The organism is Micromonospora sp. DT53 (assembly GCF_049841535.1).
Classification (GTDB): Bacteria; Actinomycetota; Actinomycetes; order Mycobacteriales; family Micromonosporaceae; genus Micromonospora.
In genome coordinates, this window is the sequence record NZ_JBNCKM010000009.1 from 56,361 (window position 1) to 113,456 (window position 57,096).

The window sequence follows — 57,096 nt, forward strand, 5'->3', positions numbered from 1 at the left end:
ATGCCCAGGCCCTGCCGCAGCAGTTCGTCGCGTTCCCACGAGCGCAGCTGGCGGTCGGTGAATCCGGCCCCGTGCAGGGCGGGCCAGAACCGACTGCCCCGGCGGGCGAACGGCTCCCCCACGGCGGCCGAGTAGAGGCCCGGGTTGTAGCCGCAGAACAACACGCGCAGCCCGGGACCGATGATGTCCGGCAGACCCCGGCCGGCCGCCGCCGCCACCTCCTGCGGGGTCGGCCGCCGCGCCGGCCCCGCACGCTCCGCGTCCACAGCACCGATCCTGCCGTACGCCCCGGTGCCGGCACCGGCGCACGCCTGACACCATCAACGGATGCAGTCAACCGACCACCTCGCCTCGAGCCGGTACGCGCGGATGCGCTGGAACACCCCGCTCTCGCCGGAGCACGCCGCGTTGCTGCTGCAACGGCTCGACGTCCGCCCCGGCACGCGCGTGCTCGACCTCGGCTGCGGCTGGGGTGAGCTGCTGCTGCGGGCGGTCGCCGCCGGCGGTGTGTCCGGCCCGGTCGCCACCCGGGGCGTCGGCGTCGACACCGACGACGCCGCGCTCGCCCGAGGGCGGCAGCTGGCCGCGGGTCGGTCGCTGAACCGGCACGTCGCCTTCGTGATGGGGGAAGCGGCGGCGTGGCAGGAGCCCGCCGACCGGGTCCTCTGCATCGGCTCGGCGCACGCCTTCGGCGGCACCGAGGCTGCCCTGGACGCCCTCGCCGCAGTGGTCCGGCCCGGTGGGCGGCTGCTGTTCGGCGACGCGTACTGGGAACGGTCCCCCACGGCGGAGATCGCCGAGGTCTTCGGCCCGGAGGTCCCGACCCTCCCCGGGCTGATCGAGGCCGCCCGTGAGCGCGGCTGGCGGCTGCTGCACCTGAGCACCGCCGACCAGCGGGAATGGGACGACTTCGAGTCCACCTGGCTCGCCGGCCGGCAGGAGTGGCTGCTGGCGTACCCGGAGGACCCCCGTGCGGCCGACGTCCGCACGGAACTCGACGACCGGTTGCGCCAGTACGTCGGCGGTTACCGAGGCGTCCTCGGCCTCGCCTACCTCGTCCTCGGCCGCTGACGGTCCGCCCTTGACTCCGCTGGCTACGCTGCGCGTGGTGAGCGCCGGACCTCGTCTCGCCCTGCCCTGGCGGGTCCTCGTCGTGGTCGCCGGCGCCGTGCTGGTGTGGCTGTTCCTGGGCGCCCTGCTCGACCGGGACTACGACCGGCCCACCCATGCCGTCGGGGCGGTTCTCACCTCGGCTGTCGTCGTACCCCTGGTGGTTGTCGCCCGTCGCGTCCTGGACCGACGCCGGTGGGCCGGCCTCGGGCTGCCGTCGCTGCGCGCCGGCTGGCGGCGTCTGCTGTTCGGCATGGCCTGCTGGCTCGTGCCCGCCGCGGCGGGGTTCGCGCTCTGCCTCGGCCTCGGCTGGGTCGAGATCAGCGTCCGGACGTCCGTCGGGGACGCGCTGCGCGTGACGGCACTGCTTGTCGTGCTCGTCTTCCTGAAGGAGGCGCTGCCGGAGGAGCTGATCTTCCGGGGGTACCTGCACCACAACCTCGCCACCCGGCTGCCGGCCTGGCAGGCGGCTGTCGGACAGGCCGTGCTGTTCACAGTGTTCGGCTTCCTCGTCGGGGCGGCCCGATCCGTCGATCGGCTGGCGCTCTTCTTCGTCTTCGCGCTGCTGCTGGGCGCCTTCCGCGCCGCCACCGGCGACATCTGGGCCGGCATCGGCCTGCACGTCGCCTTCCAGACGGTCGCCCAGCTGTTCGGCGACGTCGGGGCGGTCTTCGACGTGGTCGGTGCGAACGTCCTGGCAGTGGTGGCCATGGGGGCCATCCCGTTCACGGTCAGCTGGATCGTCCTGCGACACCACTACCGGGACCACCTGCACTGGCGGGACCTCGCGCCGGACCCGGTGCGCTGAGAGGCTGAAGCCGTGATCGAGGTCGAATCATCACATCTTGCCTTGGTCACCCGTCGGAAGGCGACCGCCGACCTCTTTCTCCTGGCCACCAGGGGCACCCGCAGGCCCACTGAGGGGCTACCGGGGCCGACCGCGCGACTCCCACCGACGTGACGGTGGGCTTGACGGGGCGTAGACATCGGAGGTTTACTGCGTCAACGATGCCAGTCGATGAGTCCTGACCATCCATAGTGGTTGGTCCGAATCGTCGGCTGGTCTCACCGCCCCATCCCCCACCACCCCGCACCACCTCAGCCGAGCATCGGCGGCCCGGCTTCCGCACCACCGCCACTGTGGCCTCCGGCCTGCCCGCGTGCACAGCCTGAGGTCGACGCTCAGCAGAGGAGCAAGACCATGCGTTCCCGTCCCCGCCTGTTGGCACTCGTCACCGGCCTGGCCGTGTTGATGGCCGGCCTGATAGCCCTTCCCACGCAGGCCTCGGCAGCACCGCTGACCAAGGTCCTGGTGTTCAGCAAGACCGCCGGCTTCCGCCACTCGGCCATCCCCAACGGCATCGCCGCGATCCAGCAGCTCGGCTCCGCCAACGGCTTCAGCGTGACCGCGACCGAGGACGCCGGTCAGTTCACCACCTCCAACCTGGCCCAATACCAGGCGGTGGTCTTCATGTCGACGACCGGTGACGTCCTCAACGACAGCCAGCAGTCGGCCTTCGAGTCGTACATCGCCGCCGGCGGCGGGTACGTCGGCGTGCACGCCGCCGCCGACACCGAGTACAGCTGGCCGTGGTACGGCGCGCTGGTCGGGGCGTACTTCGACTCGCACCCGGCGATCCAGACGGCGACCGTGAAGATCGAGGACCAGTCCAACCCGTCGACCGCGCACCTGCCCAGCACCTGGGTCCGCTCCGACGAGTGGTACAACTACCGCACCAACCCCCGGTCCACCGCACGGGTCCTGGCCAGCCTCGACGAGTCGTCCTACAGCGGCGGCAACATGAGCGGCGACCACCCGATCACCTGGTGCAAGGCGGTCGGCAGCGGCCGGGCCTGGTACACGGGCCTCGGGCACACCGAGGCGTCGTACACCGACTCGAACTTCACCAAGATGCTGCTCGGCGGTCTCCAGGTCGCCGCGGGTGCCGTGAGCGCCGACTGCTCGCCGCGCACGACGACTCCGCCGACGACCCCGCCGCCCACCGCCGCCGGCTCCACCCTGAAGGCCCGCGCCAACAGCAAGTTCGTGAGCGCGCCGAACGCCAGCACCGCGTTGATCGCCAACAAGACCTCCGTCGGGACCACCGAGCGGTTCGACCTGGTCAGCCTTGCCAACGGCAACGTGGGCCTGCGCAGCAAGGGCAACGGGCAGTTCGTCGCCGCGGAAAACTCGGGGAACTCCCCGCTGATCGCCAACCGGGCCAGCGCCGGTTCCTGGGAGACCTTCCAGCTCGTGCGCAACTCCGACGGCACGGTGAGCCTGCGGGCCACGGTGAACAACCGTTACGTCGCCGCTGACAACGGGGGCGCCTCCCCGCTGATCGCCAACCGGACCTCCATCGGTCAGTGGGAGAAGTTCGACCTCGTCACCACCAACTGACCTGGTCCCCCGCTAGTTCTCCACCACCCCCACCTGGTCGTGGTGCGCCCCCGCGCGCCCGTCCCCCGGTCGTCGAGAAAGGACGATCATGCTCTCGTACCCCCGGCGCTGGCCCCGGGTCCTCGTCGCTGCGGTCACCACCGTCGCGAGCGTGGCCCTGGCCGTGGCCGCACCGTCCACCGCCCAGGCGGCGGTCATCCCCGCCTCCGACTACCAGCAGGTCAAGCTCGCCAACGGCTCGGCCGAGCTGGGTGAGGCGATGTCCCTCGCCGTCCTGCCCAACCGCTCGGTGCTGCACACCGCCCGCAACGGCGTGCTGCGGGTGACCGACGTGGCCGGCAACACCAAGACCTCTGGCACCCTGTCGGTCTACACCCACGACGAGGAGGGGTTGCAGGGCGTCGCCGTCGACCCCAACTTCGCCAGCAACCGGTGGATCTACCTGTACTACTCGCCCACGCTGAGCACCCCGTCCGGCGACGCGCCGACCACCGGCTCGCAGTCCGACTGGGACCGGTGGAAGGGGCACCTGCGGCTGTCCCGGTTCACCCTCAACAGTGACGACACGCTCAACCTGAGCAGCGAGAAGATCGTGCTCCAGGTCGCCAACGACCGTGGGCAGTGCTGCCACGTCGGCGGTGACCTGGACTTCGACGGCGCCGGCAACCTGTACCTGACCACCGGTGACGACACCAACCCGTTCGAGTCGTCCGGCTACGCGCCGCTCGACGAGCGGACCAACCGCAACCCGCAGTTCGACGCCCAGCGCTCGGCGGGCAACACCAACGACCTGCGGGGCAAGGTGCTGCGGATCAAGCCGCAGGCGGACGGCACGTACACCATCCCGTCGGGCAACCTGTTCGCCCCCGGCACGGCCAACACCCGGCCGGAGATCTACGCGATGGGTCTGCGCAACCCGTTCCGGATGAGCGTCGACAAGGCGACCGGCGTCGTCTACCTCGGCGACTACGGCCCCGACGCCGGGTCCACGAACTCCAGCCGTGGCCCCCAGGGTCAGGTCGAGTTCAACCGCATCGCGGCACCGGGCAACTACGGCTGGCCGTACTGCACCGGCGCCAACACCAGCGCCGAAACGTACAACGAATACACCTTCCCGTCCGGGCCGTCGCAGTCCAAGTACAACTGCACGGGCGGGCCGACCAACAACTCGTTCCGCAACACCGGCCTCGGCACGCTGCCCGCGGCGAAGCCGGCGTGGATCAAGTACGCCGGCGACTCCGGCTCTCCGTCGGAGTTCGGCAGCGGCTCCGAGTCGCCGATGGGCGGGCCGGTCTACCGGTACAACGCCTCGCTCAACTCCAGCATCAAGTTCCCGCAGTCGTTGGACGGCCAGTTCTTCGCCGGCGAGTACGGCCGCCGTTGGATCAAGGCCATCAAGGTCAACTCCGACGGCAGCCGCGGGGAGATCTCCAACTTCCCGTGGAGCGGCACCCAGGTCATGGACATGGCCTTCGGCCCGGACGGCGCGCTCTACGTGCTGGACTACGGCACCGGATCGAACAACCAGGCGCTCTTCCGGATCGAGTACATCGGTGGTGGCAACCGCAGCCCGATCGCGGTCGCCTCGGCGAACCCCACGTCGGGGGCCAACCCGTTGACTGTCAACTTCTCGTCGGCCGGCAGCTCCGACCCGGAGGGTGGGGCGCTCAGCTACCTGTGGACGTTCGGCGACGGCACCACGTCGACGGCGGCCAACCCGACGAAGACGTACACCACGAACGGCACCTTCTCCCCCACCCTGAAGGTCACCGACCCGACCGGCCTGTCCGGCACGGCGAGCCTGGTCGTCACCGTGGGGAACACCGCGCCGACGGTGACGCTTACCTCGCCCACCGACGGGCAGCTGTTCACCTTCGGTGACACGGTGCCGTACCAGATCAGCGTGAGCGACCCGCAGGACGGCACGATCGACTGCTCCAAGGTGAGCCTGACCTACGCGCTGGGCCACGACAGCCACGCCCACCAGATCACCTCGAAGACCGGTTGCAGCGGCTCCATCACCGTCCCGACGGACGGGGAGCACGACTCCGCGGCCAACATCTACGGAGTCTTCGACGCCGCCTACACCGACAACGGTGGGCTCACCACGCACAGCATCAAGACGCTCCAGCCGAAGCACCGCCAGGGTGAGCACTTCAGCGCCCAGTCCGGCGTGCAGGCCACCGACCACACCAACGCCGAGGGTGGTCGCACGGCCGGGTTCATCGAGAACAACGACTGGATCTCGTACCAGCCGTACAACCTGTCCAACGCCAACCGCATCACCGTGCGGGCGTCGTCGGCCGGCGCGGGCGGCACCATCGAGGTCCGGGCCGGGTCGGCCACCGGCTCCCTACTGGGTACCGTCACGGTGCCGGTGACCGGCAACTGGGAGACGTTCGTCGATGCGTCCGCCACGATCAGTAACCCGCCCACCGCGTCGACGACGCTGTACCTGGTGTTCAAGGGCGGGTCCGGCTACCTGTTCGACGTCGACGCGTTCACCTTCGCGACCGGCACCGGTAGCACCACGCCGATGAGCACGCTGCGGGCGCAGGTCAACAACCAGTACGTGTCGGCGGTTGGCACCACCGCGTTGATCGCCAACAAGGCCAGTGTCGGTGGCACGACCGAGCAGTTCGACCGGGTGGACGCCGGCAACGGCAACATCGCCCTGCGGTCGCGCGCCAACGGGCTCTACGTCTCGGCCACGAACGCGGGCGCCGCAGCGTTGGTCGCCAACGCCACGTCCATCGGATCGTGGGAGACGTTCCAGCTCATCACCAACTCGGATGGGACGGTGAGCCTGCGCGCCACGGTCAACAACCAGATCGTGTGCGCCGAGAACGCCGGGGCCGGATCCCTGATCGCCAACCGCACGTCGGTCGGGGCCTGGGAGAGGTTCATCCTGACCACCAGCTGACCGGGAATGTGCACGGGGCCCGGCCTGGTAACCGACCAGGCCGGGCCCTACCGTGTGAAGTAGGCGGCGCTCTCCGGGTCCGCCGGGTAGTAGGACTCCACCGCGATCTCCTCGATCGTGACGTCCATCGGGGTGCCGAACGTGGTGATGGTCGAGAACAGCCGCAGCTCGCGTCCACCGATTCGCAGGATCATCGGGATCACCACATCGGCGTCGACCCGTTGGCCCAACGGCTCCTCGGGCAGCGGGTTCAGCAGCTCTTCGTAGAGCGCCGCGAGCTCCGCGTCGGGAGCCGCGGCGAGCTGGCGCGAGATCCGACTACGGAACACCGCCCGCACGTCCGCCAGGTTGACGACCAGGGGGGCGAGCCCGCGCGGGTCCAGGCCCAGCCGGACCAGGTTCACCGGCGGCCGCAACAGGTCGGGCGCGACGTGCGCAAAGAACGGGTCGACCGCGCGGTTGGTCAGCACGATGTTCCACCGGCGGTCGAAGACCAGCGCCGGGTACGGCTCGTGCGCCCGGAGCACCCTGCGGACCGCGTCGAGGGCGCCCGACAGGGCTGTGTCGTCGAGCGGACGCCGCGCGTACCGGGGTGCGAAGCCCGCGGCGAGCAACAGCTGGTTGCGATCACGCAGCGGCACGTGGAGCTGGTCGGCGAGCCGCAGGATCATGTCCGCGCTCGGCGTGGACTTTCCGGTCTCGACCAGGCTGACGTGCCGAGCCGAGACGTCCGCGGCGATCGCCAGGTCGAGTTGGCTGAGCCCTCGGCGCTTGCGCCACTGCCGTAGGAGCTCCCCGACCGCATGCACGATCAAGAGCGTACTCATCGTCGCTCGGGACGCCATGAAGTGCGATGTCATCGACAACCACCTGGGCCGGGGAAACACTTGCGGGCATGACCACCGAGAACAAGAGCATCGTCGGACGCGCGTTGGCGGAGCTTATCGATACGGGCGACGTCGACACGCTCGCCTCGTTCCTGAGCGAGGACTTCACCCATCACCGGTCGGATTCGACGACCTCGACCAAGGCGCAGTGGCTCGCCGCGGTCCGCGCCGCGCTGGGCCCGACCGCCGGCATGCGGGTCGACGTCCTGCACCTACTGGCCGACGGTGACCACGTCGTGGTGCACTCGCGACGCCGGCTACCCGATGCGGGACCGGAGATCGTGGTGGTCGACGTCCTGCGGATCGCCGACGGATCCATCGCGGAGGTGTGGGAAGTCATCGAGCCGGCCCGCCACGCATCCGCCAACGGCGCGTGGTGGGACGCGGCGGCCTAGATCGGGAAGCGGCCGTGGCGCGAGTGCCCGCCGGTCCGCAGGTGGCCGATGCCTTCATATTTGGGCTCATCGATGTTAGCGTTAACCTGAGTTCGTCGTCTGGCCGGTCGGCATGATCTTCGACGGGGGCCAGGTGGGATGGATCGGAGAACGCTTGTGACCACATCCGGCAGGATTCTTGGTGTGCGCCCGGTGGCGGCGGTGACGGTGTGCGCTCTCGCCGCCGCAGTCTCGATCGCTTCCGCCGCGTCCGCGTCCGCGACAATCACCGTGGCTGCCGATGGCAGCGGCAACTACACGACCGTGCAGGCGGCGATCGACAGCATCGCGGCGAACAACGGCGTTCCGGTCACCATCACCATCAAACCCGGCACCTACCGGGGCGTGGTCACCATCCCCGCCAACAAGCCCTACCTCACATTGGCCGGCGCCGGTGGCTCGGCCGCCCAGGTGGTGATCGTCGAGGGGCACGCGGCCGGCCATGCCAAGCCTGGCGGCGGCACGTACGGCACGTCCGGCAGCGCCTCGGTCTTCGTCAACGCGAACGACACCACGATCAAGAATCTGACCATGTCGAACGACTTCAACGAGGCTGCCAGCACCCTCGACGCCGAGCAGGCCGTCGCTGTCAACACCTCCGGCGACCGGGTGCAGTTCGACAACGTCCGCATTCTCGGCAACCAGGACACCCTGCTGGTCAACGCACCCAGCGTCAGCTCGGTCCGGCGTCTCTACGTCCGTAACTCCTACGTCGAGGGTGACGTCGACTTCGTCTTCGGGCGGGGCACCATGGTCTTCCAGAACGGCACCGTGCACTCGCTCACCCGGGGCTCGTCGTCGAACAACGGCTACATCACCGCTGCGGCCACCGACATCAACAACAAGTTCGGCTTCCTGTTCTGGGGCACCACACTGACCAGCAACGCCCCCGCCAGGACCGTCTATCTGGGCCGGCCCTGGCATCCCAGCGGTGACGTCAACGCCCGCGGTCAGGTCCTCTACCGCGGCGTCGCGATGGGCGCGCACATCCGCACCGACCCCTGGACCGACATGTCCGGCTTCTCGTGGAGGACCGCCCGGTTCGCGGAGTACAGCAGCACCGGGGCCGGTGCGGCCATCAACGCCAACCGGCCGCAGATGAGCGCCTCCACCGCCACCCAGTTCACCCCCACCGCCTACCTGGCGGGTAACGACGGCTGGAACCCCATCCGATGACGCGGACTCGCTCCCTCGAAACCGGTCACCGTCTCATGCGCCCGCGCACCCGACCCGGGACACTCAGGAACGCTGTGGCGCGCACGCGTACCGTGGCGCTCATCGCCGTCGCCGCCGGGGTCCTCGCCGCGGGTCTGCCGGCCTTCAGCGCCGAGGCCGCGGTCGGTGACGGCACCCCGGCCGACTCGAACATCAGCTTCGTCGGCCGGTGGAACAAGACGAACGCCTCGGCCTACGTGCCCTACTGGGCCGGCGCGTACCTGCGGGTCGGGTTCACCGGCAGGACGGTGAAGCTCCGGCAGCGCAACACGATCCAACTGTGGGCCAGCATCGACGGTAGGGCGTTCACGTCCTTCACCGGCTCCGGCACGATCAACCTGACGCCGACCGCGCTGGCGGCCGGTAACCACACGTTGATCGTCAGTTACCGGCAGGTGGCCGGCTCCTACACCGGTGACGCGGTCTTCCAGGGGCTGATCCTGGAGTCGGGCGCGGGCACGTACACGCCGCCGCCCCGCCCCAAGCTTGTCGAGTTCGTCGGTGACTCGATCACCGCGGGCGCCACGAGCAGTCAGCTTGCCGTGACGGACTACGGCTTCAAGGTCGGCGAGAGGCTCGGCTACGACCACACCCAGATCGCGATCGGTGGCATGTGTCTGGCCGAGACGGCCGATGGATGCTGGGCGCAGGCGACCCGCTACTGGATGTCGTCCGGTGGCCAGGCCGGCACCGACCAGTGGGACTTCTCCCGCTACACGGCCGACGGCGTGGTGATCAACCTGGGGACCAACGACAGGAGCCACGGCGTGAGCGCGGCGGCCTTCCAGGCGGCGTACATGACCTTCCTCACGAGGATCCGGGCCAGGTTTCCGAACGCCAAGCTCTTCGCCATGCGGACGTTCATCGGTCGTTACGCGGCGGAGACGGAGGCTGCGGTGCGGGCACGCAACGCCGCGGGTGACGCCGACGTGTTCTACGTGGACACCACCGGCTGGTTGCCGTCCGGCGGCCTGAGCGACTCGGTGCACCCGAACGACGCGGGTCACCAGGCCATCACCGACCGGCTGGCCCCGGTCCTCAGCGCGCGACTGACCGCGACTACGGCCCCCACGACCGCGCCGACCACTCCGGCGGGCGGGGCCTGCGCGGTCACCTACCGCAAGACCGGTGACTGGGGTACGGGTGCCCAGTTCGACGTGACGCTCAGCAACACCTCCAGCGTCCCCGTCGACGGTTGGACACTGACCTGGTCCCTGCCAGGCAGTCAGCGGATCACACAGTCCTGGAATTCCACAGTCACCCAGTCCGGTGCTGCGGCCACGGCGGTGAACGCCTCCTGGAACGCGATGATCCCGGCCGCCGGTTCGACAAGCTTCGGCTTTGTCACCGACAACCCGCTCGGCGGAGCGACAGGTTTCGCTCTCAACGGTTCCCCGTGCGCCGCCACCACCTGACGGCGAACGTCTCCGATCAAGGCAGGAGCAACCCGATGACGGTTCGCCGATTGCGTCTCGTGGTCCTGGCGGCAACGGTCCTGACCGTCGTGGCCGGCGGGCTCGGCATCGCCACCGCCCGGGCCGCCGCCCCGGCGTGCGGTGTCACCTACCGGGTCACCAGTCAGTGGGACGGCGGTTTCGGCGCCGACGTCGTCGTCACCAACCTCGGTGACGCGGTGACCAGCTGGACCGTGGGTTGGAGCCTCGCCCCCGGGCAGCGCGTGACGCAGGCGTGGAACGCCGCCGTCACGGTCACCGGCACGACGGTGACCGCCACCAACGTGAGCTACAACGGTGCCGTCGGCTCCGGCGCGTCGGTCAACTTCGGCTTCACCGGCTCGTGGAGCGGGAGTAACCCGGTGCCGTCGTCGTTCTCGTTCAACGGCATCACCTGTGCCGGCCCGCCGGCAGCGACCCCCACCGAGCAGACCCCGACCCCGACCCCGACGTCAACACCCTGCACCGACCCGAGCACGTCGCCGACGCCCGCGCCGGTCAGGGTGTGGATGGCCGGCGACTCCACGATGATGAACGCCAGCTCCTGCCCGATCGGCTGGGGCAGCCAGTTCGCGTCCTACCTCACGTCGAACGTCAGCGTGCAGAACAGCGCCGTCGGCGGTCGCAGCATCCAGACGTGGCTGTACGAGGGCAACGTGACAGCCACCAAGAACTCGGCAGGCGAGTGCACGCTCAGCTCGACCGCCTACAGCGCGCGGTGGTCGGCGATGCTGAACACCGGCAGCGGCTTCAAGACCGGTGACTATCTGATCGTCCAGTTCGGCATCAACGACGGTGACTCGGCCTGCCCGCGACACGTAGGCAGCAACCGCTTCAAGCAACTGCTCGGCGTCATGGCGACGGCTGCCAAGGCCAGAGGCGTACAGCCGATCTTCGTCACCCCGGTCGCGGCAATCACCTGCAGCGGGGGCACCGCCGTCGGCAATCGCGGTTTCGTCGCCGAGACGACGGCTGCGGCCGCCGCCAACGGCGTACCGGTCATCGACCTGCACGCGAAGAGCGTGGCGCTCTACAACACGCTCAGGCTGTGCCCGAACAACGGTGACTACTCGACCGGCGCGGTCGGTGCGTTCTTCTGCAACGACCACACCCACTTCGAGGCCGCCGGCGCCAGACAGATCGCCGGCCTGATCGCCACCGCCCTCAGGGCGCAGAACATCCCGCTCGCCGCCCACCTGAAGTGACAGCCACCCCTGCGGCGGCGTGACCCGCCAACCGCGTCCCCCAACCTCTCCGGTCCGAGCACCTAGATCGGGAAGCGGCCGTGGCGCCAGTGCCAGTGCCCGCCGGCCCGCAGGTGGTCGATGATCGCGCGCTGGAGCAGCGTACGGCGCGGCAACTCGTCCAGCGGCGTGGTCAGGGTGCGGAACCCGAACCGCAGCACCTCGATGTCGGCGTCCGGCCCGTCCGACGCCTGGTAGGGAACCAGCTCGAACCGGCGCTGGAACCGCACGATGTTGGAGTCCTCGGGAAGGTACTCCCGCAGCTGCGGGTCGAGCAGCCACGAGGCGCAGGAGAACGCGGTGTAGCGCTCGTCCGGGAAGTGCCGGGGAAAGAACGCCCGGGCCTCGTCGAGCGACGCCTCGACCGCCTCCGGGGTCAACGGCCCCGAATCGGGGACGTGCAGACCGATCGCGCCGTCGCCGCGCTGGTGCTGGAGCCGGCCCAGCTCGTAGACGCTGCCGCGCGAGTGCAGCGTCAGCCAGCTCTGCATGATCGGCCAGCCCTCGCCGCGCATGCGTCGGTCGATCGCGAGGTTGCGGCCCAGGTCGGCGAGGGTCACCCAGGACACGCTGTCGGGGACGCCGTGGTCGCGGTGGTACCGGCGCACGACGTCGACCAGGGCCAGGTACGCGTACACGTAGAGGTGCCGCCAGGCAGGCCCCCGGTCTCGCGGCAACTCCGGGCCGGGCGGCATCCAGTCGTAGCCGGCGAGATCGGCGCGGACCAGAGCGATCGAGCGGTCGAGCAGCCAGCGCAGCTCCGGAGCCCACAGTGGGGAGCCGGGATCGGGCCAACCCGCCATGATCTCGGCGGCGTCGTCCGGCCGCACGGCGAGCCGGTCGAGGATCGCGGGCGCGTCGGCCTTGGCTGGCAGCGGCGCCGACGGCCGGTCACCGGCGAGCCGATGCACACGGTCGACGTCCTCGACGGGCACCCCGAGCCGGGCGGCGATGTCGTCCAGATCCACGCCGACGACCCTACCGGCCGGCGGGCAGCTCAGGAGTCCGCGGGAACTCCGGCGTCGAGCTGCCCGATCATCGGCGCGAGGAGGTCGTTGAGCTCCCGGGCCAGCACCGCCACGGCCCGGCGCGCCGCCGCGGCGACGTCGTCGTCCGGACCGGCGGGCGACGGCGGCAGATCGCCGAGCGGGACCGGCGCCTCCACCTGGAGCAACGCGCGCAGATGCGGGCGGCGCGTCTGGTCCTGCTCGGTGGGTGTGGTGAACTGGCCGAACAGCTGGGGCCAGTTCTGCCAACCCCGGTCGCGCTGCCACTGCTTGGTCCAGGTCAGCTCGGCCGGCCAGCGGGAGGCCACGGTCACCGCGCAGACCAGGCTGCCGTCCCACGGGCTGCGCGAGCAGGTCGCCGTGATGATCCGCCGGTGCCAGCGGACGAAGCCCGGCGACAGTTCGGTGGCCAGCCGCCAGGCCGTCACCGCGAACGCCACGGGCGCGAAGTCACCCCAGGTGTCGGCGAACTCGTCGATCCGCCGAAACACCTCGGCCTCGTACCGGCCGCGCCCGTCGGCGCCGTGTTCGCGGTCGAACTGCTCGTCCAGCCAGAAGGCGCGCGGTTCCGGCATCCTCAACCCCGATTCACAGCGATGGCGTCCTGCCTCGAACCTATGCCAATGTCGAGGTTACGGACGCCATCCTCGCCCGTTGTCAACCTTGCGCTCCCAGCGAGGTGGCGGCAACCCGCTCAGCCGACGAAGACGCAGAAGGGATGCCCGGCCAGATCGGCGTACACGCGGAGGGGCTCGTCCGGGTCGTCGATGCGGTCGTACAACAGCCGGCCGCCGAGGCGCAGCACGCGCTCATGCTGGACCAGCAGCTCCTCGACGGACTCCACGGTCAGGTCCAGGTGCAGCTGCTGGGGCACGGTGTGAGTCGGCCACGTCGCCTCCGGCAGATGCTCCACCTGCTGAAACGCGAGCTGGGGTTCGCCGGCGGGTGACCGCAGCACCAGCCAGTCACGGCCGCGTTCGTCGGCCTGCCCGGCCGCCGGCGGTTCGTCACCGGGCCGGTAGACGAAGCCCAGCAGCTGTCGATAGAACTCCGCCAGCGCCCGCGCATCGGTGCAGTCGAGCACCACCGAACACAACTTGGGCACGCTCTCCTGGTCAACCACGCTCGATCACCTCCGGGTGCCATTCTGGCCGAACCGCAGCGTCGCCGCAGCGGCGGCGCTTGACAAACAGCCCATTCCAGAGTGGACGATGCACCGTGCGAATTCTTGTGGTGGGTGGCAGCGGTCTGATCGGCGCTCACGTCGTGGACGTACTCCGGGGGCGTGGTCACGCCGCGACCACGGTTGCGCGTACCGCCCAGCCGGGCGTCGACCACCTGCTCGATGTCGGGTCCGCCTCGATCGACGGACTGCGGGCGCTGCTCGCCGGTCACGACGGCGTCGTGTACGCCACCCGCACCGAGGAGCAACGCCCGCTGCCCAAGCCGATCTATCCCGAGTTCCGCCGCGACAACGTCGACCCGGTGGTACGCCTGTTCACCGCCGCCCGCCTCGAAGGTCTCACCCGAGGCGTCGTGATGGGCTCCTACTACACCTACTTCGACCGGCTCCACCCACAGTGGCGTCTCGCCGAACGGCACACGTACATCCGGTGCCGGCTGGAGCAGGCCCGCGAGGGGCGGGCGGCCGCCGGTGCGGGCCTGCCGGTCGCCGTACTCGAACTGCCCTTCGTCTTCGGTCGGGCCGGCGACCGGCTGCCCAACTGGGCCGGTCCGCTGGACCGGTGGGCCCGCTCGCGTACCCCTCTGGTCGCCCCGACCGGCGGCAGCGCCGCGGCGTCGGCCCGCAGCGTGGCCGAGGTCGCGGTCGACGCTCTGGAGCAGGCCAGCGGCGCGGACATCCCGGTCGTCGACGAGAACCTCACCTGGCACGACATGTTCGCGCGGATCGCCGCGGCGGTCGGCCGGCCGCGCCGGGTCAGCCGCCTGCCGGCCGGCGTGGCGCGGGCCGCGCTGCGACTCGGCGGCGCGGCGCAGGCCCTCGGCCGCAAGGAGTCGGGTGTGAACCCGAGCTACCTCGCCGACCTCCTGCTCACCAACCTGTTCATCGACCCGACAAGCGGCCGTCCACTGGACCCGGCCCTACGCGAAACCTTCCCAACCAGCCCCGCCTGACCCCCCACCCCTGACGTCGATCATGGAGTTGTGGGGGCCTGCCGGGCGGCGATCTCCACGAACTCGTGCACCAGGGGTGACCGGTTGTCCTCGGCCCAGGCCAGGCACACCTGGTTGTGACCGAGGTCGGCGACTGGCACGTGGACGACGTCCGGTCTCGTGTAGAACGTCGCCGTCGACAGCGGCAGGATCACCATCCCGGCGCACGCGGCGACATGCTCCAGCTTCTCCTCGACCGAATTCAGCTCGGGCCGGGGGCGGGGGTCGGGGTCCGTCGGCCGATTCGGCAGGTCCCGCCACTCCGGCACCGCGTCCGGGTCCTGCAGCAGCCGTTCCTCGACCAGCTCGGCGAGATCGAGCGACTCCTTGCCGGCCAGACGGTGGTCCGTGGGCAGAACGACGACGCGGGGTTCGGTGAACAGTGGGCGCAGGCGCAGCCCGCGCCGATCGACCGGGAGCCGTACGTAACTGACGTCCGCACGCCCCTCGCGGACAATCTCGGCCTGGTCGTCCCAGGACGTACGGACGACGTCGACGGTCAGGTCGGGGTGCCGCTGGCCGATGGCACGGGCCTCGGCGGTGACGAGAAGACCGGGCATGAACGCGATGGTGAACGTCGGCCTGCCGTGCGCGGCACGTTGCACCCGCCGCCGCAGGGCTTCGGCCGAGGCGAGCAGCGGACGGGCGTCGGTCAGCAGCTGGCGGCCGGCCTCGGTCAGCACGGTGGAGCGGCGGTCCCGGACGAGGAGCTCGGCGCGCAGTTCGTGCTCGAAGGCCCGAATCTGGCGGGACAGGACCGGCTGGGCGATGTGCAGCCGTGCGGCGGCCCGGCCGAAGTGCAGCTCCTCCGCGACCGCCACGAAGTAGCGGAGCTTGCGCAGATCGACGTCCACCCTGCCCCCGTCCGGTTTCCGCTCCGGGCGGTTCCACGATACCCGCCAGGTATGACTGGGGTGATGCCCAACGGGCATCACAGGAGGTGAAAGAGGTCTTGGACTCGGGCGTTCCCGCCGGAGCACGGTGGTAACCGTTCCCACAAACGATCCGGAAGGACACGATCATGACCCTCATCGACCAGCGCGTCGTCGTACTCGGCGGAACCTCGGGGATCGGCCTCGCCACCGCCGCGCGCGCCACCCGCGACGGCGCCCAGGTCGTGGTCGCCTCCAGCAACCAGCGCAGCGTGGACCGCGCCCTCACGACCCTGCCGACCACCACCCAGGGGTACGTCGCCGACCTCACCGACGCCGACGCCGTGTCCCGGCTGTTCCACGGTCTCGGCTCGTTCGACCATCTCGTCTACACCGCGGGCGAACCCCTCGCGCTGATGTCCGTCGACGCCCTCGACCTCACCGCCGCGCGGGCCGCCTTCGACCTGCGCTACTTCGGCTCCCTGTCGGCGGTCAACGCGGCCCTGCCGTACCTGCGCCCCGGAGGGTCGATCACCCTCACCACCGGCACCGCGAATCACCGACCCAGCGCGGGCTGGTCGGTCGCGGCCAGTATCACCGGGGCGATCGACGCGCTCGTCCGCGCGCTCGCCGTCGAACTTGCCCCGATCCGGGTCAACGCCGTCTCCGCCGGCGTGATCCGCTCGCCGCTCTGGGACTCACTGCCAGAGCAAACCCGAGAGCAGATGTACGCGCAGCTCAGCGAGTCGCTTCCGCTCGGCCGGGTGGGCGAGCCCGAGGAGGTCGCCGAGGCTTTCGTCTACCTCCTGCGGGCGACCTACGCCACCGGCACGGTGGTGACCGTCGACGGCGGCACCCTGGTCGCCTGAGCCCGTCACCCGCGGCATTCTCAGCGGAGCTGTTCGGCCAGGCCGACGATGATGCCCTCGGGGCCGCGGACGTAGCAGAGGCGGTAGGCGTCCTCGTATTGCGCCAACTCCCCGACGAGTTCGGCGCCATGGCCGCGCAGCCGGGCAATGAGGTCCTCGATGTCGTCGACGGCGAACATGATGCGCCGAATGCCCAGCGTGTTCGCCGGCGCGTCCTTCGGTTCCGCGCTGATCGCCGCCGGTCGGTGGAACATCACCAGCTCGACCTTGCCGTGGCCGTCCGGGGTCCGCAGCATCGCGACCTCCTGCCGGACGTCGTCGATCCCGATGACACGCTCCACCCACCGCCCCTCGACCGCCCCTCGTCCCTCCAACTCCATGCCGAGCTCGACGAAGAACGCGACGACCACGTCGAGGTCCTCGACAACGATGAGGACGTTGTCCATCCGCTGGATCGCCATGCTGGATCTCCCTGCTCTGGTGCGGTCACGGTGACCGCATCCTCCCCAAGGACGGAGCCACGCCGCCGTTCTCGACATCCGGAGTGCGAGGCATCCCGTGGCGCGATCGGGAACGCGCATCCGCGCGGCTCAACGACCAGTGGACGGGATCGGGACGGCCCAGTGCGCTCGGCGTCGCTCCGGGTCACCGGCCGCCTGGTAGTAGCCGACCTCGGCGGGCTCAGGGGTCCTGGTCGACCAGGCGTGCCTGGCAGACTGCGCGGGTGGGACTGAACGACGAGTTGGCGGCAGAACTTGCCCAGGCACGCCTGGCTGAGTGGCAGCGGGTCAGTTACGACGACTGGCGCGCGATGCTCGACGACAAGGATGTTCGCGACGTCCTCGGTGCGGACGGTGCGCGGTACCGGGTGGTCAGCTACGCCCTTGACGACGGCGGCGGGCGCATCCGCATGGTGGCCGCCGTGGATGACGGAGCCTGGTCGGCGTTCGTACCGCTGGTGCGAGACGAGATCATGAACGCGGATGGCACGTTCGTCGAATGAGGGTCAGTCAGCTGCCTGGCATCCCGAGCAGCACGGTAAGGCCTTCCTCAGCCGCCAGCACGGCACCCCCGAACTCCACCTGCGCGGCGGCCACCGCGGCCGCCCGGTCGTTGCCCGGCCAGAAGTGGGTGAGCATCAGACGGCGGGCACCCGCACGGCGAGCCCACAGACCGGCCTCGGTGGAGGTCAGGAGGTTTCGGCTGGGACGGCTGGTCTCACCGTCGTAGTCCGTCGCCTCGACGATGAACAGATCCGCGTCACGACCCAGTTCGGCCAATGCGGAAGCCGGTCCCGTGTCCCCCGAATAGGCCAGCGCAATCCCGTCGGCCTGAATCCGGATGCCGGCGTTGGGCACGAAGTGCGGCAGAGACAGCCCGATGAGATCGAACGGCCCGACCCGGTAGCTGCCGGGTAGTGGGTGCACGTCGAACACCGCGTGCAGGTCGACATCGGGCTCCAGGCCACCGAGCCGGTCGAGCACACCGGGCGGGCAGAACAACGGCAGCCGTGCTCCCCCGGGCTGACCGTAGAACCGCATCCTGAACAGAGCGTGCAGGTCGATGCAGTGATCCGGGTGCTCGTGGGTGATGACGACGGCGTCCACCGCGCCATCCGGCCAGTGCCCGAGCAACCGAGGCAGCGTGGCGTAGCCCAGGTCGAGCACCAAACGGTAGCCGTCCCAGTCCACGGCGAAGCCGCTACAGGCACGGCCTGGCTCGGGAAAGGCACCGGAACTGCCGAGCACGGTGACCTGTCGCATCGATACAGGGTCTCAGCCGGCCCGCCAGCCCGCCGGGTCGACACCGCCGGGCACTGGCGCCGCAGGGTCGTAGGGCTGCCGGGTGAAGATGAAGGTGCCAAGATCGAGGTGGCTGACAGCGCCGGCCGCGTCGCGTCGCACCTGCAGCCGTTCGCCGGCGAAGTAGCCGTTGATCCCCTCCCAACAGCCGTCGCCGGTCGGGCGCAGCCGGGTGCCGCGCCCGCCGGACAGCGGGACCAACTCCAGGAAGCCGTCCGCCTGCGGGCGCAGCACGAAAGGGGCCGGTCCCCAGTACCACGGGCCGGCGAGATCCAGTAGCTGTGGATCGACCGAGGGCAGCGGTCGCCACGGCGCGGGGATCCGCGGCTCCCGCTCCGCGACCGTGTGCAGCAGATCAGCGGCGAGGGCACCGGCGGACAGGCCGGCTGTCACGTTACCCATGACGACCGCGCCCAGAGCGTCATCGGTGCTGACCCACACGGCCGCGACAAACCCCGGCATCGAGCCGGTGTGCCCGGCCAACAGCCGGCCGTCGCGGCGCAGCAGCTGCGTGCCGAGCCCGTAGCCGCTGTCCCAGCCCGTCGCCTCCGGCGGGCTCGCCGGGTCGCGCATCTGCGCGACGGTGTCCGGATGCAACACCCGGTCGTCGCCGTCGATGAGGAACGCGGAGAACGTGGCCAGGTCCGTCACGGTCGACCACAGCTGCCCGGCAGGCGCCATCAGACCGGTGTCCACGGCGGGCTCCGCAAGGAGCACATCGGCCCAGGGATGCACCGCCCAACCCGTGGCATGCGGCGCGACCGGCAGCAGGGTGGTGCGGGTCATCCCGAGCGGCTCCAGCACCTCGCGCCGTAGCACCTCGCCCCACGCCTGACCCCGAACCCGCTGCACCAGCGCGCCGAGCAGCGCGTAGCCGGGGTTGGAGTAGTGGTGGCGCTGTCCGGCCGGATGCACCTGCGGATCGCCGCCCAGCACGTCGACCAGGTCGGGTCGCAGCGCGCCCGGGGTTCGTTCCCACCATGGGCCGGGCGCCTCAGCGATCAGCCCGGCGGTGTGCGCCAGCAGCGCGCCGACCGTGGCCTGGCCCGCCGCCGTGCCGGGCAGGTGCTCGGCCAGCGGATCGGTAAGCGCGAGTCGCCCCTCGTCGCGCAGGCGCAACACCAGCACCGCCAGGAAAGTCTTGGTGATCGAGCCGATCCGGTACTGGAGGTTGCCATCCGGCACCCTGCCGTCCACAGTTCCCCACCCGTCCACCCACACAGGACGGCCATCACGCACCACGGCAGCGACGACCGACGGCGCCCGACCCGCTACCTGACCAGTGGCCAGTCGGTGGACCAGCGCACGTCGGGTTTCGGGTAGCAGCGGCGTCGGGATCGGTGACATGCGGGCAATCTAGCGGGTGGCCCGGCGCGGGAGGTGCCCGCAACGTGAACGAGCGGGGCGGACGACAGGCATGGCGGAACTCGCGCCACGAATGTGTCAGCCGTGCGACACGCCGAGAAAGTCCTCCAGGATCTCGGTGAACCGCGCCGGCTGCTCCTCGGCCACGTAATGGCCGCAGTCGTCGAGGACCACCTCGGTGACGTCGTCGGCAACCAGCCGCATCGTCTCGGCCGGCGCCGCGCCGCTGTACCGCGCGCCGCCGACGGCGAGCACCGGCAGCGTCAACCTGGTCTTCTTGCGCTGCTCGTTCTGCGCGATCGTCTCGTCCAGCGCCCGGTAGTACGCGAAGCTCGCCCGCAGGCCGCGAGGATCCGCGACGATCGCGTCGACGTACACGTCGACGGCGTACGCTCCGATCGCGTCCGGGGTGGCTGCCTTCTTGGCGAACTGGTAGCCGAAGAAGAGCCGCTCCCGCCCCCGGACCAGTTCCTCGTTGAGGTCGGTGAGCCGGTTGAAGCCGAAGTGCCAGAGCCGCTGGTTGACCGCGCCCGGGCTGAAGACCGACGGGGTCGGCGTGAGACCGGGGATGATGGCGTCGACGACGGCGAGCCGGCCCAGCCGCTCGGGGTGATCGGCGGCGAGGGCGTACGCGGTCCACATGCCGATGTCGTGGCCGACCACGTCGAACCGGTCGTGCCCGAGCGCTGCCATCAGCGCGACCAGATCGGCGGCGAGGGTGCCGGCGTCGTACCCGTCGTCGGGTTTGTCGGAGAGCCCGGCCCCGCGCGAGTCGACGGCGACGACGGTGTGCTCCCGGGCGAGTGCGGGCATCACGTCCCGCCAGGCGTACCAGGTCTGTGGCCACCCGCCGACCAGCAGCAGCGGCGGGCCGTCACCGCCGGTGACGGCATGCAGTCGCAGCCCGTTCACCTCGGTGATGCGGCTGGTGAAGACGTCGGTGAAGCCGTCGGGCAGCCGCAGCGAACGCAAGCCTGCAGTACCGTCGACCGCGCTCATCGTGGAACGATCAGTCCAAGTTGTCATGCCGCTGACCATACACATCTTGGAACGATCGACACAAGATGTGTAGACTGGCGACCATGGCGGGCCGCAAGCAATTCGACGTGGACGAGGCGTTACGACGCGCGATGCACGTCTTCTGGCGCTGGGGCTATTCGGAGGCCTCGATCGACCGCCTGTCCGAGGGCACGGGCCTGGGCCGGAGTTCGCTCTACGGCACCTTCGGCGACAAGAGCACCCTCTTCCGCGAAAGCCTCCAACGGTACGCGCAGACCTACCACCCGCTGTATGAGCAGGCACTGTCCGACCCTCACCCGAACCCGAGCGCCGTTGTGACTGCCTACCTGCAGGTCACCCTGAACCGCATCGCCGACCCGATGGTCCCGGATGGCTGCCTGCTCACGGTGTCGGCAACGCAGTTCCCGGCCCTCGACGCAGAGGGACAGGCGATGGTCCGCTCCATGATCGACGGTTTGCGGGCGATGCTGCAGCAGGCGTTGCTGGCCGCGGGGGCCGGCGAGCAGGAGGCAGCGGAGCTGGCGTTGTGCACGCTGGCAACGAACAAGTCCCTGGCGGTGCTGAGCCGCGCCGGCTTCTCGAGCGAAGACCTGGCGACCGTCGCCGCAGCCGCCGCCCGCATCCCGGGGAGACCACATTCACTGCCTTGAGTAGCCCGATGGGCACCATGGGCGACTGCCGGCAGGACCGCCGGCATGTTGACTCCTGCCGGGCGTCCTGCCTGTCTCCCGGCGGCGGGCGTTGCTTGACTCAGCGGCATGACATCAATACGGAAAGCGATCACCCGTACGGTGGTCGTCGGGGCCCTGGTCGGCGCGACGGCGCTCCCCGGCCCCACCTCCGCCTACGCGGAGTCCGGCCAACCGGGGGCCGCCGGGGCCGCCAACTCCATCCTCGACATCATCCCGGCACAGACCCTGGACCAGATGGTCGCCCAGGCCCCGCTTGTCGATGCGGCCAATGTCATCCGCACCGCTGTGGAACGCGGACCGGCGCGCGGCTATGCCGGCATCGGCCTGGTCGAAGACCACGTCACCCTGTGGTGGAAGGGTACGCCGCCCACCGACATCGCCGCAGCCGTCACCGCCGCCCGCCGCACCGCGCCGGTCGAGGTGGCCAACGCCACCTACTCCCGCGCCGAACTGCGCAAGGCAGCCGCCAAACTCACCCCGGTGGTGGAAGCCGACCGGGCGGACGCCAGCCACTCGGTCAGGCTGCGCACAGACGGTACCGGCATCGAGATCGCCGTTGACCACACCCCGGGCGCCAAACTGCCGAAGCTACCGGTCACCGGAGTCCGTACCAGCATCGTCGAACGCGACCGGATGGTCGAACGGTCACGGGCCAACGACTCCGCGCCGTTCGACGGCGGCGCGGGCATCGGGTTCACCACGCCCGGGTGTACCGCAGGCTTCGGCGTACGCAACGCGGACACCAACGCCGGTTACATGCTCACCGCCGAACACTGCGGAGCCGTCGGCTCGCCCTGGCACGTCGGCTGGAACACCACCACCGGCACCGGCACCCTGGTCGGCTACGCGGTCGACAGCAACGACGACCACGACACGATGATCATTTCGACGCCGACGCCCGGCGGTCACCTCTACGTCGGCGGTCAGCATGACGAGGTCCGCGCCCAGGTGGTCGGCTGGACCGAGGTCTTCCCCGGACAGCTGCTGTGCCAGTCCGGGTACACCTCCGCGGGTGCGATTGGCGGTCCGGTCTGCAAACTGCGGGTCGACTTCCACTACGACGACATTGAGGACCTCGTCGAGGCCACCCAGCTCGACGGCCAGGAGTCCGCGCGGGGCGGCGACAGTGGCGGCCCGGTCTACTCCGTCAACGCCAACGGCACCGTGCTCGCCGCCGGCACCACCACCCGATCGGCCGGTCGGGGCTTCGGCTTCCAGGACTTCGCCACCGCCCGCGACGACTACGGCAACATCGTGCCGGCGACGCCGATCGCCAGCACCTGCCGGGTGTCCTTCGTCGTCACCAACTCGTGGGTCACCGGCTACAGCGCCAGCGTCACCGTCTACAACGACGGCCCGGCCACCAACGGCTGGTCGCTGGGCTTCGCGTTCCCGAGTGGACAACTCGTGCAGGGCCACTGGAACGGCATCTTCCAGCAGACCGGCGCGGCGGTGACTGTCACCAACGAGAGCCACAACGCCAGCATCCCGACCGGCGGCGCCGTCAACTTCGGCTTCACCGCGAACGGCTCCCCCGCCACCCCGGCCCCGTTCACCCTCAACGGCACCACCTGCAACTGACCCCGTCCACCGACGCCGGGCCCCGCCGCATCACTGGCGGGGCCCGGTGCGCGTCGGTCAGAACTCGGCCAGTTCCCGTCGCAGGGTGGCGCGCAGGGTCCGCACCTCCGGTGCGTCCAGTTCGCCGCACCTGTCGAGCGCCCGCTCGCGCAGCTGGCGGGCGTCGGCGGCCCCGCCCGCAGCCGAGCCGGCCAGCGCCGCGAGCGCGTACAGGGTCTGCGCCTCCCACCACGGGCAGGACAGCGCGGCATACAGGGCAAGCGCCGTCCCCAGCGCCTCGGCCGCCGCGTCGACCTCACCCAACGCCTGGAGCGCCAACCCGTACCGGTGGATGGCGTTGGCCTCGCTGAACGTCGCGCCGCACCGATGGAACAGCCGCCGGGCGTGGGCGTACTCGTCGGCGGCGGCTCGCCACTGACCCATCCCGGCCAGGTCCGCCCCGAGACTCATCATCGCCCCGGCCCTGGCCACCGCCGTGCCGGTACGGCTCAGACCGCTGCCGTGGCCGTAGAACGCCAGCACCTCGCGGTGCAGGTCGGCAGCTTCGGCGAACCGGCCGAGCGCGGCCAGCGCCCCGCCCTGCACGCTCGCCGCGGCGTTCTCGCCGAGGGCGTACCCGATCTCGCGGAACAGGCCGACGGCCCGGCGGCAATTGTCGACGGCCGCCACACCGCTGCCGATTCGAATGAGGATCGCGGCGGTGTAGGTCAGCGCCCACGCCTCCTCCCGGCGGTCCCCGATCAGCCGGGCCAACTCCAACGCCCGGTCCAGGGCAGCCAGCCCGTCGATGTTGCGGTCCCGGCAGAAGTACCGGGCCCAGCCCAGGAAGTTCAGCAGGACGGCCTCGTCGCGAGGGCTACCGGCGGCCCGGGCCGCGGCCACTCCCAGCGAGAAGATCTCGTCCCAGGAGTGCAGGTGACTGTTGGCGTCCGAGTACCAGTGCAGAGCCCTGGTGACCGCGACCACGTCGGCGTGCCGACCGCGCCGCGCCGCGTCGCGCAGCGCCGCCAGCCAGTTGCCGGACTCCCTATCCAACCAGTACGCCGCCGCCCGATCGTCGTCGAACGGGGAGTCGGCCCGAGAGGCGTCCGGCTCGAACATCAGGGCGGCCTGCCGGGTACGCCGCAGCAGCCAGCCGACCATCTGATCGTGCGCACCCGTCCGGCAAGCCTGTGGTTCCTCGGCGTCGAGGCGTTCCTGGGCGTAGAGCCGGACCAGGTCGTGGAACTGGTACCGGTCCCCCACGGTCAGGAGGACACCGGCCTCGACCAACTCCTCCAGGGCCGCCGCCGCGGTCTCCTCGCCGATGCCGGCAACTGCGGCGACCAACGCGGGTTCGAAGTCGGTGCCGGGGATCAGCGAGGCCCGCCGGAACACCCGCGCGGCCATCGGGTCCAATTGCCGGTAGGAGACCTCGAACGCGGATCGGACGCCCAGGTCCCCAGCGGTCAGCACGGTCAGCCGCCGACGCTGGTCGTGGAGCAGGTCCACCAGCCAACCGATCGACCATTGCGGTCGGCTGGCGAGGCGGTTGCCGGCGATCCGGACGGCCAGCGGCAGCCGGCCGCAGAGTTTGACGAGTTGGTCGGCCGCGATCGGCTCGGCGGCGACCCGGTCGGCACCGACGATCGCCGCGAGCAGCAGTCGACCGGCTGCCGGGGCGAGCAGGTCGAGCGGCAGGCGGACCGCACCGGCAAGCCCCGTCAGCGGACGCCGGCAGGTGACCAGCGCGAGGCATCCCCGCCCGGCCGGCAGCAGCGGGCGTACCTGTGCCTCGCTCGCGGCGTTGTCCAGGACCACCAGCAGCGCCCGGTCCCGGGTGAGGGTGCGGAACAGACCACCCCGCTCGGCCAGCGACACCGGCACCCGGTTGTCCGGCACCCCGAGCGACCGCAGCAACCCGGCCAGCGCCTCGGCCGGGTCGACCGGGCCGTCCGGCGAGACGCCCTGCAGGTCGACGAAGAGCTGCCCGCCGGTGAAGGCCGGGCTGAGTCGATGTCCGGCGACGACGGCGAGGCTGGTCTTGCCGATCCCCGGCGGCCCGTGCAGCACCACCGCCGAGGCGGTGTCCGGCCGCCCTGCGGTGACCTCGGCGGTCAGCGCCGAGAGCCGTTCCAGGATCTCCGCCCGGCCGGCCAGGTCCGGAACGCCGGCGGGCAGTTCCCCGGGTACGACCACCGCCGGGCGGTCGTGCGGCACCGGCACGCGACCGTGTGGCACCTCCGCGTGGTCGTCCGGCATCGCGATGCGATCGTCCGGCACCGCGACGTGGTCGTCCGGCACCCGGTCGTGCGGCTGCCGCTCGACCCTGGCCAGGGCGACGAAACGGTCGCGGTCCGCCCCGGCCAGCCGCAGGGCGTCGGCGAGCAGCACCACCGTCCGTCGTTGCGGACTGCGCACCCGGCCGCGCTCCATCTCCCGGATGCCGCGGACACTGGAACCGGCCGCCTCGGCAAGCTCCTCCTGGGTCAGCCGCCGCTCCAAGCGGAGGGTCCTGAGGACGTCTCCGAACTGGTCACGCCGCACCTGACTCTTGGGCATGATCCCCCAACCACCCAACGCCCGCACTTACGTAACGTGCGTCGATGCTCGCATATGCGTGACGGGTTGCAGGCCACTGTGCACTGAGTGTGAGTATCGCCATTGGCGAATCCTCAACAAGTCACCGGATTCCAGGGCGCGATCTGCGGCGTCACACAACCCAGGCACGAGGACGGATGTCCGGCGAACCGGCGCCAACCTGCCCAGCGCACCGCAAAGGCCGATCGCGATTGATCAGGCGGTCGTCGACGCGAAATGCCCCACCGCGGCGACGGCGAGGACGAGGAAGACCGCGGGAAACGCGATGTTGTGGAACACCCGCGCGCGGGCGTGAGCCAGGATCGCGCCGACGAAGAACAGGACGAGGCCGACGGCTGCGGCCAGCCCGAGGGGACGTACGCCGAGAAGGCCGAGCACCAGACCGACGACACCGGCCCCCTCGACCACCGCGAGGTAGGGGATCCACCGCGCGGACAGCCCGACCTCGGCGCAGTTGCGCATCACGAAGTCCGCTCTGATCACCTTGGCGGTCACCTCGATGGCGTTGGCGAGGGCGCAAAGGACGGTCGCGACGACCAGGACGCCCCCCAGTACGGCGATCATGACGCGCGCCGGCGCGATCGATCATTCGGTAAGCTCATAGGTGCCTCCACGTGCGCGGGTTCATCAGGTTGCGGTCTCTCGCCCCTCCTGACGCCCGGCACGTATGAAAGGTGACCAGACGTGGAACTCGTCGAACACTTCGAGGCATCCAGGGCCCGGCTGATGTCGTTGGCCTATCGCATCGTCGGCTCGCACAACGATGCCGAAGACGCGGTGCAGGCCGCCTGGCTGCGCGCGCGGTCGGCCGACCCGGCGCAACTGGTCAACCCCGAGGGCTGGCTCACCACGGTGACGGCACGCCTGTGCCTCGACCAGCTTCGCGCCCGCCATCGCCGGCGCGAGGTCCCGCTCAAGGCCGACGACATCCCCGGCGAGCAACTCGCGGCCGACGAGGCGTTCGTCCGTCGTGAGGACGTCTCCCGGGCGCTGCTGGTCGTGCTCGATGAACTGTCTCCCCCGCAGCGGGTGGCCTACGTGCTGCATGACCTCTTCGCCGTCCCGTTCGACGAGATCGGGCCCGTGCTCGACACGACGGTGGCCGCGGCGAAGAAGCTCGCGAGTCGCGCGCGGATCCGGCTCCGGGGCGCTCGTGCGGTCGACCTGCCGGTGTCCACCCACCAGATGGAGATCATCGACGCGTTCCTCGCCGCGGCGCGTGGCGGCGACATCGCGCGGCTCGTCACACTCCTCGCGCCGGACGTCGTCCGCACGGCCGACCTCGGATTCCTCGCGGACGGCACCGCGCCTGTCGTCCGGGGCGCCTGGGCGGTCGCGAAGGAGACCAGGGCGTTCGTGGACCGCATCGCCGCCGCCGCCCCGGTCCTCGTTGAGGGTCACCCGGGAGCGGTGATCGCACCTGGTGGGCACCCGTTCGCACTGATCCGGATCGGCGTGCACGACGGCCTCGTCACGAGCATCGACATCACGCCATACGAGCGCGGCACCGTATCCCTCCCCGCTGCCTTGGGTGCGTGATTCTCGGCCCACCTCAAGCATACCATACCGTATGGTATGTTTCATTGATGGGAACACGTGATCTGTGGCTCGACGAGGGCATCGTGGTACTGGCCGACGAGGGACCGGCGGGCGTGCGGATCGACCGACTGGCTGCCCGCCTCGGCCTGACGAAGGGGTCGTTCCATCACCACTTCACGGGGGTCGCCGACTTCCACGCGGCGTTGCTGACTCATGTCGAGCATGGGCAGGTCACTCTGCTCGCTGGGCTGTCGGACGAGCTCGCGACCGTCGATCCGGTCGATGCCCTGCGGGCTCTTCCCTCGCGGCTCGACGAGCTGTTCGACGCCGAGCTGGATCGGGCCCTGCGGGCGTGGGCGATCGGGAACGACGGTGCGCGTGGCGTGGTCGAACGCGTCGACAGCGCACGGCTCACCTTCCTCGAAACCCTCTGGAACCGCGCTGTGCCCGACCCGACCCGGGCGCGCGCCGCCGCCCTGCTGCCGCATCTTCTCCTGATCGGAGCGAACGCCATCCGCCCACCGCTCGACGCTGCCAGCCGACGTGCGGTGTTCGACCTACTGCCAGACCTGATTCCCCATGTCTGAGGTCCCGTTCGGGCACCCCCGCCCGCGCCCCCGCCCGCGCATTGGCGCCGTGGTGCCGTCGCTGTTGCGCTCGCGCCGGGCACCGTGACTGCTACCGGGGTTCATCGCCGAGAAAGAGGAGACGGATGCCCGCTGTCGATGTGTTGATCGTCGGAGCCGGCCCGACCGGGCTCGCCCTCGCGGTCGATCTGGCCCGCCGTGGAGTTCGCGCGGCGCTGATCGAGGCCGCGACCGCACTGCCTCGGCAGTCCCGAGGCAAGGGCCTGCAACCTCGAAGTCTGGAGGTGCTTGACGATCTCGGTGTCATTGACGCGGTTCTGAGACACGGCCAGTCACGTCAGGACATCAGCCTTTACCGCGATGGCCGGCGCCTTGCGCGGATACCCGCCGGTCTCGCCGGGCCGCGGGCGGATCTGCCCTACCCCAACATCGTCATGATTCCCCAGTGGCGCACCACCACGCTGCTCGCACGGCGACTGCACGAACTCGGTTCCGCGATTCGGTTCAACACCCGCCTCGAGTCGTTCACCGCTGATAACGACGCGGTGCGCGCCGTCGTCACCACACCGGACGGCGGCCGGGAGGATCTGACCGTCCGCTACCTCGTCGGCTGCGACGGCGCGCACAGCATCGTGCGCCGCACACTCGACCTGGAGTTCGCCGGCTCGTCCGACGAGACGCAGCGCTACCTGCTCGGTGATGTCACAGTTGCCGGTTGGCACCCCGACGTCGACGGAGCCGTTCGCTCACACGCATGGCTCGGCACGGACGGGTCGTTCCTCGGTCTGGCTGGTCTGCCCGAGACCGGGCAATGGCAGATCGGCGCGAGCATCACCGTCGGCGACGACCTCGAGCCCACCCTGGAGGCCCTCCAACGGCTGTGGGACGAACGCACCGGCCACCCGCACGTCCGCCTGTCCGACGCGACCTGGTTGTCGAACTTCCGGGTCAACGTCCGGATGGTCGAGGACTACCGCCACGGCCGAGTCCTGCTCGCCGGCGACGCCGCGCACGTGCACCCGCCCACCGGAGGGCAGGGAATGAACACCGGCATCCAAGATGCCTACAAACTGGGATGGAAGCTTGCCGCCTGCCTCAACGGCCACGACGACACCCTGCTCGACACCTACCCGGCCGAACGCCTTCCCGTCGCCCGTCGTGCGTTGGCGCACAGCACCAACATCCTCGACGTGGTCACCAACCGCAACCCACTCGTCCGGTTCGCCGTGCAACGACTGCTCCTGCCGCTACTCAGCCGACCTTCGATCAACCGCAGGCTCACCGCTCGTGTGTCCCAGATCGACATCGGCTACCGCGACGGGCCCCTGGCAGACGACGAGCTGTCCGGCGGCCGCGTCCGACCCGGCGATCGGGCCCCCGATGCCCACCTCGTCGATGCCGCAACCGGGCAGCCGCTGCGGCTGTTCGACCTGCTCCGTGGACCGCAATGGACGCTGCTCCTCGTCGGCGACGCCTCCGCCAGCCGCCTCGACCGTGCTGCTCTTCCCGACGAGGTGCACACCTGCTTGATCACGCCCGCGCGGTCGACGTCGTCCTCCGGCCGGGTGGTCATCGACCGCGACGGGACGTTTCGCCGTGCCTACCGAGCAAAGCCCGGCACAGCGTTGCTCATTCGCCCGGACGGCTACCTCCACTGGCGCGCGCACACCCCCTGCGCCGACGCGGTGGCCAAGCACGTCCTCGGCGAGGGCGCGCACATCCCACCCGCTGCCTGAGGAGTCCTTCGAGATGGTGCAACCCTGGTGGCCGCTGGCCTTGTTGGCAGTGATCCAGCTCTGCGATGCGGTGCTATGCGTAAAGCCGGTCGCCTTCATTCGGCAATGTTTGATCGACGTCCGGTTCCCCGAACGCTTCTGGAAGCTTCTCCCTCCGCTCAAGGCTGCCGCAGCGGCTGGGCTCATCGTCGGGATCTGGGTTCCGCCGTTGGCGGTGCTCGTGTGTGCGGCGCTGGTCTGCTACTTCGTGGCGGCGGTCTCGGCGCATGTCCGCGCCCGCGATTTCGGCCGCAACCTGTTCCTGAACGCGACGGCGATGGTGGTCATCTGCTCGGCGGCGCTGGCCTTCACGGTCCAGGCCGCATGATCGAACACGCGACGACGGCGCGGGGGTTGGGCCATCGCGCGTGACGCTTCGTATTCGGCGGGTGGGACGTGGAAGTTCCTGCGCCGGATCGCAACCTGCGGCGCGTCCAATGCCAGGTCGATGTAGAGAGGCGGGGCGACGACGTAGTGAGCGCCCCGACCTCTCAGAAACGTGCGCCGTCCCGCACCGCCAGGAGCGGCAGGCCCGCCGCGTACCGCCGGAAGAAGCCTGCGGTCGGAGTGTCCGCCGTCGCGACGTCGTCCGGGGTGCCCTCCGCGACCACTGCGCCCCCGCTCGGACCGGCTCCCGGCCCGAGGTCGATCACCCAGTCCGCAGACGCGGCGACGGGGATGTCATGTTCGGCCATCACGACGGTGTTGCCCGAGTCCAGCAACACATCGAGTGCGTCCACCACCCGCTGGATGTCGGACGGGTGCAGGCCAGAGACCGGCTCGTCGAGGATGACGAGACCGGCCTTGCGGCTCGCCGCGCCGCGCTGGATCGCGGAGGCAAGCTTCAGCCGCTGCGCCTCGCCGCCGGACAACTCTGTGGCGCTCTGCCCGAGTTGAAGATAGCCAAGCCCGACCCGGTCCAGTGCCCCCAGGGTCTCGGCGAGCTGCCGGGGCTCGGCGAACCGCTGCACGGCCTCGGCGACAGTCAGGTCGAGCACCTCGTCGATGACCAACCCGTTGTACCTGATGTCCAAAGCCTCCGGCTGGTAGCGCCGACCCTCGCACGCGTCGCAGACCACCCACACATCCGGTAAAAAATGCATGTCGACCAGCTTGCGACCATAACCGGTGCAGCTCTCGCAGCGACCGCCGCCCGCGGCGTTGAAGCTGAACCAGGATGCGTTGACCCCGCGCCCGCGCGCGATGTCGGTCTCGGCGAACAGCTTCCGGACGATGTCGAACGCCTTGCTGTACGTCGCCGGGTTGGACCGCGGCGTTCGCCCAAGCGGTTCCTGATCGACGACGGCGACCCAACCGAACTCCTCGACGCCGGTGACCTCCCGCACCGTGTCCGTCGCCGTCCCGTTCAGAGCGGCCTCCACACCCGACGCGAGCGCACCGAGCAAGCTGCTCTTGCCGCTGCCGCTCACCCCGGTCAGGCAGATGAGCCGATTGGCCGGGAAACTCACCAGGTCCGCAGTCACGTTGTGCGCACGCAGGCCGCGCAGCTTCACCCAGCCGGTGTCGTCCCCGGCCGGGCGACGGGTCCGGTGCAGCCGCGGCCCCTCACCGGCCAGATAGCGCCCGGTCAGCGACGTCGGGTGGGCGGCCACGTCGGCGGGAGGCCCCGACACGAGGACCTCACCGCCGAAGCGGCCCGCGCCCGGGCCCATGTCGATCACCCAGTCGGCTCGGGCGATCAGCTCAGGGTCGTGCTCGACGAGGAGCACCGTGTTGCCAGCCCCACGCAGGTCCAGGGCGATGTCGAGCAGGTGCGCCTTGTCCGCCGGATGCAGCCCGGTCCCGGGCTCGTCCAGGACGAAGATGATGCCACTCAGTTCGGTGCTGAGCTGCGCGGCGAGCCGGGTTCGCTGCAACTCCCCCGCGGACAGCGACGCCGCGCTCCGGGACAGCTGGAGATGGGCCAGGCCGAGCCGGTCGAGGATTCCGAGCCTGCGACCGAGGTCCTGCAGCAGCGGCTCACCCACCTCCCGCTGCCGGGCGCCCAGCTCGTCCGCCATGCGCTCCGCCCAGCGGCGCACCTCCCGTACTTCCACCTCGAGCAGGCCGGGGTACGTCAGCCCACCGAACCGCACCGACCGCGCTACCTGGTCGTACCCGCTGCCGTCGCAGGTGCCGCAGGACTGCTTGCGCATGTACGGCAGGTAGCGCTGCTTGGCGCTGGACGTCTGGGCGTTCACAAACACCCGCTCCACCTCGGCGAGCGCGCCCCGCAGCGGCTGGCTCGAGGTGTAGGTCACCAGGGCCCTCTCATTCTTGTTCGTCATGTCGACGGTCGCCTCGATGTTCTCGTCGCCCGTGCCGTAGAGCACGCAGTGACGAAACTCCTCAGGCAGCGACTGCCACGACCGGCCGAGGTCCACGCCCCGCTTCTCGGCAAGCGCCGGTACGAACGCGTGTTCCCCCGAGCGCCATTTCGCGTACCAGGGCGAGGCCCCCTCGAAGAGCGGAAGCTCCGGGTGGGTGATGATCAGGTCCTCCTCCGCCTGCCAGCGCCCACCCACACCGTGGCAGTCCGCACAACTCCCTTCCGGTGTATTGCGGTCGAAGTGAGCGGTCGTCAGACGCCCGTCCTCGATCGCGGCAGCCGAATCTGTGCCGATCCCCGGGAGACGCGAGTACAGCAGCCCCAGATGCCCGTCGATGCCGGTGATCGTCGCAACCGTGGAGCGGGGGTTACGGTTCAGACGGCGCTGGTCGACCGCGAGCGTCGCGCCGAGGCCCAGGATGCGATCGACCTTTGGCCGATTACGCTGGGTAATATATTGCCGTACGAACGGCGAAAGCCCCTCCAGATACCGCAGTTGGGCTTCGTTGTGCAGGGTGTCGATGGCCAGCGAGGTCTTGCCGCTGCCACTCACGCCGGTGAAGGCGACGAGCCGCCCCTTGGGGATACTCACGGACACGTCCCGCAAATTGTTGGTGCGAGCCCCCACCACGTCAATCGTCTCGCGTCCCATACTCGCGAGGTCCCGTGCGAATGCAGTCAACCTTTGTTCACCCTCTCGCAACGCGGCATGGCCCGGGCGCGGCGGCCCATCCACAGGTGCCGAACACATCGATCACGCCGTTACCCGGCAGGCCGTCATCGGTGGCGCTGAGCGCTCGCTGCACCAGAGCCGTCAGCACGTCGCCCGTACGCGGTGCGGCCGTGCTGCGGATCAGGTCTCGGATTCTGCGGTGAGCTTCGCGGTGTCGGGGGCGAAGACGGTCATCCAGTGCGGATGCAGCCGGTAGTAGACGACGTCGTTGTCCCAGTCGAAGAAGTCATCGCCGTAGAAGTCCTTGAGGTACCCCAACAGTTCCGGCCAGTCCGCGGCCGGCTCACTGTCGCGAGGGTTGAGGGTCTCCACCTTGCCGTGCGTGAACACGCCCAGATCCTCCCCGCGCATGTGTGCGGCGCTGACGGCGGACCGCGCCGCGAGGTGGCGAGCCTTGGCAGCGCCGCGCGCCGTGCCGAAGTGCCACTTTCCGTGCAGGAAGTGCCCATCCACACCGCTGATCCGGGGCTCGCCCTTCGCCGTCACGGTGGACAGGGCGAGAGTGCACATGCCGGTGAGGATCTGGGTGAGCTGCCGCGCGGTCAGGGTGCGCTCGGTGTTGATGATCGAGCGGAGGTGCGCGGCGGAGCGGGAGAGGGAGTCGTCAAGGAGGGCCTGAAGCTCGGTGAGTTCTTCTGGAGTTTCGCGCACGGCGTTCCTCATCTATCTATCTGTCCATGGTGTCGGACCACGCGGACCGTCGACGCCGGCCCGATGAAGCCCATCCTCAATCCGAAACCTGACACCTTGTGTCACATATCCTCGTCCATCTTGTGGATGCCACCGGAACGCCGCGGCAGGGGCGGGCGACCATGCGGCCGTCCGCCCCTGCCGCGGACTACCCGCCCGCCTCCTGCGGTTACCGGCCCCGCACCGCACGGCTGGTTTCCCGAGCGGCGTGACCCCGGAACCGGACCTCCCAGCCGGCGGCAGAGGGCCAGTGCCGAACGGATGTCACCCGCCCGCGCCCGCGAGGGCTGGTTGGGGGTCGGATCCGCCGGTCGCCGGCAGGGGCTCGTGGCGCTTGGACAGCTTGCTGGGCCACCACATCCATCGGCCTACGTCCAGAGTCAGCGCGGTGACCAGAACCGAGCGGACGATCATGGTGTCCAGCAGCACGCCAAACGCCACCGCGAACCCCAGCTGCGCCGCGAAGACCAACGGCAGCGATCCCAGCGCCGCGAAGGTACCGGCCAGCACCAGACCCGCCGAGGTGATCACACCGCCGGTGGCGGACAGTCCGGTCAGCGCGCCGTATCGGGTGCCCTTCAGCTGCGATTCTTCCCGCACCCGGGTAACCAGGAAGATGTTGTAGTCGATCCCGAGGGCGACCAGGAACACGAACACCAGGAGTGGGAAGTTCGCGTCCGCCCCGGCGAAGTCGAACACATGGTTGAACATCAACGCGCTTACGCCGAGCGCCGCTCCGAACGACAACACCACAGTTGCCATGAGCAGCAGAGGTGCGACGATGGCCCGGAGCAGCAGCACGAGGATGAGAAAGACCACGATGAGTACGACGGGAATGATCACCTTGGCGTCGCGGGCCGCCGCCTGTTGTGTGTCGAGTGCGATCGCCGTACTGCCGCCGAGCCGGGCATCCGCACCCTCGATCTGGTGAATCGCCGTTCTGGCCCGCTCGACGGTGCGCATCGCGGCCTTGCTGCCGGGAGGGTCGTTGAGCGTCCCGAGCACGAACACCTGGCCATCCTTGATCGTTGGCGCCGCGACGTCGGCGATCCCCGGGATGCCTGACAGCGCACTCCTGACCTGCTCCGCCGAGGCGGCCTTGGCCACAACGTAGATGGGGTCGCCCGATCCGGCGGGGAAGTGCCTGGACTGGATCTCCTCGCCCACGACCGCCTGCGCCTCGTTGGTGAACTGACTGTTACCCGGGATCCCATCGGCCTTGAGCCCCATCACTCCGATCGCCATCACGCCGAGGACGAGTGCGGTGCCGACCCACACCATTCGCGGCCGGCTGGAGATGGCGGTGCCGATCCGCGTCCAGATGCTGTTCTTAGCCGTCCCGACCGAACCGTACGACGGCTTGGCTGGCCAGAAGATCCAACGCCCGCAGATGACCAGGAGGGCCGGCATCAGGGTGACCATGGCGAGCAGCCCGATGAGTATGCCGATGGCGCAGGCCGGGCCGAGTCCCTGTGTGGAGTTGAGCGTGGCCAGCACCAGCACCAGCAAACTGACGGCGACCGTCGCCGCGCTGGCGACGATCGCGGGGCTGGAGCGGTACAGGGCCTCAGCCATTGCCTCGTGCCGGTCCTCGTGTCGCCGCAACTCCTCCCGGTACCGCGAGATGAGAAGCAGCGCGTAGTCGGTGGCGGCGCCGAACACCAGTACGGTCAGGATGAGGCTGGTCTGCGTGTTGACGACGAGTCCGGCGTTCTTTGCCAGCAGGTAGATCACCGCTTCTGCCGCGACCAGGGCGCCGCCTGCGGTCAGGAGCGGCAGCAGTGGCAGCAGTGGACTGCGGTAGGTGAGCAGCAGGATGAAGACCACCACCAAAGCCGTGATCATCCCCAGGGCGCCTCCCCCGCTGAAGGCCGTTATGGAGTCGGATGCGTAGCCGGCCGGTCCGGTGACGTGGAACCCGAGACCGTTGGCGCTCTGTTGACCTATCGTGGTCATTTCGCCGACCACCGTGTGGGCCCCGTCCCAGCCCTCATCACCGTCGTCAACCTGGACCACGGTCAGGATGGCCTTGCCATCCTGGGACTTCGACGGCCCCTGTGGCTGCCCCACGACCTTCTCGATGCCCTGGAAGGCGTCGGCGTCGGCTTGGGCCTTGGCCATGTCCGCAGAGGTGACGCCCTCGGGCCGGTCGTAGATCACGATCGCGGGCAGGGTCTCGGCCGGCTGGAACTTCTTCGCCTGGTCGAGGACCCTGGTCGCCTCCGCGTTGCTGGGCAGCCAGGCAGAGTTGTCGTTCTTCTCAACATCGCCCAGGCTGCCGGCCAGCAGGAAGGCCGGCACCATCAGGGCGGCCCAGACGGCCACGATCGCCCATTTCGCAATCCTGCCACTGGGCAAGGTCATTACTTTTCGCAGCATGAATTTCCTTAGTGTTCGATCGGCGTGGGAGAGCTTTTCGGAATGGATGGCGGCATAGATCTCCGCGCACCGGCTGCCGCCCGACCTGAGAGCGTTACCTGCGGATCCGACGCGGGACCGTCATCGCCACGAGCTTGTCCGGGTTGCGGATGACGTAGAAGTTGGTGATCATCCCGTCGATGGCCTCGATCAGGAGGACGCCTTCAGGACGGTCGCCGATGTGGGCGACCACCGCCGGCGCGCCGTTGCAGTTGGCCATCTGGATGTGCATGGACGCCATCTGTCGGCTTGTCCGGAAAAGGCGCATGAGGAGATCGGCCACGTTCTGCGCACCGACCACCGGCCGGCGCGCCGCGGTGGCCTTGCCGCCGCTGTCCGCGGTCCAGACGACGTTTGGAGCGAGCAGGGTGAGCAGCCCCGCCATGTCACCGGTGGCCGTCGCGGTCATGAACTGCTCAGTGATCTGCGCGGCCTTCGCAGCGTCGAGGGGCTGGAATCGCCTGCGTCGCGCCTGCACATGCTCGCGGGCACGATGCGCCACCTGGTGCATCGTCGGCACGGACTTGCCCACCGCCTCGGCGATTTCGTCGTAGTCGAAACCGAACACCTCGCGCAGTACGAAGACCGCACGCTCATCGGGGGTGAGGGTTTCGAGCAGTACGAGCATCGCCATCGACACCGACTCGGCGAGCAGCACATCGGCGGACGGGTCGTTCTCATCGAGCAGCAGCGGTTCGGGCAGCCATGGGCCGACGTAGTCCTCGCGACGACGCGCGCTCGCCCGCAACGCGTTGAGCGACTGCCGGGTCACCAGCCGCGCCAGGTACGACCTGGTGTCCCGCACCGTCGCCAGATCCACCTGGGACCACCGCAGATAGCTGTCCTGCAGCACGTCGTCGGATTCGGTGGCCGAGCCGAGAATTTCGTACACGATCGTGAACAGCAGCGGCCGCAACAGGACGAACCGCTCGGCATGCTCGTCAGTGGTCACGGAACGGGACCTCGGCATTCAACTGGATGCCCCCGCCAAGCAGATGACAACGACCTTGTGGCGTGCGTTGTGCTGTCATGCCCCCAAGACACCGCGGAACACCGGCACCTGACAGGACGTGACACGCGTCACCCCAGGTCATGACGCCGCCGAGCGGACGGTCCACCGTGGCGCTCACGGGCTCTGCTTTTCTCCGTTGCCGGATTGGACGAGTCGGAAGAAGAATCGGGCGGCGCTCCGCTGCGCTGCCCGTTGCAGGCGCGCGGCCACCCGATGGTCCGGGTGAGCCGTGCCACCGGTGGCCAGACGCGGGAAGAGGGCTTCGGCGTTGGTGCGGTTGACCGCTCCCAGTTGCCCGGGTTCGAGGCAGGTGTCGATTCCGTTGGCGAAGTACTGCCCTGCCGGGATGGGCGCGAAGGGCCAGTCACTGCCGAAAAGCACACGCCCGGGTCGGGCGAAGGCAAGCAGGGTGGGCAGGGCGGCCGGGCTCGAGGACAGGGCGGTGTCGAAGTAGAAGGTGCGGAAGTCGTCCAGGATGTCCAGCGGGCTGCGTGCGGTGTCGGCGGCGATGGCCAGGGCCATGCGGTGTGAGGCGTAGGGCAGGAAGCCTCCGCCATGGCTGAGGACGAACCGGATTCTGGGGTATCGCCGGAGGACGCCGGTTCGGACGAGGAGGTAGGCCGCTCGGGTGGTGTCGAGCAGGAAGTCGGCGGCGAACGGTGGGATGCCGCCGATGGCTGGTCCGGGCAGGTCAGCGGGGTGGACGAAGACGACGGCGGCGCGTTCGTCCAGGGTCTGCCACAGCGCATCCTGGTCGGGGCCGCCGAGGTAGTCACCGTTGCTGTTGGCGAGCAGAGTGACGCCGTCGGCGCGGAGTTCGTCGAGGACGCGACGGGCCTCGGTGGTGGCGGCAGTGATGTGCGGCATCGGCAGGGTGGCGAAGTACCCGAATCGGGTTGGATGCTCGGCGGCCAGCCCCGCGGCGTAGTCGTTGAGCTGCCGCGCAAGGTCGCCGGCTTCGGTCGGGCTGGTGAGGAAGCTGGTGCCGGGGGTCGAGACGGACAGTAGGGCCACGGCGGTGCCGAGCAGGTCCATCTGGTCCAATGCGGACTCGGGTGTCCAGGTGGGCAGCGCCCGTCCGCCCGCCGCCGCGATGCCGGCCTCGGCGAGCAGGGCTCGGTAGAAGGGCGGCAGGATGTGCTGATGGACGTCGATCCTCGGCAACTGGCCGGCCATGCGGTGGTTCCTCTCGACGCGCTATTCACTGCCGCTGAGGGACGGCGGTGAACTCCATCCCCCACCACCGATGACCGCAGCTACGGTTTGGCGTGGTCAGGGGAAGCCCCTGCTGCCATCCGGAGAGCCGCTTCGTAGACCAGCCGCGCGTGCAGCTCGAACATCGCCGCGAGATCGACGGCATCGCCGTGGATCTCGCGCTGCAGGAACAGTCCGTCGGCCCCGGCCAGGGCGTACGTCACGACGGTCCGCACGTCCGCCGGATCGAGGTCCGGCAGCAGCGTCTCGATCACCTCGGTGAACTTCTGTCGGGCGACCTCGCGGACCTGGAGAAACACGGTCCGCCCGCGGGGCTCCTCGGGCCGCCGCTCCAAGGCGAGCATGAGACCCAGGCGCAGGAAGTCGGGGGCGTCGACGAGCGCTGCGGCCACCGCCGCGCCGACGGCGACGACTCGCTGCAGCGGCGTACCGGTTTCCTCGCCGGGCAGGTCGACGGCCGCCAGCCAGGTCTCGAAGCTGCGCTCGATCACCGCGGCTAGCAGGTCGTCCTTGTCCCTGAAATGCCAGTAGATCGAGCTCGCGGGCAACCCGCAGCGGGCACTCACCGCCGCGATCGAGGTCCCCTCATACCCGCGTTCACTCGCGATCTGCACGGCGGCGTCGAGGATGCGTTGCCGCGACTCCACGCCGTTGGCGCGCTTCCTGCGCGGGGGCCGTGTCCCTGTCTCTGTCATGCCGCACGCACCTCTCGCCTCGCCGCGACCTTGACGACGCCGTTGCCACAAATCTACCGTAGCGATCGTTCTAGTTGTAGTGAGCGCTACAGGATGTGCGCCGGCAATTTCCACCCTGGATAGTCCCGGCGCGGGAGGTGGTCGTGGCTCGCGGCTGTCACAAAACGGGGTGGAGCTTCGTCCGGTGCGTGGGCTGAGACCAAGGTTGAAAGGCAGGGCATACGCCGGAACAACGAGCGCGGCCCGATCCGAACAACCGTGTGCGCTACAACCTGCTGCGCCGCCCGGGTCCACTCACGACCAACCGCGCCGACCGCAAACGAGGATCATGACCAAGCTCCGTCATTTCCGATGCCAGGACGCCTCCCCCAGGTCCAGTCGAGGGCTGGCCCTGAGCGCCGTACTCACCCTGGCAATGGTCGGGTGCGGGGGGCCGCCGAACAAGGATTCGCCGTCGCCGCGCCCCTCCAACACTCCGGCCGCCACCGCCACCGCCACCGCCGGCACGGCCCTGGCCGAAACCCGCAGCACCATGACCGAGAACCTGAAGGTCGAGGTCGTCGGTCTCAACCGCGTCAAGGGCAGGCACCTCATCGCCCAGATCCGCCTGTCCAACACCGGCACCGAGAAGCGTCTGCCCTGGGCCGGCGAGATGGGCGACCACACGCGTCCGCTGGGCGAGATCAAGTGGGCTTCCGGCATCGGCGTCCTTGACGCACAGGCCCGCAGCTGGCTCCTGCCGTACAAGCCCGTCGGGTCCCCCTGCCTGTGCAGTGACCGCGACCGCGACGGCCTCGGCCATTTCATCGACCCTGGCCGGTCAATCACCGTCTACGCGGTGCTGCCCGCACCGTCAGGCAACCCCACGACGACCACCGTCGTCACCCCAGTGGGCCCGCCGATGCTCGACGTGCCCATCAGCGACGAAGCCCCGGCCGGCGATTTTCCCGACCCCGACGCCGAACCCGTCACCACGGTCACCCGCCGCCTCATCCTCCCCTCCGAATCCCTGGACAAGTCCGAGGAGACCGCCGACGACGGCAAGGACCTCCAGGTGAACCTCTCCGCCGACGTGCTGTTCGCGGTGGACAAGGCCACCCTCACCCCCAAAGCCAAATCGGTCATGGCCCGCACAGCGACGCTCATCGACGCCTCCCCCGCCACGGTGGTGACAGTCGCGGGGCACGCCGACTCCTCCGGCACCGACGCCATCAACGACCCCTTGTCGCTGCGCCGCGCCCAAGCCGTACAACACGCCCTGACAACGCTGCTGACCAGAAACGGGGTCCGCTTCCACACCGAGGGGCACGGCTCACGCCGCCCGCTCTACAGCAACGACAGCGACGAGGGAAAACGCCGCAACCGCCGCGTCACCGTGACCTTCCCCAAACCTCAACCCACTGCCCAGAACCCCGGGGCCACGACCACCACCGGCGCGACCGACCTGACCGGCAGCACCAAGGCCGACGGCCAACCCATCGCCATGAAGGTCACCGGCCTGCGCCGGCTACCCGGAGGCCTCGGCCTGCTCACCTACACGATCACCAATGAAGGCTCGTCCGAAGCCTGGTTCAGAGACCTCCACCACGCTCAGGACTGGGAGGCGTACAAGTACCAGGCCGCCACCAACATCCGCGTCACCGACGCCGCCGCCCGCCGCCAGTACCTACCCGGCCGCCTAGAGGTCCCGACCGACAACGGCACGGACTTCTACTGCGCATGCACACCCCTCTCCGGCGTCCGCATCAGCACCGAGAAATTCCCACCAGGCCAGACCCGCGAGTTCTGGAACCTCTTCGCCCTACCCGACACCGCCACCACCCTCACCGTCAAGATCGGCCCGTTCCGTGACCTCCACGTCCCCATCCGGTGAGGACACGGTTCGTAGGCGACAGCCGCTCGACCGACACCCCGCCGTCTCCGAAGGACCTCGAACGCCGGGACGCGTACTGGCCCGGACCAACTGGCAGAAGATCGCCGACGGGCGGACCGCACGCGATGTCCAGCCCGAGGCAGTCGCCGACGCGGACCGGGCCTTCGCCCAACTACGCCATGGAACGGACAGCTCCTAGCCCGGCGGCGCGCCCGTTACTTGGCGTTGAAGTAGTTGGCCTCCGGGTGGTGGACCACTATCGCGTCGGTGGCCTGCTCCGGCATGAGCTGGAACTCCTCGGACAACTCGACGCCGATCCGGTCCGCGCCGAGCAGATCCACGATCTTCGCCCGGTCCTCCAGGTCGGGGCAGGCCGGGTAGCCGAACGCGTACCGGCAGCCCCGGTAGTCGTTGTGCAGGATGCCGGCCAGGTCCGCCGGGTCGTCGTGCCCCAGCGGACGGCCGTCGGGCAGGGTCATCTCGGCGCGGATGCGCTGGTGCCAGTATTCGGCGAGGGCCTCGGTGAGCTGCACGGAGAGCCCGTGCACCTCCAGGTAGTCGCGGTACTCGTTGCGGGCGAACAGCTTCGCCGCGTACTCGCTGACCGGCTGGCCGACGGTGACCAGTTGCAACGCGACCACATCGAGCTGGTCGCCCTGGGGCCTGAAGAAGTCCGCCAGGCAGAGCCGCCGCTCCTGCCGCTGGCGGGGGAAGGAGAACCGGGCGCGCTCCGCGTGCCCGTTCTCGTCGAGCACCACCAGGTCATTGCCTTCGGAGTACGCGGGGAAGTAGCCGTACACCACGGCTGCCTCCAGGACCTGGTCGGCGATCAGCCGATCCAGCCAGTACCGCAGGCGCGGTCGGCCCTCGGTCTCGACCAGTTCCTCGTAGGAGGGTCCGCTACCGCCCCGGACGCCACGCAGCCCCCACTGCCCGGAGAAGGTGGCCCGCTCGTCGAGCAACGCCGCGTAGTCGGCCATCGGCACGCCCTTGACGACCCGGGTGCCGAAGAACGGCGGAGTGGGCACCGCCACGTCGGCGGCCACGTCGGAGCGGACCGAGGAGTCGTGCAGCTCCGGCAGCGACGTGGTGACCATCGAGCGCTGCCGTTCCCGGCGCGCCCGCCGGGCCGCGAGAGCCGCCTCCCGCTCCGGGTCGATCACCGGGGCGCCGCCGCGCTTGGCGGTCATCACCCTGTCCATCAGGGACAGACCCTCGAACGCGTCCCGCGCGTAGTGCACCTGACCGGGGAACGTCGACCGCAGGTCGTCCTCGACGTACGCGCGGGTCAGCGCCGCCCCACCCAGCAGGACGGGCCAACGCTCGGCGACCCCGCGCGTGGCCATCTCGGCCAGGTTCTCCTTCATGATGACCGTGCTCTTGACCAGCAGCCCGGACATGCCGATCGCGTCGGCGCGGTGCTGCTCGGCGGCGTCCAGGATGGCATTGATCGGCTGTTTGATGCCGATGTTCACCACCTCGTAGCCGTTGTTGGACAGGATGATGTCGACCAGGTTCTTACCGATGTCGTGCACGTCGCCGCGCACGGTGGCGAGCACGATGCGGCCCTTGCCGCCGTCCTCCGCGGTCTCCATGTGCGGTTCCAGGTAGGCCACAGCGGTCTTCATCACCTCGGCGGACTGGAGCACGAACGGCAGCTGCATCTGGCCGGAGCCGAACAGCTCACCGACCACCTTCATGCCGTCCAGCAGGATGTCGTTGATGATCGACAGTGGGGAGCGGCCGCCGGCCATCGCCTCGTCGAGGTCGGCCTCCAGGCCGTTGCGCTCACCGTCGATGATCCGCCGCTTGAGCCGCTCGTCCAGTGGCAGCGCCGCCAACTCCTGGGCCCGGCTGGCCCGGGCGCTTGTCACGTCGACGCCCTCGAAGAGCTCCAGGAAACGCTGCACCGGGTCGTACCCCTCGCGGCGCCTGTCGTAGACCAGGTCCAGGGCGACCTCGCGCTGCTCGTCGGGGATCTTCGACATCGGCAGGATCTTGCTGGCGTGCACGATCGCCGACGTCAGGCCGGCCTGCACGCACTCGTGCAGGAACACCGAGTTGAGCACCTGCCGTGCCGCCGGGTTGAGCCCGAAGGAGATGTTCGAGATGCCCAGGGTGAAGTTGACGCCCGGGTAGCGGCGGGAGATCTCCCGGATCGCCTCGATCGTCTCCAGGCCGTCGCGGCGGGTCTCCTCCTGCCCGGTGGCGATCGGGAAGGTCAGCGCGTCGATCAGGATGTCGGCGCGGTCCATGCCCCACCGGCCGGTCAGGTCGTCGATCAGCCGGGCCGCGACCCGTACCTTCCACTCCTGGGTACGGGCCTGCCCCTCCTCGTCGATGAGCAGCGCCACCACCGACGCGCCGTGCTCGCGGACGATCGGCATCACCCGCGCGTACCGGGATTCGGGGCCGTCACCGTCCTCGAAGTTCACCGAGTTGACCACGCAGCGGCCGCCGAGCATCTCCAGCCCGGCCTCCACCACGTTCGGCTCGGTGGAGTCCAACATGATGGGCAGGGTGGACGCGGTGGCGAACCGGCCGGCCAGTTCCCGCATGTCCTGCGTGCCGTCGCGGCCGACGTAGTCCACGCACAGGTCGAGCAGGTGTGAGCCGTCGCGCGCCTGACTGCGGGCGATCTCCACACAGGCCCGCCAGTCGCCGGCGAGCATCGCCTCCCGGAACGCCTTCGAGCCGTTGGCGTTGGTCCGCTCCCCCACCATCAGCACCGACGCGTCCTGGGCGAACGGCACCGGGTGGTAGACCGAGGAGACGCCCGCCTCGTGCCGGGGTTCGCGGGCCGGGGCGGTGACGCCGTGCAGCCGCTCGGCCAGCACCCGGATGTGCTCCGGGGTGGTGCCGCAACAGCCGCCGACCAGCCCCACGCCGTACTCGGTGATGAACCGGTCCAGGGCCTCGCCCAGCTCCACGGGAGTCAGCGGGAAGTACGCCCCGTCGGCGGTCAGCACCGGCAGGCCGGCGTTCGGCATCACCGAGAGTGGGATGCGGGAGTGCTGGGACAGGTAGCGCAGGTGCTCGCTCATCTCGGCCGGGCCGGTCGAGCAGTTGAGCCCGATCAGGTCGACGCCGAGCGGCTCGATCGCCGCGAGGGCCGCACCGATCTCGCTGCCGACCAGCATGGTGCCGGTGGTCTCCACGGCCACGTGACAGATGATCGGCACCGACTGGCCCAGCTCGACCATCGCCCGCTTCGACCCGACCACGGCCGCCTTGACCTGGAGCAGGTCCTGGCAGGTCTCGATGATCAAGGCGTCGGCGCCGCCGACGATCAGACCCGCGGCGTTCTCCTGGTAGGCGTCGCGCAGCGTCGAGTAGGCGGCGTGCCCGAGGGTGGGCAGCTTGGTGCCGGGCCCGATCGAGCCGAGCACGAACCGGGGACGCTGCGGGGTGCTGGCCGCGTCGGCGGCCTCCCGGGCGATCCGGGCGCCCGCCTCGGACAACTCGCGGATGCGGTGCGGGATGTCGTACTCGGCGAGGTTGGCGAGGTTGGCGCCGAAGGTGTTGGTCTCCACGCAGTCGGCACCGGCGGCCAGGTAGGCGTCGTGCACCCCGCGCACCACGTCCGGGCGCGTGACGTTGAGGATCTCGTTGCAGCCCTCGAGCCCGTCGAAGTCGTCGAGGGTGAGGTCCGCGGCCTGCAGCATCGTGCCCATCGCGCCGTCGGCGATGAGAATCCGCTCGGCCAGCACAGCCATCAATGAAGTCCGCACCCGTTCAGGTTAGTGCGATTCGCCCGGACTCCAGGCCCACACTTGGGTGATCTCCCATTGTGTCACGGGGATCACGCTGTCTGGTTCGTTCGGGTATGACCGGCTGTCGGAGCGGCCGACCGGCGCGGCCGACGGGCCGCACCCTCGCCCTGCACGTAGGCTGGCGGACGTGAAGGACAACAGGGACGCCACCGTGCCCCACGGTATGACGACCGGGCGCGGTCCCGGCGCCAGCCGCGACGAGCAGGGTGAGGTGACGGCGTGACCGAGTTCGACGGACTGCCGGTGCTGCGGTCCCCGGTGGCGATCGCCGCGTTCGAGGGCTGGAATGACGCCGCCGACGCGTCCACCGCCGCGGTCGAGCACCTGGAGCAGGTCTGGAACGCCCGGCAGATCGCCGAGCTGGATCCGGAGGACTTCTACGACTTCCAGGTCAGCCGGCCCACCATCACCATGGCCGACGGGGAGACCCGACGGGTGGAGTGGCCGACGACCCGGTTCATGGTGGCCAGCCCGGAGGGCACCGACCGTGACGTGGTGCTGATCCGGGGCATCGAGCCCAGCATGCGCTGGCGGACGTTCTGCGAGCAGGTGCTGGAGATCTGCCACAGCCTGGAGGTGGAACGGGTGGTGCTGCTCGGCGCGTTGCTGGCCGACGTGCCGTACACCCGGCCGCTGCCGATCAGCGGCAGCGCCTCCGACGCGCAGGCCGCCGAGCGCTACCAGCTCACCCCCACCCGGTACGACGGGCCGACCGGCATCGTCGGCGTGCTGCACGACGCCTGCACCCGCGCCGAGGTGGACGCCGTCTCGTTCTGGGTGCACGTGCCGCACTACGCCAACAACCCGCCCTGCCCGAAGGCCACCCTCGCCCTGCTGCACCGGGTCGAGGAGGTCGTCGACCTGCCGGTGCCGATGGCCGACCTGGCGGAGGAGTCCGCCGAGTGGGAGCAGCGGGTGCGCAGCGCCGCGGAGCAGGACGCCGAGCTGGGCGAATACGTCCGCGAGCTGGAAGAACGGGTCGGCGACGAGGGGATCACCCCGTTGACCGGTGACGAGATCGCCCAGGAGTTCGAGAAGTACCTGCGCCGCCGGGGCGGTTCGGCCGGCCCCACCGCCGGCTCCTGGTAGCACTGCTTCGCTGCGGGCCTTCGGACCTTTTGTGGTTCGGAGGCCCGTTTTCGCGTGTCTGGGGTAGCGGCGTCACACTCGCTGGGGCATCCTAGGAACCTAGATGTGATCAAGGAGGCGGGTGTGCAGATCAATCCCGGGGCCGCCGAGTTCCCGCACCGACAGATCGCCGCGCAGCTCAAGGCCCAGGTGCGCCGCGGCGACTGGGGGCCGGGCGAGCGGCTGCCGTCCATCCCGGCCATCGCCGAGATGTTCGGCGTCGCCAAGCAGACCGTGCAACGCGCCGTCGACCAACTGCGGGTCGAGGGAATCCTGATCACCAAACCCGGCTCCGGTACGTACGTCCGGGGCACCCGCCGCCGCCTCAACCGCCTCTCCCGAGGCCGGTACGGCGGCTTCCGCGGCTACCACACCGACCTGGCCGCCCGATACCGTCAACAACTCGTCTCCGTCGGGCCCGCCCCCGCCCCCGCCGAGGTGGCCGACGCCTTCGGCGTGTCCGACGGCACCACCCTGCTCTGCCGCCGACACCTCGTCCGCACCGACGACTCCCCCGTCGAGGTGGGCGCCTCCTGGTTCCTGCCCCGCGACACCGCCGGCACCTCGCTGGAGCGCACCGAGGCGTTCGGCCGGCCGCTCTACCAGGAGGCCGAGGAAGCCATCGGACGGCGGTACGTCTCGGCCACCGACACGATCAGCGCCCGCCAGCCGAGCCGGGAGGAGGCCGAGACCCTCCAGATCCGCCCGGACACTCCCGTGCTGCACCTGCTGCACGTCGCGTACGACGCGCACCGCAAGCCGATCGAGGTGTCCCAGGCGACCTGGCCCGGCCCGATGACCACCCTCACCGAGGAGTACAAGATCCCCGGCCCGACCCCCGACCCGGAACCCGACCTCGGCCTGGTCCTGGGCTAGGTCCCGGCTCATCGATCATGTCGGTCGGGCATGGCGCGTAGCCAGTCCAGCGCCACGACGCGGTTGAGGGCGGCTCGGTAGTCAGTGCCCAGCCCGCCTGTTGAACCCGCATCCCGCCTGTTTTGCGTTCGCGGAAGGCGGCGCGGTCACAGTTGGCACGGCCCGTGAGATGCGGTCAGACTCTCTTGCGCCGATAGGTCTGTAATGCAAAGCTAACTTCATGACACACGAATCCGTTCCCCAGGCGGATGGGCCTCACGAGCTGTTGGCGGCCGTGCGCGACCTGACACGCCAGGTCCGTGTCGCCCAGCGCGGCACCTGGTTTCCGCTGCTGGTCTTCGCGGTGATCACTCTGATCGCGATACCCGTCTACCGGTACGCCCCCTACGTCGATCTGTTCGACACCTGCCGATCCCGCCCCCAGCACACGGTCTGCATGGCGCCCAACCCGACGCAGCTCGGGTACTGGACGGTCGCGATGGTGCTCGCCTACGCGGCGATCGCAGGCTTCTACGTCCGACAGTCCCGACGGCGCGGCGTGGGCACCCCGATCCGCCCCTACGTCGTCGTCGGCGTCGCGTTGGCCGTTCTGATGACGGCCGTGTCGATCTGGCTGACGTTCCACCCGCTCATCCCCGTTCCCGAAGATCCCTTCTCCACCGACCCGGCCGCGATCGAGGTCGGGCCGGCAGCGTGGCTCGTCAACGGGCTGGCCAGTCCCATAGCGGTCATCGCGTTGGCGCTGCTGGTGCTGGCGTGGGTCGAACACAACTGGGCGCTGCTGGCATACAGCCTCGTCTACCTGGTGATCGTGATGGTGCAGGGCGGCCAGGTCATCCACTCGACCTCGCAGTGGTTCTTCCTGCCGCAGCTGCTCGTTCCGGCGGCGCTGCTGCTGATCGGCAGTGCCGCCTTCGCCCTGTTCCGGCCGACCGCCGAGGTTCCGGGGCGATGACCGACCATCCCACGAACGGCCTCGACGACGTGGTCCACCAGCGCGTCCGATTGGGCATCCTGGCCATCGCGCACCAGGCCCGCCCGGTCGAGTTCGGCTTCCTGCGCACCACCCTGCAGCTGACCGCAGGCAACCTCGGGCAACACCTGAGCGTCCTGGAGAAGGCCGAGCTGATCCAGATCAAGAAGGGCTACGAGGGCAAGCGCCCACGCACCTGGGTGAACCTCACCGCTGCCGGTCAGGCGGCCCTGCGCGACGAGATCGCCCACCTCAAACAACTCATCCAGCAGGTCGAACGGGCGGAGACGACGCCGACCGTTGACGAGTGACCGACGGCCAGCCGACGTGCGCGGACCAGATCCGGTGCCGCACGGAGGGTCCGTCCCACCCAGGCACGGGCAGGCCCGGTGTATCCACCATCGGAGCGCTGATGTCTTCATCATCGAAGAGCGCTGATGCCTCCACAACTACACCCTCAGTGTATACACTGCGATGATAACGATGGCCGGAGCGCTCCGTTGCGGCGTCGAGAAACCCAGGGAGGACAAATGGGAACCGTGCAGCCGATGGGTGGACGAGGAATGACGCGCCGCGGCCTTGTCGGAGCGGCGCTGGCGACCGGGGTCGGCGTGCCGCTGGGCATCGCCGGCCGGGCCACGGCGGCCACCGCCGATCCGGGCCCGGTCCGGCTCACCCTGCCCGCGCCGACCGGGCCGTACCGCGTGGGTACGGTGCCGCTGCACCTGGTCGACAGGTCGCAGCCGGATCCGCTGGCTGGACCGGGGCGGTACCGGGAGCTGATGGTCAACGTCTGGTATCCCGCCCGGAACGTGCACCGGTACCCCCGCGCCCCGTGGATGCCCCCCGCGTCGATGCGCGTGCTGCTGGACTCCGCCGGGTTCGACCCCGACGCCGTGCTGGCGCCACTGACGGCCGGGCGCGAGGGCGCCCCGGTGCGGCATTCGGGCCGGCGGTTGCCTGTGGTGCTGTACTCGCACGGCGCCGGCAGCCACCGTTCGGACACCACCATCGTGGTGCAGGAACTCGCCAGCCACGGCTATGCGGTGGTCACGGTGGACCACACGTACGACGGGCCCAGCGAATTCCCCGACGGCCGGGTCACCGTCCAGGAGGAGGGCTTCGATTCCACCCCGTGGACCTACACCCGCGACGTCCGGTTCGTCCTCGACCAGATCACCGACCTCGCCGCCGGAAGCAACCCCGACGTCGACCACGCGCCGTTGCCAGCCGGGCTGGGCGCCGCCCTCGACCTGGGCCGGATCGGCATGTTCGGCTGGTCCAAGGGCGGCACCGCCACGGCCCTGACCATGGGCACCGACCGGCGGATCCGGGCCGGGCTGAGCCTGGACGGCCCGATGGTGTCGCAGCCGATGCCCACCGCCGACCTGTACCGGCCGTTCATGATGATGACGGCGGAGTTCACCCGGGCCGCGGAGCCCGCCGTAGCCGAGTTCTTCACGCACCTACGCGGCTGGCGACTCAATGTCCAGGCCGCCGAGGCGGTCCACTCGTCCTACGGCGACAACAAGTGGCTGATACCGCAGCTGGCACGGGTCATCGGGATGAGCGACGAGGACCTCGCCAGTTGGGTCGGCACGCTCGACCCCGCCCGCGCGGTCCGCATCGGGCAGGCGTACCCGCTGGCGTTCTTCGACCTGCACCTGCGGCACCGGGGCGGCCGCCTACTGAGCGGCCCGAGCCGGTCCTTCCCCGAGGTGGCGTTCATTCCGTGACCGAGTCGATCACCCTCCCGGCAGCGGGACGCGGGTGTCCCCCGCCGGGAGGGGTGGGCTAGAGGCGGATGCCCAGGAGGGCGTCCACCGTCTTCGCGAAGAGGGCGGGCGCTTCCGGGTCGTCCGTGGCGCCGGTGAGGGTCGCCTCGGCCCAGCGGTCGGCTGCGGCCAGGGCGCCGGGGGTGTCCAGGTCGTCCGCCAGGCGTGCGCGTACCTCGGCCAGCAGCTCAGCCCCGGACGGCCCGGCGGGCGCGGCGGCGGCCCGCCGCCAACGGTCCAGGCGCTCGTAGGCGGCGGTGAGCAGGTCGTCGGTCCACGTGCGGTCGCTGCGATAGTGCCCGGAGATCAGCGCCAGCCGGATCGCCATCGGGTCGACCTTGTCGGCGCGCAGCCGGGACACGAAGACCAGGTTGCCGCGGGACTTGGACATCTTCTCGCCGTCCAGGCCGATCATCCCGGCGTGGACGTAGTGCTCGGCGAACGGCGCCTGGCCGGTGAGCCGCTCGGCGTGCGCGGCGGAGGCCTCGTGGTGCGGGAACAGCAGGTCGTTGCCGCCGCCCTGCACGTCGATGCGGTCGCCGAGCAGGTTGAGCGCGATCACCGCGCACTCGATGTGCCAACCGGGGCGGCCCGGGCCCAGCTCGCCGCCCGGCCAGGACGGCTCGCCCTCGCGGGCGCCGCGCCACAGCAGCGGGTCCAGTGGGTCACGCTTGCCGGCCCGGTCGGGGTCGCCGCCGCGCTCCGGGAAGATCTCCAGCATCTGCTCACGGGTCAGGTTCGACTCGTAGCCGAAGCGGGGCGTGGCGGAGATGTCGAAGTAGACGTCGCCGGTGCCGTCGTCGAGCCGGTACGCGGCACCGTCCTTGAGCAGCACCTCGACCTTGTCGGCGATGTCCGGGATCGACTCGACCGCGCCCACGTAGTGCGCCGGCGGGATGATCCGCAACGCCTCCATGTCCTCCCGGAACAGCGCCGTCTCGCGCATCGCCAGGACCACCCAGTCCTCGCCGTCGCGGGCGGCCCGCTCCAGCAGCGGATCGTCGATGTCGGTGACGTTCTGCACGTAACGCACCGGGCGGCCGGCGTCGCGCCACATCCGCTGCACCAGGTCGAACGTGATCATGGTGGCGGCGTGGCCGAGGTGGGTGGCGTCGTACGGCGTGATGCCGCAGACGTACATGCTGCCCGCGTCGGCCGGCTCACTCGGGTGGACACCCTGCCGCGCCGAGTCGTACAACGCCAGCGGCTCGCCCCTGCCCGGCAGCCGTGGCACCTCGTGTCCCGCCCAAGACTCCATGGGATCAGCCTAGCCAGCCAGGCGACGCCGCCGGAGCACCCCACGGGTGATCAAAATGACAGCGGCTCACATGGGTGGCCAGGGCATCGCCGGCCAGTCCTCCGGGGGCTGGGGGAAGCAGCCGGTCTCGCGCAGCCGGTCGACCCGGGCGGCCACCTCGGCCACCTCGCTGATCGTCAGATGGTCGGCCAGCTCCGCGCCGAGCGCCCCGGCGACCTGCCCGGCCAGCGCGTCGAGCATCTCCACGGCGTCCGGAGGCAACCGCTTACCGGCCCAACCCCACAGCACCGTCCGCAGCTTGTCCTCCACGTGGAAGCTCACCCCGTGGTCCACGCCATAGATCCGGTCGTCGGCACCGACGAGCACGTGACCGCCCTTGCGGTCGGCGTTGTTGAGCACCGCGTCGAGCACCGCGAGCCGGGCCAGCCGTGGGTCGTCGGCGTGGGCGAGGGCGTACGCGGCGCCGTCGTCGTCGCGGGCCGCGGCGATCGGGATCCAGCGCGGCGGCAGCTCCCCGGCGGGCAGGAAACCGACGAGCGGTTCGGCGTCCTCCGGCTCGTCGATCCACAGCTGGCAGGAGCCGGGGCCGAACGGGCCGTCGCGCAGCACGGTGGGCGGCACGAGGCCCCACCCGGTGGCGTGGGAGACCAGGTACGCCGAGACCTCCCGACCGGCCAGGGTGCCGTCGGGGAAGTCCCAGAGTGGGCGCTCGCCACGGACCGGTTTGTAGACGCAGCGGGCGGTCACCCCGTCCAGGGTGAGGACGCCGCGCAGCGTCGTGTTCGACGCGTCGACCAGCCGACCCTCCAGGTCGAGGACGCCGTCACGCAGCAGCCGCAGCGCGGCGTCGCCGTCCTGGCGAGGCTGGAGGCCGGACGAGGTCACCGGTGATAACCGTTGTGCCGCGGGCAGAGGTGCCCGGCGGGGTCCAACGGCTGGCCGCAGAGCGGGCACGGTGGCCGGCCCGCGTTGACCACTCGCCGGGCCCGCTCGATGAACTGGCGGGTCGCCTGCGGGGTGAGCCGGACCCGGAGTCGATCCAGGTCCTCGTCCGGCTCCTCGTCCTCGTCGTCGTCCTCGTCGTCCTCGTCCTCGTCGCCGAGCTCGACCTCGGGCTCCACCTCGCCCGCGGCGATCGCCTCGATCACCACGGTCGCGGTGTCCACGTCGAAGGCCAGCCCGAGGGTCCCGACCCGGAACTCCTCGTCGACCGGAGTGTCCAGTGGCTCGTTGTCGCCGATCACCGGCGCCAGCTCGGGCAGGTCCACCCCGAAGCGACGCTGCGCCTCGGTGAGCAGCTCCTCCAGCTTCTCGGCGAGCAGGGACACCTGGACCTTCTCCAGCGCGACGCTGACCAGCCTGCCGCCGCCGCGGGCCTGCAGGAAGAACGTGCGCTCCCCCGGCGGCCCGACAGTCCCGGCGACGAACCGCTCCGGCGGTTCGAAGGCGTGCACCTGGTGGGTCATACCCACGACCCTATCCGGCCCGCCTTGGCCCCGCGCACCCCACCGACGCGAATCGCCGCGGCGACGGCGCGCCCGGCGTACCAGGGACAACACCCGGGCGTGGCGGCCTTTCCGGCGTGCGCTGACGCCCCGGCCGGGGGCATTGTCGTGACGCGCCTCACCGCGACCCGCCCGCCCCGCCGCCGACGGCCGCGTCCGAGTCGGCCACGCGGTTCGCGCGCCGACGCCGCTTGGCCGGCGGCGGCACCAGCGCCGCCAGGTCGCCGCCGGTGTCGTTGAGCCGCACCAGAAACGGACGCAGCGGCGTGAACCGGATCGCCGTCACCGACGCCGGGTCGGCCACGATCCGCTGAAAGGCATCCAGGTGTACGCCGAGCGCGTCCGCCACGATGGCCTTGATCACGTCGCCGTGGCTGCACGCCAGCCAGACCGCCTCCGGCCCGTGTTCGGCGCTGACCCGGGCGTCCCAGGAGCGCACCGCCGCCACGGCACGCGCCGCCATCGCCGCCATCGCCTCCCCACCCGGGAAGACCGCCGCGCTGGGGTGCTGCTGGACGACCGGCCAGAGCGGCTCCTTGGCGAGCTTCTTCAGCGGCTGCCCCTCCCAGCTGCCGTAGTCGCACTCGATCAGCCCGTCCTCGACCACCGGGGTCGCCTGCGGGAGCGCCAACTCCAGGGTCTGCCGGCACCGGATGAGCGGGCTGGTCACCACGGCGGCCAACGGCACCGCCCGCAGCCGCTCGCCGACCGCGGTGGCCTGGGTGCGGCCGGTGTCGTCCAACTCGACCGGCTGGCGGCCGGCGAGGCCGCCATCGGCATTCGCCGTGGTTCGGCCGTGTCGCAGAAGCAGAAGGGTCGCCACGGGACCACCCTATGACCTGGTCCCCGTGCCGGGCCGTCGCGGGCGGCGAGATGACGACCGCGGCCCCCGGCTCCGCCTTCGGGCGGTGCCGGGGGCCGTCGGCAGATCGGTCAGGTGGCGTCGATCGTGCCGGTCAGCAGCAGGGCCAGGACCAGGGTGCCCAGCGCGACCCGGTACAGCACGAAGACGTACAGGGTGTGGTGGGCGACGTAGCGCAGCAGCCAGGCGATGGCCGCGTAGCCGATGCCGAACGCGATGAGGGTGGCCACGATCGTCTGGGCCACGGTGGGCACGGAGGTGCCCGGAGCGGACGGTTCGAAGACGTCCCCGAGGCTGAACACGCCGGACATCACCACCGCCGGGATGGCCAGCAGGAACGAGTACCGTGCCGCCGCCTCCCGGGTCAGGTTAAGCAGCAGGCCGGCGGTGAGCGTGCCGCCGGAGCGGGACACCCCGGGGACCAGCGCCATCGCCTGGGCGAAGCCCATCACGATGCCGTCCTTCATCCGGAAGTTCTCCAGAGTGCGGGTCTGCCGCCCCCAGTACTCGGCGAACGCCAACACGAACGCGAACACGATGAGCGTGGTCGCCACCACCCACAGGTTGCGCCCGGCCGTCTTGATCTGGTCCTTGAACACGAAACCGAACAGCCCGATCGGGATCGAGCCGACGATCACGTACCAGCCCATCCGGTAGTCGAGGCTGGAGCGGACCGACGTGTCCCGGATGCCCACCAGCCAGGTTCGGGTGATCCGCCAGATGTCCTTGGCGAAGTAGATCAACACGGCCGCTTCGGTGCCGAGCTGGGTGACCGCGGTGAACGACGCGCCGGCGTCGCGGTCGAAGAAGATCGCCGAGGTGATCCGCAGATGCCCCGACGAGCTGACCGGAAGAAACTCGGTCAGTCCCTGGACGATGCCCAGGACGATGGCCTCGACCCAGGTCACTCGCCGACTCCCGAAAGATCGAGAGCCTCGGCGACGGTACGCAGGGTCTGCACACCGCTGTCCCGGTCGGCCACGAAGAGGGTCACCGACAGCGTGGTGACGCCGGCAGCGGCGTACTCCCGCATCCGCTCGGCGACACGCTCCTTCGGACCGAGCAGCGAGGTGCGGTCGATGAACTCCATGGGTACGGCGGCGGCGGCGTCGCGCTGCCGCTTGGCCAGGTACAGGTCCTGCACCTCGCGGGCGGCGTCGCCGTAGCCCATCCGAGTGGCGAGCTGGTTGTAGAAGTTCTGCTGCCGACTGCCCATGCCGCCCACGTAGAGCGCGGCGTACCAGCGGACGAGTTCGGCGCAGGAGGCCACGTCGTCGCCGATCACCACGGGCACCGACGGCACAACGTCGAACCCGGTCAGCTCCTTGCCGACCTTCGCCCGCCCGGCGCGCACCGAGGCGAGCTGCTCCTCGGCGAACTCCGGGGCGTAGAACACGGCCAGCCAGCCGTCGGCGATCTCGCCGGCCAGCTCCAGGTTCTTCGGGCCGACCGCGGCCAGGTAGATCGGTATGTGCTCCCGGGGTGGGTGGAAGCCCAGCCGCAGGGCCTTGCCCGGGCCGTCCGGCAGCGGCAGCGTGTAGTGCTCGCCGTCGTACGCCACCTCCTTGCGGGCGATGGCCAGCTTGACGATGTCGACGAACTCGCGGGTCCGGCCGAGCGGCTTGGCGAAGCGCACGCCGTGCCAGCCCTCGGACACCTGCGGGCCGGAGACGCCCAGGCCGAGCCGGAACCGGCCGCCGGAGAGCGCGTCGATCGTGGCGGCGGTCATGGCGGTGGCCGCCGGCGTACGGGCGGGAATCTGCATCACCGCGGCGCCGACGTCGATCCGTTCGGTCTGCCCGGCCATCCAGGCGAGCATGCTGGGCGAGTCGGAGCCGTACGCCTCCGCCGCCCACACCACCGAATAGCCCAGCCGGTCCGCCTCCTGAGCCAGCGCCAGGTGGTCGGCCGGTGTGCTCCACGCCGTCTGGTATCCAAGACTGAGCCCGAGTCGCACTGGTCCTCCCCCATCCGTGGCACAGGTCGCCCCAGGTTACGCAATGCCGATAACGGACTCGATCACCGGCTCGACACCTTTGGTCCCCCCTCCATCGGGGCAGCTCTGGGCGGCGGAACCGGCAGAACCGGCAGAGATACGGGAGCGAGGATATCCGTGGCGGCAGGTTCGAAATAAGGTTCACCCATGCAACAGCGACCGCTCGGCCGAAGCGGGCTGGCGGTTTCCCGGCTCGCGCTCGGCACCATGACCTGGGGCCGGGACACCGACGCCGATGATGCGGCCGCTCAGCTGAAGAGTTACCTGGACGCGGGCGGCAACCTGATCGACACCGCCGACGTGTACGGCGACGGCGACGCCGAGTCGGTGATCGGCTCGCTGCTGGGCTCTCTCGTTCCCCGCGAGGATCTGCTGATCGCCACCAAGGCCGGGTTGCGCCCCGGCAGTGGCCGACGCCGGGACGGCTCCCGGGGGCACCTGCTGCGGACGTTGGACGCGTCGCTGCGCCGGCTCGGCACCGATCATGTCGACCTGTTCCAGGTGCACGGGTACGACCCGGACACCCCGCTGGAGGAGACCCTGGCCGCCCTGGACCACGCGGTGGCCAGCGGCAAGGTCCGCTACGTCGGGGTGTCGAACTTCTCCGGCTGGCAGACCGCGCGGGCCGCCGCCTGGCAGACCGCCTGGCCGGGGCGGGCGCCCGTGGTCGCGTCCCAGGTGGAGTACTCGCTGCTGGAGCGGGGCGTGGAGCGGGAGGTGCTGCCCGCGTGCGACGCGCTCGGCCTCGGCGTGCTGCCCTGGTCGCCGCTGGGTCGGGGCGTGCTCACCGGCAAGTACCGGCACGGCCGTCCGGCCGACTCCCGGGCCGCGTCGCCGCACTTCGAGCGGTTCGTCGCCACGTACCTGGAGCCGCGCTGCTCCAGCATCGTGGAGGCGGTGGCGACCGCGGCCGGCGGCCTGGGGGTGTCGCCGCTGGAGGTGGCCTTGGCGTGGATTCGGGACCGGCCGGGCGTGACCGCGCCGATCCTCGGCGCCCGCACGGTGGGTCAGTTGCTCGGCGCGCTCCAGGTGGAACGGATCACCCTTCCCGAGGAGATCACCACCGCGCTGGACGACGTCTCCGCGGTGCCGGTCGGCTACCCCGAACGCGACGGCTGACCGGCCGGCCGGGTCACGGCCGGCCCCGCGCGCCGGTCACGGCTGCGGGCGCTGCCCAGGGAGGTCGTGGATCGCGGTCAGGAAGCGCGACTGGTCGTCGCGGAGCGCAGGCTGGGTGAGCCGGATCCACGAGCCGTCGTCGAAGACGATCGTGGACGTCAGCTGCACGAGCCCGGTCGCGCCACGCTCCGAGTCGACCCGGGCCACCCGGTCGCGTCGCACACTCCACAACACCCGCGGTTGCCGCCGGTCGGGCCGGTCGGCGTCCGGGCGGGGGCCCATCCGCAGCAGGTGCAGGTGGGTGTCGGTCACCGCCAGCGGGGTGCCGTTGTAACGCTCCAGGAAGAGCAGCAGGCTGCCGGCGAGGGTGGCGAGGTCGCCGCTGAAGACGAACCGGCGACGGTAGGCGATCTCGGCGAGCTGCTCGGCCAGCGGGCGGTACAGGCTGAGCCGGAACAAGGCGCGGAACGCCTCCTGCTCCTCGGTGAGCGGGATGGGATCCCGCTGCACCCGCTGCTGTGGTGGGGCCGGCTCCGGTTCGGCCGCCTCCGGCACACCGGCGGCGAGGGCGCCGGCCTTGCCGGGCAGCAGCAGCACGCCCGCGGCCAGCCGCACCGGCGTCAGCACCGCGTCCACCCAGACCACCGGGTTGACGATGTTGAGCAACCCGAACAGCACCTTCGGGTCGAGCGAGTCGACAAACTCGTCGGCCATCACATCGGAGAGCTGCCGACCGGCCTTGTGGGTCTGCGGGACGCGGACCGGGCCGAGCCCCACATAGCGCAGCTCCTGCCCGGGCAGCAGTGGCGCGACGAGAGCACGTTCGGGTTCGTCGCTGGTGCGGAGTTCGTCGCGCAGCTCACGGGCCTTGTCCCGGGCGGCCCGCGCGCCGCCGAGCACCGCGTCGGTGAACCGACCGAGCCGGCCTCGCTCGCCTGCCATCTCGCGTTCCTCCCTAACGGCCCGCCGGCTGACCCGCCGGCGGTTGCCCGAAGACATTCTGGTCGATCCAGTCCGCCCCGCCCTGCACCGCCTTGTCGACCTGGTCGCTGCCGGGAACGGAGAGCCCGCTGGTCAACGCGACGGTCCCCCAGGTGACGCCGTGCACTACCGAGTTCGGCACATTCCACGGCAGGTTCGTCGCCCAGTCCCGGGCGATCACCCGGGCGCCGTCGGCGACGCCATGGGCCCGCAGCGCGGCGGCCCGGTCCAGGGCGCCCATGTCGAACGGGGAACCGGACTTGCCCAGCTTGTAGGTGCCCTTCGAGGGGTCGAGAACCTTGTGGAACCACTTGTCGGCCTTGCCGGCGGCGTGCCGCTTGTCGGCGTACTTC

51 protein-coding genes (2 of these 51 running past the window's edge) are annotated in these 57,096 nt (G+C 70.2%); 24 read left to right on the top strand and 27 right to left on the bottom strand.

The window, feature by feature from the left end; genetic code table 11:
• Positions 1–266, bottom strand: the beginning of a protein-coding gene (gene mug / locus ACLQ3B_RS25510; protein WP_425783228.1) for a G/U mismatch-specific DNA glycosylase. It extends 304 nt beyond the left edge of the window; the window shows 266 of its 570 coding nt (coding positions 1–266); it begins with the start codon at positions 264–266; the stop codon falls past the left edge of the window.
• Positions 267–327: 61 nt separating this feature from the next.
• On the opposite strand from mug, the gene ACLQ3B_RS25515 reads away from it, so the two are divergent.
• The 4 genes from ACLQ3B_RS25515 (at position 328) to ACLQ3B_RS25530 (ending at position 6,434) form a co-directional block, all read left to right on the top strand.
• Entirely contained in the window at positions 328–1,071 is a 744-nt protein-coding gene (locus ACLQ3B_RS25515; protein WP_425783229.1) for an SAM-dependent methyltransferase, read from the top strand.
• Between the two features lie 37 nt (positions 1,072–1,108).
• Entirely contained in the window at positions 1,109–1,918 is an 810-nt protein-coding gene (locus ACLQ3B_RS25520) for a CPBP family intramembrane glutamic endopeptidase (RefSeq protein ID WP_425783230.1), read from the top strand.
• A gap of 393 nt (positions 1,919–2,311) precedes the next feature.
• Positions 2,312–3,511, top strand: a complete 1,200-nt coding sequence (locus ACLQ3B_RS25525) for a ThuA domain-containing protein (protein ID WP_425783231.1) — start codon at positions 2,312–2,314, stop codon at positions 3,509–3,511.
• Positions 3,512–3,599: 88 nt separating this feature from the next.
• Positions 3,600–6,434 (top strand): PQQ-dependent sugar dehydrogenase, encoded by a 2,835-nt coding sequence (locus ACLQ3B_RS25530; protein WP_425783232.1) that lies wholly within the window; start codon positions 3,600–3,602, stop codon positions 6,432–6,434.
• 47 nt (positions 6,435–6,481) lie between these two features.
• On the opposite strand, the gene ACLQ3B_RS25535 is transcribed toward ACLQ3B_RS25530, so the two are convergent.
• Positions 6,482–7,261 (bottom strand): helix-turn-helix domain-containing protein, encoded by a 780-nt coding sequence (locus tag ACLQ3B_RS25535; RefSeq protein ID WP_425783233.1) that lies wholly within the window; start codon positions 7,259–7,261, stop codon positions 6,482–6,484.
• 68 nt (positions 7,262–7,329) lie between these two features.
• On the opposite strand from ACLQ3B_RS25535, the gene ACLQ3B_RS25540 reads away from it, so the two are divergent.
• The 4 genes from ACLQ3B_RS25540 to ACLQ3B_RS25555 all read left to right on the top strand — a co-directional run bounded on the left by ACLQ3B_RS25540 (position 7,330) and on the right by ACLQ3B_RS25555 (position 11,629).
• The gene (locus ACLQ3B_RS25540; protein ID WP_425783234.1) at positions 7,330–7,716 is read left to right on the top strand and encodes a nuclear transport factor 2 family protein; all 387 of its coding nucleotides are present in this window, start codon (positions 7,330–7,332) and stop codon (positions 7,714–7,716) included.
• A 183-nt stretch (positions 7,717–7,899) separates the two neighbouring features.
• Positions 7,900–8,931, top strand: coding sequence for a pectinesterase family protein (locus tag ACLQ3B_RS25545; RefSeq protein WP_425783235.1), 1,032 nt, complete (start codon positions 7,900–7,902; stop codon positions 8,929–8,931).
• 74 nt (positions 8,932–9,005) lie between these two features.
• Positions 9,006–10,385 (top strand): cellulose binding domain-containing protein, encoded by a 1,380-nt coding sequence (locus tag ACLQ3B_RS25550; protein ID WP_425783236.1) that lies wholly within the window; start codon positions 9,006–9,008, stop codon positions 10,383–10,385.
• A 35-nt stretch (positions 10,386–10,420) separates the two neighbouring features.
• Positions 10,421–11,629 carry a cellulose binding domain-containing protein gene (locus ACLQ3B_RS25555; protein WP_425783237.1) on the top strand — a complete coding sequence of 403 codons (1,209 nt, stop codon included), beginning with the start codon at positions 10,421–10,423 and terminating at the stop codon, positions 11,627–11,629.
• A 62-nt stretch (positions 11,630–11,691) separates the two neighbouring features.
• Here the strand turns inward: ACLQ3B_RS25555 and ACLQ3B_RS25560 are convergent, their stop codons facing one another.
• The 3 genes from ACLQ3B_RS25560 to ACLQ3B_RS25570 form a co-directional block, all read right to left on the bottom strand.
• Entirely contained in the window at positions 11,692–12,636 is a 945-nt protein-coding gene (locus ACLQ3B_RS25560) for an acyltransferase domain-containing protein (RefSeq protein ID WP_425783238.1), read from the bottom strand.
• A gap of 29 nt (positions 12,637–12,665) precedes the next feature.
• Positions 12,666–13,250: a hypothetical protein gene (locus ACLQ3B_RS25565; protein WP_425783239.1), complete on the bottom strand. Its 585-nt coding sequence runs from the start codon at positions 13,248–13,250 to the stop codon at positions 12,666–12,668.
• A 119-nt stretch (positions 13,251–13,369) separates the two neighbouring features.
• Positions 13,370–13,798, bottom strand: a complete 429-nt coding sequence (locus ACLQ3B_RS25570) for a VOC family protein (RefSeq protein ID WP_425783240.1) — start codon at positions 13,796–13,798, stop codon at positions 13,370–13,372.
• A 95-nt stretch (positions 13,799–13,893) separates the two neighbouring features.
• Between ACLQ3B_RS25570 and ACLQ3B_RS25575 the strand changes: the two genes are divergently transcribed.
• The gene (locus tag ACLQ3B_RS25575) at positions 13,894–14,811 is read left to right on the top strand and encodes an NAD-dependent epimerase/dehydratase family protein (protein ID WP_425783241.1); all 918 of its coding nucleotides are present in this window, start codon (positions 13,894–13,896) and stop codon (positions 14,809–14,811) included.
• A 20-nt stretch (positions 14,812–14,831) separates the two neighbouring features.
• Here ACLQ3B_RS25575 and ACLQ3B_RS25580 read toward each other — a convergent pair whose 3' ends face one another.
• Positions 14,832–15,704, bottom strand: a complete 873-nt coding sequence (locus ACLQ3B_RS25580) for a LysR family transcriptional regulator (protein WP_425783242.1) — start codon at positions 15,702–15,704, stop codon at positions 14,832–14,834.
• Positions 15,705–15,871: 167 nt separating this feature from the next.
• Here ACLQ3B_RS25580 and ACLQ3B_RS25585 point away from each other — a divergent pair, with 167 nt between their 5' ends.
• Complete coding sequence (locus ACLQ3B_RS25585; protein WP_425783243.1) at positions 15,872–16,591, top strand: SDR family oxidoreductase; 720 nt, start codon at positions 15,872–15,874, stop codon at positions 16,589–16,591.
• 20 nt (positions 16,592–16,611) lie between these two features.
• On the opposite strand, the gene ACLQ3B_RS25590 is transcribed toward ACLQ3B_RS25585, so the two are convergent.
• The gene (locus ACLQ3B_RS25590; protein WP_425783244.1) at positions 16,612–17,052 is read right to left on the bottom strand and encodes a VOC family protein; all 441 of its coding nucleotides are present in this window, start codon (positions 17,050–17,052) and stop codon (positions 16,612–16,614) included.
• Between the two features lie 263 nt (positions 17,053–17,315).
• Here ACLQ3B_RS25590 and ACLQ3B_RS25595 point away from each other — a divergent pair, with 263 nt between their 5' ends.
• Positions 17,316–17,594, top strand: a complete 279-nt coding sequence (locus ACLQ3B_RS25595; protein ID WP_425783245.1) for a hypothetical protein — start codon at positions 17,316–17,318, stop codon at positions 17,592–17,594.
• A gap of 7 nt (positions 17,595–17,601) precedes the next feature.
• On the opposite strand, the gene ACLQ3B_RS25600 is transcribed toward ACLQ3B_RS25595, so the two are convergent.
• From ACLQ3B_RS25600 to ACLQ3B_RS25610, 3 genes are all read right to left on the bottom strand, one after another.
• A complete protein-coding gene (locus tag ACLQ3B_RS25600; protein WP_425783246.1) occupies positions 17,602–18,354 on the bottom strand; it encodes an MBL fold metallo-hydrolase in 753 nt (250 codons plus the stop codon).
• A gap of 12 nt (positions 18,355–18,366) precedes the next feature.
• A complete protein-coding gene (locus tag ACLQ3B_RS25605; protein WP_425783247.1) occupies positions 18,367–19,740 on the bottom strand; it encodes a serine hydrolase domain-containing protein in 1,374 nt (457 codons plus the stop codon).
• A gap of 96 nt (positions 19,741–19,836) precedes the next feature.
• On the bottom strand, positions 19,837–20,757 hold the full coding sequence (locus ACLQ3B_RS25610; protein WP_425783248.1) for an alpha/beta fold hydrolase: 921 nt from the start codon (positions 20,755–20,757) through the stop codon (positions 19,837–19,839).
• Between the two features lie 83 nt (positions 20,758–20,840).
• Here ACLQ3B_RS25610 and ACLQ3B_RS25615 point away from each other — a divergent pair, with 83 nt between their 5' ends.
• Both ACLQ3B_RS25615 and ACLQ3B_RS25620 read left to right on the top strand, forming a co-directional pair.
• The gene (locus tag ACLQ3B_RS25615; RefSeq protein ID WP_425783249.1) at positions 20,841–21,428 is read left to right on the top strand and encodes a TetR/AcrR family transcriptional regulator; all 588 of its coding nucleotides are present in this window, start codon (positions 20,841–20,843) and stop codon (positions 21,426–21,428) included.
• A gap of 108 nt (positions 21,429–21,536) precedes the next feature.
• Positions 21,537–23,051 (top strand): cellulose binding domain-containing protein, encoded by a 1,515-nt coding sequence (locus ACLQ3B_RS25620; protein WP_425783250.1) that lies wholly within the window; start codon positions 21,537–21,539, stop codon positions 23,049–23,051.
• A gap of 57 nt (positions 23,052–23,108) precedes the next feature.
• Here ACLQ3B_RS25620 and ACLQ3B_RS25625 read toward each other — a convergent pair whose 3' ends face one another.
• Together ACLQ3B_RS25625 and ACLQ3B_RS25630 are read right to left on the bottom strand one after the other, a co-directional pair.
• Positions 23,109–25,592, bottom strand: a complete 2,484-nt coding sequence (locus ACLQ3B_RS25625; RefSeq protein WP_425783251.1) for an ATP-binding protein — start codon at positions 25,590–25,592, stop codon at positions 23,109–23,111.
• Between the two features lie 234 nt (positions 25,593–25,826).
• The gene (locus tag ACLQ3B_RS25630; protein ID WP_425783252.1) at positions 25,827–26,195 is read right to left on the bottom strand and encodes a DoxX family protein; all 369 of its coding nucleotides are present in this window, start codon (positions 26,193–26,195) and stop codon (positions 25,827–25,829) included.
• Between the two features lie 120 nt (positions 26,196–26,315).
• Here ACLQ3B_RS25630 and ACLQ3B_RS25635 point away from each other — a divergent pair, with 120 nt between their 5' ends.
• The 4 genes from ACLQ3B_RS25635 (at position 26,316) to ACLQ3B_RS25650 (ending at position 29,860) form a co-directional block, all read left to right on the top strand.
• The gene (locus tag ACLQ3B_RS25635; RefSeq protein ID WP_425783253.1) at positions 26,316–27,170 is read left to right on the top strand and encodes a sigma-70 family RNA polymerase sigma factor; all 855 of its coding nucleotides are present in this window, start codon (positions 26,316–26,318) and stop codon (positions 27,168–27,170) included.
• 47 nt (positions 27,171–27,217) lie between these two features.
• Positions 27,218–27,757: a TetR/AcrR family transcriptional regulator gene (locus tag ACLQ3B_RS25640; RefSeq protein ID WP_425783491.1), complete on the top strand. Its 540-nt coding sequence runs from the start codon at positions 27,218–27,220 to the stop codon at positions 27,755–27,757.
• Between the two features lie 125 nt (positions 27,758–27,882).
• Positions 27,883–29,493 carry an FAD-dependent monooxygenase gene (locus ACLQ3B_RS25645; protein ID WP_425783254.1) on the top strand — a complete coding sequence of 537 codons (1,611 nt, stop codon included), beginning with the start codon at positions 27,883–27,885 and terminating at the stop codon, positions 29,491–29,493.
• Between the two features lie 13 nt (positions 29,494–29,506).
• Positions 29,507–29,860 (top strand): DoxX family protein, encoded by a 354-nt coding sequence (locus tag ACLQ3B_RS25650; protein WP_425783255.1) that lies wholly within the window; start codon positions 29,507–29,509, stop codon positions 29,858–29,860.
• A gap of 163 nt (positions 29,861–30,023) precedes the next feature.
• On the opposite strand, the gene ACLQ3B_RS25655 is transcribed toward ACLQ3B_RS25650, so the two are convergent.
• The 6 genes from ACLQ3B_RS25655 to ACLQ3B_RS25680 all read right to left on the bottom strand — a co-directional run bounded on the left by ACLQ3B_RS25655 (position 30,024) and on the right by ACLQ3B_RS25680 (position 38,624).
• On the bottom strand, positions 30,024–32,513 hold the full coding sequence (locus tag ACLQ3B_RS25655) for an excinuclease ABC subunit UvrA (protein WP_425783256.1): 2,490 nt from the start codon (positions 32,511–32,513) through the stop codon (positions 30,024–30,026).
• A gap of 201 nt (positions 32,514–32,714) precedes the next feature.
• Positions 32,715–33,245 (bottom strand): pyridoxamine 5'-phosphate oxidase family protein, encoded by a 531-nt coding sequence (locus tag ACLQ3B_RS25660; RefSeq protein ID WP_425783257.1) that lies wholly within the window; start codon positions 33,243–33,245, stop codon positions 32,715–32,717.
• Positions 33,246–33,548: 303 nt separating this feature from the next.
• A complete protein-coding gene (locus tag ACLQ3B_RS25665; RefSeq protein ID WP_425783258.1) occupies positions 33,549–35,609 on the bottom strand; it encodes an MMPL family transporter in 2,061 nt (686 codons plus the stop codon).
• Positions 35,610–35,757: 148 nt separating this feature from the next.
• Positions 35,758–36,654 carry an RNA polymerase sigma-70 factor gene (locus ACLQ3B_RS25670; RefSeq protein WP_425783259.1) on the bottom strand — a complete coding sequence of 299 codons (897 nt, stop codon included), beginning with the start codon at positions 36,652–36,654 and terminating at the stop codon, positions 35,758–35,760.
• A 174-nt stretch (positions 36,655–36,828) separates the two neighbouring features.
• Complete coding sequence (locus ACLQ3B_RS25675; RefSeq protein ID WP_425783260.1) at positions 36,829–37,890, bottom strand: amidohydrolase family protein; 1,062 nt, start codon at positions 37,888–37,890, stop codon at positions 36,829–36,831.
• 80 nt (positions 37,891–37,970) lie between these two features.
• Positions 37,971–38,624, bottom strand: a complete 654-nt coding sequence (locus ACLQ3B_RS25680; protein ID WP_425783261.1) for a TetR family transcriptional regulator — start codon at positions 38,622–38,624, stop codon at positions 37,971–37,973.
• Between the two features lie 328 nt (positions 38,625–38,952).
• On the opposite strand from ACLQ3B_RS25680, the gene ACLQ3B_RS25685 reads away from it, so the two are divergent.
• Complete coding sequence (locus ACLQ3B_RS25685; protein WP_425783262.1) at positions 38,953–40,497, top strand: OmpA family protein; 1,545 nt, start codon at positions 38,953–38,955, stop codon at positions 40,495–40,497.
• Positions 40,498–40,712: 215 nt separating this feature from the next.
• Here ACLQ3B_RS25685 and metH read toward each other — a convergent pair whose 3' ends face one another.
• Positions 40,713–44,213: a methionine synthase gene (metH, locus tag ACLQ3B_RS25690; protein ID WP_425783492.1), complete on the bottom strand. Its 3,501-nt coding sequence runs from the start codon at positions 44,211–44,213 to the stop codon at positions 40,713–40,715.
• Between the two features lie 276 nt (positions 44,214–44,489).
• On the opposite strand from metH, the gene ACLQ3B_RS25695 reads away from it, so the two are divergent.
• The 5 genes from ACLQ3B_RS25695 (at position 44,490) to ACLQ3B_RS25715 (ending at position 48,983) form a co-directional block, all read left to right on the top strand.
• Entirely contained in the window at positions 44,490–45,359 is an 870-nt protein-coding gene (locus ACLQ3B_RS25695; RefSeq protein WP_030332815.1) for a PAC2 family protein, read from the top strand.
• A gap of 123 nt (positions 45,360–45,482) precedes the next feature.
• Positions 45,483–46,274, top strand: coding sequence for a GntR family transcriptional regulator (locus tag ACLQ3B_RS25700; protein WP_425783263.1), 792 nt, complete (start codon positions 45,483–45,485; stop codon positions 46,272–46,274).
• 220 nt (positions 46,275–46,494) lie between these two features.
• Complete coding sequence (locus tag ACLQ3B_RS25705; RefSeq protein WP_425783264.1) at positions 46,495–47,229, top strand: hypothetical protein; 735 nt, start codon at positions 46,495–46,497, stop codon at positions 47,227–47,229.
• Positions 47,226–47,558, top strand: coding sequence for a transcriptional regulator (locus tag ACLQ3B_RS25710; RefSeq protein ID WP_425783265.1), 333 nt, complete (start codon positions 47,226–47,228; stop codon positions 47,556–47,558). Before ACLQ3B_RS25705 ends, ACLQ3B_RS25710 begins: the two co-directional genes overlap by 4 nt.
• Before the next feature lie 219 nt (positions 47,559–47,777).
• Positions 47,778–48,983: an alpha/beta hydrolase family protein gene (locus tag ACLQ3B_RS25715; protein WP_425783266.1), complete on the top strand. Its 1,206-nt coding sequence runs from the start codon at positions 47,778–47,780 to the stop codon at positions 48,981–48,983.
• Positions 48,984–49,041: 58 nt separating this feature from the next.
• Here ACLQ3B_RS25715 and mshC read toward each other — a convergent pair whose 3' ends face one another.
• The 6 genes from mshC to ACLQ3B_RS25745 all read right to left on the bottom strand — a co-directional run bounded on the left by mshC (position 49,042) and on the right by ACLQ3B_RS25745 (position 54,604).
• Positions 49,042–50,280: a cysteine--1-D-myo-inosityl 2-amino-2-deoxy-alpha-D-glucopyranoside ligase gene (mshC, locus tag ACLQ3B_RS25720; protein WP_425783267.1), complete on the bottom strand. Its 1,239-nt coding sequence runs from the start codon at positions 50,278–50,280 to the stop codon at positions 49,042–49,044.
• A 66-nt stretch (positions 50,281–50,346) separates the two neighbouring features.
• A complete protein-coding gene (locus ACLQ3B_RS25725) occupies positions 50,347–51,165 on the bottom strand; it encodes an SCO1664 family protein (protein WP_425783268.1) in 819 nt (272 codons plus the stop codon).
• Entirely contained in the window at positions 51,162–51,746 is a 585-nt protein-coding gene (locus ACLQ3B_RS25730; protein WP_425783269.1) for a DUF3090 domain-containing protein, read from the bottom strand. The genes ACLQ3B_RS25725 and ACLQ3B_RS25730 overlap by 4 nt, the downstream gene beginning before the upstream one ends.
• Before the next feature lie 157 nt (positions 51,747–51,903).
• A complete protein-coding gene (locus ACLQ3B_RS25735) occupies positions 51,904–52,608 on the bottom strand; it encodes an MSMEG_4193 family putative phosphomutase (RefSeq protein ID WP_425783270.1) in 705 nt (234 codons plus the stop codon).
• A 110-nt stretch (positions 52,609–52,718) separates the two neighbouring features.
• The gene (locus ACLQ3B_RS25740; RefSeq protein WP_238685853.1) at positions 52,719–53,555 is read right to left on the bottom strand and encodes an undecaprenyl-diphosphate phosphatase; all 837 of its coding nucleotides are present in this window, start codon (positions 53,553–53,555) and stop codon (positions 52,719–52,721) included.
• Positions 53,552–54,604 (bottom strand): LLM class F420-dependent oxidoreductase, encoded by a 1,053-nt coding sequence (locus tag ACLQ3B_RS25745; protein ID WP_425783271.1) that lies wholly within the window; start codon positions 54,602–54,604, stop codon positions 53,552–53,554. Before ACLQ3B_RS25745 ends, ACLQ3B_RS25740 begins: the two co-directional genes overlap by 4 nt.
• A gap of 186 nt (positions 54,605–54,790) precedes the next feature.
• Here ACLQ3B_RS25745 and ACLQ3B_RS25750 point away from each other — a divergent pair, with 186 nt between their 5' ends.
• Entirely contained in the window at positions 54,791–55,762 is a 972-nt protein-coding gene (locus ACLQ3B_RS25750) for an aldo/keto reductase (protein ID WP_366633781.1), read from the top strand.
• 36 nt (positions 55,763–55,798) lie between these two features.
• On the opposite strand, the gene ACLQ3B_RS25755 is transcribed toward ACLQ3B_RS25750, so the two are convergent.
• Positions 55,799–56,704 carry a hypothetical protein gene (locus ACLQ3B_RS25755; RefSeq protein ID WP_425783272.1) on the bottom strand — a complete coding sequence of 302 codons (906 nt, stop codon included), beginning with the start codon at positions 56,702–56,704 and terminating at the stop codon, positions 55,799–55,801.
• A 13-nt stretch (positions 56,705–56,717) separates the two neighbouring features.
• On the bottom strand, positions 56,718–57,096 hold the 3' end of the coding sequence (locus ACLQ3B_RS25760) for a WXG100 family type VII secretion target (protein ID WP_425783273.1). It continues 671 nt past the right edge of the window; 379 of the gene's 1,050 nt are visible here — the last part of the coding sequence; its start codon lies off the right edge, out of view — the gene reads right to left on this strand; its stop codon occupies positions 56,718–56,720.

Coding starts and splice junctions, on each gene's coding strand:
- ACLQ3B_RS25515 (WP_425783229.1), top strand. CDS start 328: ATGCAGTCAACCGACCACCTCGCCTCGAGCCGGTACGCGCGGATGCGC.
- ACLQ3B_RS25525 (WP_425783231.1), top strand. CDS start 2,312: ATGCGTTCCCGTCCCCGCCTGTTGGCACTCGTCACCGGCCTGGCCGTG.
- ACLQ3B_RS25530 (WP_425783232.1), top strand. CDS start 3,600: ATGCTCTCGTACCCCCGGCGCTGGCCCCGGGTCCTCGTCGCTGCGGTC.
- ACLQ3B_RS25535 (WP_425783233.1), bottom strand. CDS start 7,261: ATGAGTACGCTCTTGATCGTGCATGCGGTCGGGGAGCTCCTACGGCAG.
- ACLQ3B_RS25540 (WP_425783234.1), top strand. CDS start 7,330: ATGACCACCGAGAACAAGAGCATCGTCGGACGCGCGTTGGCGGAGCTT.
- ACLQ3B_RS25555 (WP_425783237.1), top strand. CDS start 10,421: ATGACGGTTCGCCGATTGCGTCTCGTGGTCCTGGCGGCAACGGTCCTG.
- ACLQ3B_RS25565 (WP_425783239.1), bottom strand. CDS start 13,250: ATGCCGGAACCGCGCGCCTTCTGGCTGGACGAGCAGTTCGACCGCGAA.
- ACLQ3B_RS25585 (WP_425783243.1), top strand. CDS start 15,872: ATGACCCTCATCGACCAGCGCGTCGTCGTACTCGGCGGAACCTCGGGG.
- ACLQ3B_RS25590 (WP_425783244.1), bottom strand. CDS start 17,052: ATGGCGATCCAGCGGATGGACAACGTCCTCATCGTTGTCGAGGACCTC.
- ACLQ3B_RS25600 (WP_425783246.1), bottom strand. CDS start 18,354: ATGCGACAGGTCACCGTGCTCGGCAGTTCCGGTGCCTTTCCCGAGCCA.
- ACLQ3B_RS25605 (WP_425783247.1), bottom strand. CDS start 19,740: ATGTCACCGATCCCGACGCCGCTGCTACCCGAAACCCGACGTGCGCTG.
- ACLQ3B_RS25610 (WP_425783248.1), bottom strand. CDS start 20,757: ATGAGCGCGGTCGACGGTACTGCAGGCTTGCGTTCGCTGCGGCTGCCC.
- ACLQ3B_RS25615 (WP_425783249.1), top strand. CDS start 20,841: ATGGCGGGCCGCAAGCAATTCGACGTGGACGAGGCGTTACGACGCGCG.
- ACLQ3B_RS25620 (WP_425783250.1), top strand. CDS start 21,537: ATGACATCAATACGGAAAGCGATCACCCGTACGGTGGTCGTCGGGGCC.
- ACLQ3B_RS25625 (WP_425783251.1), bottom strand. CDS start 25,592: ATGCCCAAGAGTCAGGTGCGGCGTGACCAGTTCGGAGACGTCCTCAGG.
- ACLQ3B_RS25630 (WP_425783252.1), bottom strand. CDS start 26,195: ATGATCGCCGTACTGGGGGGCGTCCTGGTCGTCGCGACCGTCCTTTGC.
- ACLQ3B_RS25640 (WP_425783491.1), top strand. CDS start 27,218: ATGGGAACACGTGATCTGTGGCTCGACGAGGGCATCGTGGTACTGGCC.
- ACLQ3B_RS25645 (WP_425783254.1), top strand. CDS start 27,883: ATGCCCGCTGTCGATGTGTTGATCGTCGGAGCCGGCCCGACCGGGCTC.
- ACLQ3B_RS25650 (WP_425783255.1), top strand. CDS start 29,507: ATGGTGCAACCCTGGTGGCCGCTGGCCTTGTTGGCAGTGATCCAGCTC.
- ACLQ3B_RS25655 (WP_425783256.1), bottom strand. CDS start 32,513: ATGGGACGCGAGACGATTGACGTGGTGGGGGCTCGCACCAACAATTTG.
- ACLQ3B_RS25675 (WP_425783260.1), bottom strand. CDS start 37,890: ATGGCCGGCCAGTTGCCGAGGATCGACGTCCATCAGCACATCCTGCCG.
- ACLQ3B_RS25680 (WP_425783261.1), bottom strand. CDS start 38,624: ATGACAGAGACAGGGACACGGCCCCCGCGCAGGAAGCGCGCCAACGGC.
- ACLQ3B_RS25685 (WP_425783262.1), top strand. CDS start 38,953: ATGACCAAGCTCCGTCATTTCCGATGCCAGGACGCCTCCCCCAGGTCC.
- metH (WP_425783492.1), bottom strand. CDS start 44,213: ATGGCTGTGCTGGCCGAGCGGATTCTCATCGCCGACGGCGCGATGGGC.
- ACLQ3B_RS25705 (WP_425783264.1), top strand. CDS start 46,495: ATGACACACGAATCCGTTCCCCAGGCGGATGGGCCTCACGAGCTGTTG.
- ACLQ3B_RS25710 (WP_425783265.1), top strand. CDS start 47,226: ATGACCGACCATCCCACGAACGGCCTCGACGACGTGGTCCACCAGCGC.
- ACLQ3B_RS25715 (WP_425783266.1), top strand. CDS start 47,778: ATGGGAACCGTGCAGCCGATGGGTGGACGAGGAATGACGCGCCGCGGC.
- mshC (WP_425783267.1), bottom strand. CDS start 50,280: ATGGAGTCTTGGGCGGGACACGAGGTGCCACGGCTGCCGGGCAGGGGC.
- ACLQ3B_RS25730 (WP_425783269.1), bottom strand. CDS start 51,746: ATGACCCACCAGGTGCACGCCTTCGAACCGCCGGAGCGGTTCGTCGCC.
- ACLQ3B_RS25750 (WP_366633781.1), top strand. CDS start 54,791: ATGCAACAGCGACCGCTCGGCCGAAGCGGGCTGGCGGTTTCCCGGCTC.
- ACLQ3B_RS25755 (WP_425783272.1), bottom strand. CDS start 56,704: ATGGCAGGCGAGCGAGGCCGGCTCGGTCGGTTCACCGACGCGGTGCTC.